This is a genomic window from Janthinobacterium sp. BCJ23 (assembly GCF_059617945.1).
The window spans coordinates 1-57,671 of sequence record NZ_JCAQAW010000010.1; the positions used below are offsets into that span (position 1 = coordinate 1).

41 protein-coding genes and 2 pseudogenes (1 of these 43 running past the window's edge) are annotated in these 57,671 nt (G+C 58.3%); 18 read left to right on the top strand and 25 right to left on the bottom strand.

The genetic code is table 11. The features are described 5' to 3' along the window. Together AC54AG_RS24400 and AC54AG_RS24405 are read right to left on the bottom strand one after the other, a co-directional pair. Positions 1-1,495: type VI secretion system Vgr family protein (locus tag AC54AG_RS24400; RefSeq protein WP_496631815.1), on the bottom strand; the 1,495-nt coding region annotated here is incomplete at its 3' end. Then, positions 1,492-2,262 carry a hypothetical protein gene (locus tag AC54AG_RS24405; protein WP_496631817.1) on the bottom strand — a complete coding sequence of 257 codons (771 nt, stop codon included), beginning with the start codon at positions 2,260-2,262 and terminating at the stop codon, positions 1,492-1,494. The genes AC54AG_RS24400 and AC54AG_RS24405, both read right to left, overlap by 4 nt. A gap of 216 nt (positions 2,263-2,478) precedes the next feature. Here AC54AG_RS24405 and AC54AG_RS24410 point away from each other — a divergent pair, with 216 nt between their 5' ends. The 7 genes from AC54AG_RS24410 to tssA are packed head-to-tail and all read left to right on the top strand — an operon-like array spanning position 2,479 to position 11,874. After that, positions 2,479-3,324 carry a M15 family metallopeptidase gene (locus tag AC54AG_RS24410; RefSeq protein WP_496631819.1) on the top strand — a complete coding sequence of 282 codons (846 nt, stop codon included), beginning with the start codon at positions 2,479-2,481 and terminating at the stop codon, positions 3,322-3,324. Between the two features lie 14 nt (positions 3,325-3,338). Beyond that, the gene (locus AC54AG_RS24415) at positions 3,339-3,608 is read left to right on the top strand and encodes a PAAR domain-containing protein (protein WP_034754859.1); all 270 of its coding nucleotides are present in this window, start codon (positions 3,339-3,341) and stop codon (positions 3,606-3,608) included. A gap of 31 nt (positions 3,609-3,639) precedes the next feature. Then, positions 3,640-5,088: a hypothetical protein gene (locus tag AC54AG_RS24420; RefSeq protein WP_496631821.1), complete on the top strand. Its 1,449-nt coding sequence runs from the start codon at positions 3,640-3,642 to the stop codon at positions 5,086-5,088. 46 nt (positions 5,089-5,134) lie between these two features. After that, the gene (gene tssM / locus AC54AG_RS24425) at positions 5,135-9,031 is read left to right on the top strand and encodes a type VI secretion system membrane subunit TssM (protein ID WP_219330397.1); all 3,897 of its coding nucleotides are present in this window, start codon (positions 5,135-5,137) and stop codon (positions 9,029-9,031) included. Further along, a complete protein-coding gene (gene tagF, locus AC54AG_RS24430; RefSeq protein ID WP_034754871.1) occupies positions 9,028-10,008 on the top strand; it encodes a type VI secretion system-associated protein TagF in 981 nt (326 codons plus the stop codon). The genes tssM and tagF overlap by 4 nt, the downstream gene beginning before the upstream one ends. Positions 10,009-10,010: 2 nt before the next feature. Next, positions 10,011-10,805, top strand: coding sequence for an OmpA family protein (locus AC54AG_RS24435; RefSeq protein ID WP_496631824.1), 795 nt, complete (start codon positions 10,011-10,013; stop codon positions 10,803-10,805). 19 nt (positions 10,806-10,824) lie between these two features. Then, positions 10,825-11,874, top strand: coding sequence for a type VI secretion system protein TssA (gene tssA / locus AC54AG_RS24440; RefSeq protein ID WP_496631826.1), 1,050 nt, complete (start codon positions 10,825-10,827; stop codon positions 11,872-11,874). Between the two features lie 59 nt (positions 11,875-11,933). Here tssA and AC54AG_RS24445 read toward each other — a convergent pair whose 3' ends face one another. The 17 genes from AC54AG_RS24445 to AC54AG_RS24525 all read right to left on the bottom strand — a co-directional run bounded on the left by AC54AG_RS24445 (position 11,934) and on the right by AC54AG_RS24525 (position 30,650). After that, complete coding sequence (locus tag AC54AG_RS24445) at positions 11,934-14,084, bottom strand: phospholipase effector Tle1 domain-containing protein (protein ID WP_496631828.1); 2,151 nt, start codon at positions 14,082-14,084, stop codon at positions 11,934-11,936. 32 nt (positions 14,085-14,116) lie between these two features. Beyond that, positions 14,117-14,614, bottom strand: coding sequence for a DUF3304 domain-containing protein (locus tag AC54AG_RS24450; protein ID WP_496631830.1), 498 nt, complete (start codon positions 14,612-14,614; stop codon positions 14,117-14,119). 54 nt (positions 14,615-14,668) lie between these two features. Next, positions 14,669-15,079 (bottom strand): DUF3304 domain-containing protein, encoded by a 411-nt coding sequence (locus AC54AG_RS24455; protein WP_496631832.1) that lies wholly within the window; start codon positions 15,077-15,079, stop codon positions 14,669-14,671. Positions 15,080-15,312: 233 nt separating this feature from the next. Then, complete coding sequence (locus AC54AG_RS24460) at positions 15,313-15,717, bottom strand: DUF3304 domain-containing protein (protein WP_496631834.1); 405 nt, start codon at positions 15,715-15,717, stop codon at positions 15,313-15,315. A 54-nt stretch (positions 15,718-15,771) separates the two neighbouring features. Further along, on the bottom strand, positions 15,772-16,266 hold the full coding sequence (locus AC54AG_RS24465) for a DUF3304 domain-containing protein (protein WP_496631836.1): 495 nt from the start codon (positions 16,264-16,266) through the stop codon (positions 15,772-15,774). A gap of 58 nt (positions 16,267-16,324) precedes the next feature. Continuing rightward, positions 16,325-16,825, bottom strand: a complete 501-nt coding sequence (locus tag AC54AG_RS24470) for a DUF3304 domain-containing protein (RefSeq protein ID WP_496631838.1) — start codon at positions 16,823-16,825, stop codon at positions 16,325-16,327. 73 nt (positions 16,826-16,898) lie between these two features. Next, a complete protein-coding gene (locus AC54AG_RS24475) occupies positions 16,899-17,366 on the bottom strand; it encodes a hypothetical protein (RefSeq protein ID WP_496631840.1) in 468 nt (155 codons plus the stop codon). After that, the gene (locus tag AC54AG_RS24480) at positions 17,356-18,207 is read right to left on the bottom strand and encodes a DUF4123 domain-containing protein (RefSeq protein ID WP_496631842.1); all 852 of its coding nucleotides are present in this window, start codon (positions 18,205-18,207) and stop codon (positions 17,356-17,358) included. The genes AC54AG_RS24475 and AC54AG_RS24480 overlap by 11 nt, the downstream gene beginning before the upstream one ends. A 68-nt stretch (positions 18,208-18,275) precedes the next feature. After that, positions 18,276-21,077: a type VI secretion system Vgr family protein gene (locus AC54AG_RS24485; protein WP_496631844.1), complete on the bottom strand. Its 2,802-nt coding sequence runs from the start codon at positions 21,075-21,077 to the stop codon at positions 18,276-18,278. A 135-nt stretch (positions 21,078-21,212) separates the two neighbouring features. After that, entirely contained in the window at positions 21,213-23,894 is a 2,682-nt protein-coding gene (gene tssH / locus AC54AG_RS24490; RefSeq protein WP_496631846.1) for a type VI secretion system ATPase TssH, read from the bottom strand. 45 nt (positions 23,895-23,939) lie between these two features. Continuing rightward, positions 23,940-25,034, bottom strand: coding sequence for a type VI secretion system baseplate subunit TssG (tssG, locus tag AC54AG_RS24495; protein ID WP_072453894.1), 1,095 nt, complete (start codon positions 25,032-25,034; stop codon positions 23,940-23,942). Then, complete coding sequence (gene tssF, locus AC54AG_RS24500; RefSeq protein WP_034752186.1) at positions 24,998-26,842, bottom strand: type VI secretion system baseplate subunit TssF; 1,845 nt, start codon at positions 26,840-26,842, stop codon at positions 24,998-25,000. The genes tssG and tssF overlap by 37 nt, the downstream gene beginning before the upstream one ends. 2 nt (positions 26,843-26,844) lie before the next feature. After that, positions 26,845-27,333, bottom strand: a complete 489-nt coding sequence (tssE, locus tag AC54AG_RS24505) for a type VI secretion system baseplate subunit TssE (RefSeq protein ID WP_034752188.1) — start codon at positions 27,331-27,333, stop codon at positions 26,845-26,847. A 146-nt stretch (positions 27,334-27,479) separates the two neighbouring features. Next, a complete protein-coding gene (locus AC54AG_RS24510; protein WP_034752191.1) occupies positions 27,480-27,971 on the bottom strand; it encodes an Hcp family type VI secretion system effector in 492 nt (163 codons plus the stop codon). Positions 27,972-28,000: 29 nt separating this feature from the next. Further along, a complete protein-coding gene (gene tssC, locus AC54AG_RS24515; protein ID WP_034752193.1) occupies positions 28,001-29,485 on the bottom strand; it encodes a type VI secretion system contractile sheath large subunit in 1,485 nt (494 codons plus the stop codon). A 4-nt stretch (positions 29,486-29,489) separates the two neighbouring features. Further along, positions 29,490-29,999 carry a type VI secretion system contractile sheath small subunit gene (tssB, locus tag AC54AG_RS24520; RefSeq protein ID WP_034752195.1) on the bottom strand — a complete coding sequence of 170 codons (510 nt, stop codon included), beginning with the start codon at positions 29,997-29,999 and terminating at the stop codon, positions 29,490-29,492. Positions 30,000-30,068: 69 nt separating this feature from the next. Next, positions 30,069-30,650, bottom strand: coding sequence for a tetratricopeptide repeat protein (locus AC54AG_RS24525; protein WP_456131202.1), 582 nt, complete (start codon positions 30,648-30,650; stop codon positions 30,069-30,071). 359 nt (positions 30,651-31,009) lie between these two features. Here AC54AG_RS24525 and tssK point away from each other — a divergent pair, with 359 nt between their 5' ends. From tssK to AC54AG_RS24560, 7 genes and pseudogenes are all read left to right on the top strand, one after another. Then, positions 31,010-32,356 carry a type VI secretion system baseplate subunit TssK gene (gene tssK / locus AC54AG_RS24530; protein ID WP_496631851.1) on the top strand — a complete coding sequence of 449 codons (1,347 nt, stop codon included), beginning with the start codon at positions 31,010-31,012 and terminating at the stop codon, positions 32,354-32,356. Between the two features lie 9 nt (positions 32,357-32,365). After that, entirely contained in the window at positions 32,366-33,145 is a 780-nt protein-coding gene (icmH, locus tag AC54AG_RS24535) for a type IVB secretion system protein IcmH/DotU (RefSeq protein ID WP_070304023.1), read from the top strand. Beyond that, positions 33,145-36,969 carry a type VI secretion system Vgr family protein gene (locus AC54AG_RS24540; RefSeq protein ID WP_496631853.1) on the top strand — a complete coding sequence of 1,275 codons (3,825 nt, stop codon included), beginning with the start codon at positions 33,145-33,147 and terminating at the stop codon, positions 36,967-36,969. Before icmH ends, AC54AG_RS24540 begins: the two co-directional genes overlap by 1 nt. A 50-nt stretch (positions 36,970-37,019) precedes the next feature. Continuing rightward, a complete protein-coding gene (locus AC54AG_RS24545) occupies positions 37,020-37,457 on the top strand; it encodes a hypothetical protein (protein ID WP_496631855.1) in 438 nt (145 codons plus the stop codon). Between the two features lie 103 nt (positions 37,458-37,560). Further along, entirely contained in the window at positions 37,561-37,794 is a 234-nt protein-coding gene (locus AC54AG_RS24550; protein ID WP_496631857.1) for a hypothetical protein, read from the top strand. An 843-nt stretch (positions 37,795-38,637) separates the two neighbouring features. Further along, complete coding sequence (locus tag AC54AG_RS24555; protein WP_496631859.1) at positions 38,638-39,159, top strand: hypothetical protein; 522 nt, start codon at positions 38,638-38,640, stop codon at positions 39,157-39,159. 280 nt (positions 39,160-39,439) lie between these two features. After that, positions 39,440-39,577 (top strand): annotated as a pseudogene (locus AC54AG_RS24560) (IS5/IS1182 family transposase); the annotation flags it as partial. Positions 39,578-39,585: 8 nt separating this feature from the next. Here AC54AG_RS24560 and AC54AG_RS24565 read toward each other — a convergent pair. From AC54AG_RS24565 to AC54AG_RS24580, 4 genes and pseudogenes are all read right to left on the bottom strand, one after another. Continuing rightward, positions 39,586-39,777, bottom strand: a pseudogene (locus AC54AG_RS24565) (integrase arm-type DNA-binding domain-containing protein); the annotation flags it as partial. A 527-nt stretch (positions 39,778-40,304) separates the two neighbouring features. Continuing rightward, a complete protein-coding gene (locus tag AC54AG_RS24570) occupies positions 40,305-44,150 on the bottom strand; it encodes a P-loop NTPase family protein (protein WP_456131204.1) in 3,846 nt (1,281 codons plus the stop codon). Positions 44,151-44,593: 443 nt separating this feature from the next. Continuing rightward, positions 44,594-45,505: a hypothetical protein gene (locus AC54AG_RS24575; protein ID WP_456131205.1), complete on the bottom strand. Its 912-nt coding sequence runs from the start codon at positions 45,503-45,505 to the stop codon at positions 44,594-44,596. Between the two features lie 448 nt (positions 45,506-45,953). Further along, a complete protein-coding gene (locus tag AC54AG_RS24580; RefSeq protein WP_456131206.1) occupies positions 45,954-46,274 on the bottom strand; it encodes an H-NS histone family protein in 321 nt (106 codons plus the stop codon). 219 nt (positions 46,275-46,493) lie between these two features. Here AC54AG_RS24580 and AC54AG_RS24585 point away from each other — a divergent pair, with 219 nt between their 5' ends. The 4 genes from AC54AG_RS24585 (at position 46,494) to AC54AG_RS24600 (ending at position 52,703) form a co-directional block, all read left to right on the top strand. Then, the gene (locus tag AC54AG_RS24585) at positions 46,494-47,393 is read left to right on the top strand and encodes a site-specific integrase (protein WP_496631862.1); all 900 of its coding nucleotides are present in this window, start codon (positions 46,494-46,496) and stop codon (positions 47,391-47,393) included. Between the two features lie 142 nt (positions 47,394-47,535). Further along, on the top strand, positions 47,536-48,939 hold the full coding sequence (locus tag AC54AG_RS24590; RefSeq protein ID WP_496631864.1) for a recombination directionality factor: 1,404 nt from the start codon (positions 47,536-47,538) through the stop codon (positions 48,937-48,939). A 2-nt stretch (positions 48,940-48,941) separates the two neighbouring features. Then, positions 48,942-50,225: a metallophosphoesterase family protein gene (locus tag AC54AG_RS24595; protein WP_496631866.1), complete on the top strand. Its 1,284-nt coding sequence runs from the start codon at positions 48,942-48,944 to the stop codon at positions 50,223-50,225. A 60-nt stretch (positions 50,226-50,285) separates the two neighbouring features. Further along, on the top strand, positions 50,286-52,703 hold the full coding sequence (locus tag AC54AG_RS24600) for a DNA repair protein (protein WP_496631868.1): 2,418 nt from the start codon (positions 50,286-50,288) through the stop codon (positions 52,701-52,703). A 211-nt stretch (positions 52,704-52,914) separates the two neighbouring features. Here the strand turns inward: AC54AG_RS24600 and hyoA are convergent, their stop codons facing one another. Continuing rightward, on the bottom strand, positions 52,915-57,267 hold the full coding sequence (gene hyoA, locus AC54AG_RS24605) for an NACHT domain-containing antiphage protein HyoA (RefSeq protein WP_496631870.1): 4,353 nt from the start codon (positions 57,265-57,267) through the stop codon (positions 52,915-52,917). Between the two features lie 358 nt (positions 57,268-57,625). Beyond that, positions 57,626-57,671, bottom strand: partial view of a hypothetical protein gene (locus tag AC54AG_RS24610; protein WP_496631872.1) — the final stretch only. The gene runs 350 nt beyond the window's last position; 46 of the gene's 396 nt are visible here — the last part of the coding sequence; the start codon falls outside the window, past its right edge; its stop codon occupies positions 57,626-57,628.

Genomic DNA, 57,671 nt, shown 5'->3' on the forward strand with positions numbered 1-57,671 from the left:
CGCGCTGCGCCACACGCACCCAGCAGGTGGCATGTGTTTCCTGTTGCCAGTGAAAGCGGATGCGCACCCGGCCCAGCCTGTCGCAATAGATTTCATCGGCGCCGCTGGCCGCGTCCTGGCCATCGGCTCCCACGACGATGGCGCTCTGGCTGCCGCAGGCGGTCGGTTTCGGATGCTGGCGCAATCCGTTTTCACCGAGCACCGGGCGCCACGGAGTGGCGGCGGGAATCGCTTCCAGATGATTGGCATAGCCGCTGGCCACCGCTTGGGCGATCACCTGCTCGAAGTGTTCGATGTGGCGCGGTCCGAGGTTCAGCGTGCCCAGGCTTTCCTGCAGCAGTTCCGGGATCGGGCCGAACAGTTCAGCCAATCCTTGCCTGGCCGGCGCCGGCAAGTTGTTGACGCCCACGCTGCAGACGCGCAGCACCGTATAAGCCGGGGCCGGCGCATCGCCGCCCGCCCCCTGCAGCGGCCCCTGTGTCAGCCTGAACCGCGTACCGGCGCGCAAGGTGCGCACCGTCGAGCGCGCAACGCAGCGTTCGCTGCGCGCTTCGAGCGCCTGCATCCGCAACAGCGCGTAGCGGCTGGCCTGGGCAGCGTCGGCATAGTAATACTGGCCCGGCGTATCGTAGCTTTCCAGCAATGGCGCATGCTGGCCGCCCACCGCCGTCCGGGTCGGCACGCCAGCCGCGACCGCCTGCTTGGCCTTGTAGTCATAACTGAGCACGGTCGCCAGCGCCGTGTTCAGCGAACGCGCCGTGCTGAACGCCTGCAGCGTATCGCCCTGCTCGCCGGCGCGCGCGCCATGAAAGCGGATGCCGCCGCCGGCCGCGCTGGAAGCATCTTCCGGCACCGCGCTGTCGGCGCTGCTGTCGGCAAACAGCACCAGGCAATGGCCGCCTTCCTGCTCCTCGAAGCGCCATGCGAGTCCTTCTTCGGTCAGCAGGCGGCCGACGAAATCGAGGTCCGATTCGCGGTACTGGCAGCAATAGCTGCGCGCCGCGGCGCCATCCATGAACGGACGCGTGTCGTCGCTCCAGCGCCACCGCGCCGCGGGAACGTAGGACTGGAATACGGACTCGACGATCTCGATCACGCTCTTGTCTTGCCAGACTCTGCTGTTACGCACCTGGCCCAGCCGCCACAGCCACGGTGTCAGGCGCAGCCGGTAACGCGCCAGGCCGCCGAAGCTGCCCAGCATGGCCGCCTCGCTGACATGGCCGCTGAAGCTGGCGCGGCTGCCATCAAACAAGCTCACTTGCAGCGTGGCCAGCTTGCCCAGCATGGGCGCCAGCGCCAGCTGGGCGCTGGTCGACAGCACGATGACATCGCGCGCGCCGGGCGTCTGCAATTGCTCGTCACCGGCGAACGCTTCCACCAGCAAGCGGCCCGCATCCTGCGCGCCGTCGCCTTCCAGCGTGATCTCGTACAAGCGCGTGATACTCGAGAACGCTCCCAACGCGGCATCCACCTGCTCCAGCTGCGCTGCGCTCATCGCGCGCCTTTCGCCGCAGCCCTGGCCGCCTTGCATAACGGCTTGTCGGTGCGGCCGGCGCAGGTCCTCTGCCGGCAGCTATCGGCGGCCGCCGGTTTCAATTTGCTGCATTGCTGTAACTGGACTTGCAGGCTGGGCGACGCTTTTTTGGGCGGCGTGCCAGCCTGGGTATGCGATACGAGCGCGGCCAGAAGCGCCAGGTCGTTTTCCTGTTCCGGCGTGACGGCGGGCTTGGCCTGAGCAGCGGGCTTGAGCGGTTTGGCTGGCGTTTTTTTCTGCGGCGCGCGCGCCGGCTTGGACGCGCTCTTCTGCGGGCTTTCCAGCGCCTTGCTCAGCACATCCCTGGGGCCGGGCACGGACGCCGGCGCTGGGACGGGCAAGTCGGCGCCCAGCATTTCGCTCAAGCTCTGCCGTGGCAGCGCCTGCTGTTCCTCCTCCCGGATGCTGGCAGCGGCGGTGACGGGCGCGGCGGCCACGGCCGGCGCTTCCGGCGCTGGTGCCGTACTGCTCAACACGGGTTCGGCCACCGCCGCCGCCTCGTGTTGCCCCAGCCAGGCGCCGGTGGCCAGCAGCAACAAAGCGCCGGCCAGCATGCCGCCCCAGACCTGCCACCGGCTGGCGCGCCTGCCTTCATGCGGCATGGGCGCAGGCCGCCTGCCACCTTCGAGATGGTTGAGGATACGGCTGCGGTCGGCCTCGGCCTGTTGCGCGGGCGTCAATAAGCTGGGCCGTGTCGATGGCCGTGGGCTGTCGTCATTGCTTTGCAAAATCTTAACTCCTGTCAATATTTGCAATACCTTACGACAATAAAAAAAAGCGTGACGCATGTTAGGAAATCAACAGTGCGCACCCGGCGCACAATTGAAAGTAAGCGCCCGTAATTAGCAAGTTAGTAAGATATACTCACCGGCAATATTAGCGCAAACGCTGGCGCAGCCGCAGTCAACTGCCCATGCATGGCGCCTTTTTCGAGCGGGGTGGACGTGTTTCTACTGGCGGTGGCACTCTATTTTTTACTGGCATGCCTGATCAGCTGGCTCGTGCTGTTTCCATCGGGCCGCGAACTGCTGCTGCGGGCGCTGGCGACGGCTGAACAAGGCATCGGCGCACGGCTCGATCGGCTTGCCCGGCGCAGGACCGCCGGCCTGGACACGCTGCGCCGTGGTGGCGCCAGCACCTTGCTCGGCAGCGCGGCGTTCGTGCGCCGCCATTACCTGCTGTTCCTGGGCGGTGCGGCGGTGATGTGTCTGCCACCGGCAATCGCCTTGCTGGCAGGCAGCAAGAGTGTATTGGGCGGCTACGAAGTGTCGACGCGCGAAATGAATACGCAAGTATCGGCCCTGCTGCAAGGCGAACAGCTGGTGCCGCCGGTGGATCTGCCGCCGCTGGTGTTCGCCACCGAGGAAGTACAGCAAATGCGGCCGATGCTGGTATCGGCCAGCCGCAACTGGACGCTGCTCAATACCGAGTACGCACAAAGGCTGCTGCTGGTGTTCAAGATCATGAAGGAAAAACATGGCTACGACATGGCCATCCTGGAAGGTTACCGCAGTCCGGAACGGCAAAACATGCTGGCCGGCATGGGCAGCAATGTCACCAATGCGGCCGCGTTCCAGAGCTGGCATCAGTATGGCCTGGCGGCCGATTGCGCCTTTTTGCGCGATAGCAAGCTGGTGATCTCGGAAAAAGATCCCTGGGCCATGCGCGGCTATCAGCTGTATGGCGAAGTGGCCGAATCGGTTGGCATGACCTGGGGCGGCCGCTGGAAAATGATGGATTTCGGCCACACGGAACTGCGCGTGCCTGGTGTGATGAAAAAACAACGATGACTTAAGGAGCACATATGGCTGGTCCTGTAATCAGATTGGGTGACAAGACATCGCATGGCGGCAGCGTGCTGGAGGCCTCGGCGGTGACGGACAGCGGCGGCATCGGCATCGCGCGCGTGGGCGACAAGGTTTCGTGCCCGCGGCCTGGCCATGGCACCTGCCCCATCGTCAGCGGCGACGCCAGCTGGATCGTCGATGGCAAGCCGGTGGCCCGCCAGGGCGACAAGACCAGCTGTGGCGCGGTGCTGATCGCCAGCCAGCAAGCCACCACGGATCAGCTATGACGTCCGGCCGCCACTGCAAGGGAGCGCGCTGATGCGCGCGTGGCTGCGGCGCAGCCTGCTGATATTGGCCGTGTTCGCCTTGTGCTGGGGCGGCGCGATCTGGTACTGGCGCACCAGCACGCGCATGCCGTCGACGGGCGACCTGGCCGGCAGCATGCTGGCGTTGCCGCTGGCGCTGCTCATCAGCTGGTGGCTGGGCAAGAAACTGCTGGCCAGGCTGACGGCGCCGGCGGCATCTCCCGCGCTGGCTGACGCCGCCGGGGCGGACGCCGGGGCACCCGGCAATGAACCTGCGCCGCGCGCGCCGCTGCACCTGGCCGCCGCCGCGCTGCGCATGCCGGGCGGCGCCTCGGCGCCGGAACTGGCGGCCGCGCTGCAAGACAAGCAGCAGCGCCCCGAACTCGACCCGGAACTGACCGACGCGCAAGGCTACCCGGTGATGAGCGCCCGCGTGGCCGATGTCGATGAACATGAGCAGAAGGCACTGCTTGACGACTGGCTGCGGACCCGTCCGGCCGATACGGCGCAGGGCGCAACAGCGCATTTCGATGCCGAACACTTGCGCGCACTGGCGCTGGGCGCGGACGTATTGACCGAACTGATGCAGGAAGCGGCGATGCACACGGAACTCGACGCCTACAAGGCGGCGCAACCGCGATCGCGCGCCGCGCTGGCGCTGCCGACCCTGCAACTGCATCTGCTGTTACCACCCGATTGGGAGCAGCCGCAGCGCGACACAGGCGCCGCCTGGCTGCAAGCACAGGCGGAACAGCAAGGCTGGCCTGCCGACAAGCTCGGCGTGCACCTGGCCGGCGACAGCGGGCCGCTGGCGCTGATCGAACAGCTGGCCGCGCAGGCTGCCTTGCAAGAGTTGCCTTGCCTGGCCATCGTGCTGGCCTGCGGTTCGCATATCGGCGAGCTGACCGTGCATGACTGGACCTCGCGCGGCCTGCTGTTCAATGCGGGCCAGCCGGGCGGGCAGATTCCCGGCGAAGGCGCGGCAGGCCTCTTGCTGGCCGACGCGGCCCAGGCGGCGGCGCTGCAGGTGGACACGCCGGTACTGCTGCACCATGCCAGCATGGCCGTACGTGGCCAGTCGGCGGACAGCCGCGGCCACGGCGATGCCACCTTGCTGACCGAGCTGGGCGGCAAGGCGATGTCGGCGGCGTCTGTCGCCCCGGCCGCGATTACGCGGCTATACGCCGATGCCGACCAGCGCTCGAGCCGCATGATCGAACTGATGAACAATGCCGGCACGCTGCTGCCCGATATCGATCTCAGCAACGACGTACTGAGCGTGGCGGCGGCCTGCGGCCAAAGTGGCCAGGTGGCCACCTTGGCGGCGCTGGTGCTGGCGCGGCACGAGGCGGCCGACAATGCCAGCCAGGTGCTATGCCTGAGCAACCTCGACGCTTTCCGCCGGGCCGCCGTGGTGGTGGGGGCGCCTACCCTTGCCCCTGAAGCCCTCGCAGCGACATGACCCCTCCCTCCACCATGCCTATCAACCTCTCGCCCCTCATACTATGATGCAACGATTCTGGCATTCCATTACTACCCGTTTCAGCCTGTTCGCCATCGGCTTCGTGGCGCTGGCCGCACTGCTGGCCAGTTGCGCCATCATCTTCGAATGGCCGCTGGTATGGATCGTGCCGCCGCTGGCACTGGTCCTGCTCATCGCCAGCGCGGTATGGTGGCTGCAGCGCAGGCGCCGCCAGCGCGATGCCGCCCGGTTCGGCGGCATGCTGGAACAGCAGACGGCTGGCGCGGCGCCCAAGGCGGGCCCTACCCAGCGCGAGGAAACCGAAACCATCCGCAAGCGCATGCTCGAAGCGATCGGCACCATCAAGACGTCCAAGCTGGGCCAGCTGTCAGGTGACGCGGCCTTGTATGAGCTGCCATGGTATATGGTCATCGGCAATCCGGCGGCCGGCAAGAGCACGGCGATCGCCAATTCCGGCCTGCAGTTTCCTTTTGCCGACAGCAAGATCGTGCAAGGCATCGGCGGCACCCGCAATTGCGACTGGTTCTTCACCACCGATGGCATCCTGCTCGACACGGCGGGCCGCTATTCCGTCAACGACGAAGACCGCGCCGAATGGTTCGGCTTCCTGGCGCTGCTGAAAAAACACCGCAAGCGCGCGCCGATCAACGGCATCATCATCGCCGTCAGCATTGCCGAACTGACTGGCAGCCGGCCCGAATTCGCCATCAATCTGGCCAAGAACCTGCGCCAGCGGGTGCAGGAACTGACGGAAAAGCTGGAAGTGCACGCGCCCGTCTACGTGGTGTTCACCAAGGCCGACCTGATTACCGGTTTCAACGAATTCTTCCAGGACACGGAACGGGGCGAACGCGACCGGGTATGGGGCGCCACCCTGCCCTACAGCCAGACCAGTTCCAAACAGGACGTGCTGGAGCAGTTCGACCAGCGTTTCGACGAACTGTATGACGGCCTGAAAGAGCTGAGCCTGGCCAGCATGGCGCTGCAGCAGCAGGAACGCATGCCGCCGGGCGTGTTCACCTTCCCGCTCGAGTTCAGCGCGATCAAGGGTTCGCTGCGCGCCTTCATCGCCACCCTGTTTGAGGAAAACCCGTTCCAGTTCAAGCCCGTCATGCGCGGCTTCTATTTCACCAGCGCGTTGCAGGAAGGCATGTCGGTATCGGCCTCGTCGGAACGCGTGGCGCAGCGCTTCGATTTGAAATTGCAGCCGCAACAACAGAACGCGGTGCAGGACCAGCACGGCTATTTCCTGCTCAATCTGTTCCGCAAGGTGATCTTCGCCGACAGGGAGCTGGTCGCACAGTACGCCAGTCCAGCCAAGACCCGCCTGCGCTACGCCACTTTCTTTGCCGCCACCGCGCTGGTGGGCCTGGCGCTGGCCGGCTGGAGCTGGTCCTACATGGCCAACCGCCAGCTGGTGGCCAACGTGCAGGCTGACCTGGACCAGGCGATCAAGGTGCAGGACAAGCGGCTCGACCTGCAATCGCGTTTCGAAGCGCTGGAAATCATGCAGGACCGGATCGAACAGCTCGATGCCTACCGCAACAGCCGGCCCATCTCGCTGGGCCTGGGCCTGTATCAGGGGGAACTGCTGGAACGCAAACTGCGCGAAGAATATTTCTCGGGTGTGCGTGAAGTGATGCTGACCCCGGTCGCGCAATCGCTGGAAGCCTTCCTGGCCGAGGTCAATGCCGGCGCCAGCCGCTTGCAGCCGATGGCCAGCACGCCGCAGTCGGGCGCGGTGTCGGCCGGCGCGGCCGCCACCCTGCCCGCGCCAGCCGGCACCCTGGCCGCACCGGTGGCCGCCACGCCTACGCCAGCCCTGGCCAGCGCCCCTGCCGCCGCGCCGCCAGCCACGGCGGCCGCCGTCAACCTCGGCGCACAGCAGTTCAAGGACGCCTCGCCGGCCAATGTGGAAGACGCCTATAACGCCCTGAAAACCTATCTGATGCTGAGCGACAAGTCGCGCGCCGAAGCGAGCCACCTGAATGACCAGCTGACCCGTTTCTGGCGGGTCTGGCTCGACAGCAACCGCGGCAGCATGCCGCGCGAACAGATGATACGCAGCGCCGAACGCATGATTTCGTTCTACCTCACCCAGATCAACGACCCATCCTGGCCGCAGGTCGACAGCAAGCTGGCGCTGGTCGACCAGTCGCGCGACAGCCTGCGCCGCGTGGTGCGGGGCATGCCGGCCCGCGAGCGCGTGTACGCTGACGTCAAGGCGCGCGCCGCCACGCGCTTCGCCTCGATGACGGTGGCGCGCATTGTCGGCGAGCAGGACAAGGAACTGGTGCTGGGCAGCTACGCCATTCCCGGCACGTTTACGCGCGACGCCTGGGAACAATTCATCCAGCAAGCCTTCCAGGAGGCGGCCAACCGCGAACTGCAAAGCGCCGACTGGGTGCTGAAAACGGCGTCGAAGGACGATCTGACCCTCGAAGGCAGCCCGGAGCAGATCCAGAAAGCGCTGGTCGAACTGTATAAAACGGACTACGCCAAGGAATGGCAGAAATTCATCCAGGGCGTCAGCATCCGCGAGTTGAACGGCTTCGACAACGCGGCGGCGGCCATGAACCGGCTCGGCGACCCGCAAACCTCGCCGATCAACAAGCTGATCGAAACGGTGTACAAGGAAACCTCGTGGGACAACCCCTCGCTGCTGGGCCAGGGCTTGCAGCGGGCCCAGCGCGGCATGATGGGCTGGTTCAAGGAAACCATCCTGCGCCAGAAACCGTCCGGCATCAACGTCAATATCGGCAGCGGCGCGCCCGCCGCCGGCGCCTTGCCGATGGGGCCGGTGGGCCGCGAGTTTTCCGGTGTGGCCCGCCTGGTGGTGACCAAGGACAAGGACGCTTCGCTGATGCGCGGCTACATGGATGCGCTGTCGAAGCTGCGCGCCCGCTTCAACCAGATCAAGAACCAGGGCGATACGGGCCCCGGCGCCAAGCAGTTCATGCAGCAGACGCTGGACGGCACCGGTTCGGAACTGGCCGATGCGCTCAAATACGTGGATGAACAGATGCTGACCGGCATGACCGATGCGCAAAAGCAGGCCATCCGGCCGCTGCTGGTACGCCCGCTGATGCAGACGTTCGCCGTCATCATCAAGCCGACCGAGACGGAAATCAACAAGGTCTGGCTGGCGCAGGTACTCGAACCGTTCCAGAAAACCCTGGCGCCCAAGTATCCGTTTGCGCCCGCCTCGGGTAGCGAGGCCAGCAATGCCGATATCGGCCAGGTGTTCGGGCCGGAAGGCAGCATCGCCAAGTTCTTCAATACCACCATCGGCCCGCTGGTGGTGCGCCGTGGCGATTCGCTCAGCGCCAAGACCTGGGCCAACATGGGCATCGGCCTGGCGCCGTCCGTGGTGGCCAGCTTCCCCGGCTGGATCGCCCCGCTCAGCGCCAACGGCGTGGCCACGGCGGCCGGCGCCGGCGAAGCGCAGACCCGTTTCGACCTGCAGGCGCTGGCCGCCACCGGCGCCACCGAGTACACGATCGAGATCGACGGCCAGGCGCTGCGCTGGCGCGGCCAGCCGCAGCCGTGGATCCATATGGTCTGGCCGAATCCGCAAGGTACGCCCGGCGCGCGCATCAGCGCCATCACGCCGGAAGGCCGCACGGTCGTGTTGCTCAACGAGCCTGGCCATTTCGGCCTGAAGAAAATGATCGATTCTGCCAAGCGCAAGCGCAAGGATGGCGGCGTATTCGAACTGAGCTGGGAAAACAGCGGCGTGAGCGTGGCGGCCAACCTGAAGATCGTCGCCACTCCGGCGCCGGTTGCGGCACCGGCCACCGCCTCGGGCGCTGCGGGCTTCCGCGGCCTGAAGCTGCCGGAAATCGTGGCCCAGAGCGTTCCGGCCGTCAACACTCCCGCGCCGGCAGGCGCCACCGCGGCCAATGCCGCCGTCGCGCCATGAACCGCACCACCGCCACCCCGATCGGCTATTTCGGCAAGCTGCCCAGCCGCGGCGACTTCGTCAAAGCCAGCGACAACCCGGCCCTGCTGAAGATCCTCGACGACTGGCTGGCGCAGGCGATGGACCTGCTCAGCGCCGACGCACGCTGGAAGCTGACCTACGATGCGCTGCCGCCCATGCATTTCGCCTTTATCGGCCCGCGCCGTGGGCGCGCCATCGCCGGCCATATCGCCGCCAGCAGCGATGCCTCGTCGCGCCGTTTTCCCTTCCTGATGATGAGCACCATGGAAGTGGACCAGCCGGCCGCGTTTGTCGCCAACAGTCCGCTGGTGCTGTCGCGCCTGTGGAACCGTTTCGAGGCGCTCAGCAACGACATGCGCGGCCCCGATGCGGGCAACGCGCTGCACGCGGCCAGCCATGCCAGCATCGACCTCGACCTGCGCGCCGCCGCCTATGAAGCCACCTTCAATGACTTCCTCGACATGCAGACCGTGGGCGAACTCGACGCGCTGCTGGCGCCCACCGGTTTCACGGGCACGGTGCGGCAGGTGCTGCTGGCGCTGGGCCTGCTGCTGCAGCCGGTAATGGCCAGCAGTTCCAGCCGGCTGGAGAAAAGCCTCGAATTGCCGCTGCCGGCCGACCCGCTGTACCGCAACATGGTGGCGGCGTTCTGGATGCACCTGATCACGCCGTTCCTGGCGCGCGCCGACTTCGAGCTGGCGCTGTTCATCACCCGGCTGCGCGGCCGCCAGACGCTGGTGCTGGGATTTTCCGGCGCGTCGGCGCAAACCCTGCATGTGCTGATGAACCCGCAAGCGGCGCTCGATCACCATATCGCGTTCGACGACCTGGACTGGGTCGAGGAACAGGTCGGCAGCGACTATGCGATCAAGAAAGTGTCGACCTATCTGGCGCAAGCCAATCTCTCGCTCAAATCGGCGCACGATTCCTTGCGCGCCGCCTTTATCGGAACCTGACCATGCGCCTATCCCGTATCGTTCTCTTCCTCGGCATGGCGCTGGCCGCCATGCCCGCTTCGGCGCAAGCGCCCACAGCGATACCCACGGCCGCCACGCCGCAGCCCGGCCAGGTGCTGGCCTCCGGTACCGTGCCCGACGAAGCGAGCAAGGCGGCCGTGCTGGTGCGCCTGCGCGAGCTGTACGGCACCGACAAGGTGGTCGACCAGATCGCCGTCGGCCAGGTGGTACTGCCCGCCAACTGGAACGCGTATGTGCAAAAGCTGCTGTCGCCCAACCTCAAGCAGATCAGCCGCGGCCAGCTGAAAATCGACGGCAGCGTCGTCAGCGTGCGCGGCGAAGTGGCGAACGAGGCGCAGCGGCAAAAAATCGCCAGCGATATCGCCACCAGCCTCAATCCCACCTACACCGTCAACAATGGCCTGCGCGTGTCGGCCAGCGAGCAAGGCGTGCTCGACACAACCCTGGCCAACCGCACGATCGAGTTTGAAAGCGGCAAGGCCACCTTGACGCCGTCGGGCCGCGCCATCCTCGACGAAATGGCGGCAGCCATGCAAAAGCTGGCCGGCCGCAAGGTCGAGATCATCGGCCATACCGACAACCAGGGCTTGCGCGCCAGTAACCAGAGCCTGAGCCAGGCGCGGGCCGAAGCCGTCAAATTCTACCTGGCATCGAAAGGCATCCACGGCGACCTGCTGACGGCATCAGGCCAGGGCTCCGACCGGCCGATCGCCAGCAACGACACGGCGGACGGGCGCGCCCGCAACCGGCGCATTGAATTTCGCATGGCGCAATAACCATCCATCAGAGGACCACATGTTTTCAGCCGAACAGTTATTACTTCCGATCAGCAATGAACAACCGGCAGGCGTGGACCTGGCGTTTTCGCCCGAACTCGACGCGATCACGTTGGCGCGCAAGTTCGACGACCCCACGCTCGACCAGGGCGAATGGGTTGCCGACCTGAAGGAGGCCGACTGGGACTTCGTCGTGCGCAGTTGCGCCGGCCTGCTTGCCGGCAGCAGCAAGGATCTGCGCCTGGCCGTCTGGCTGACCGAAGCGGGCACCAAGCGCCACCACCTGCGCGGCATGGCCGAAGGCTTGCTGGTGCTGGCGGGGCTGTGCGAAAAATTCTGGGACCGGGGCCTGTTCCCCGAAGCCGAGGACGGCGACCAGGAGCAGCGCATCGGCAACCTCAGCTGGATACTCTCGCGCATCCCGGCGCTGCTGCGCGAAGTGCCCATCACGGGCGGCCCGGGCGGCGCTTTTTCCACCATCGATTTCGAGACCGCGCGGCGCCAGGCCGCCCCGGGGGATTCCGCCAGGCAGCATGAGGGCGTCAAGCTGTCCGACATGGAAGCGGCGCGGCGCAACAACTCGGCCGCCTTTTGCGCCAGTTTCGCCGTCGACGCGCAAGATTGCCTGGAAGCGCTGCGCAAGCTTGAAAGAGTCGTCGACGCCCGGCTGGGCAACGACAGCCCAGCCTTTTCCACGGCACGCGAAGCCGTCGAAGCGATGCTGCGCGTAATGCCCTCCAGTGCCAGCGTGGCGCCCGCCGCGCCCGCCGCTGCGGCGGATGGCGGTATGGCCATGGCTGAAAGCGCGATGGCGCCGGCCGTGACGGCGATCCCGGCCGGCCCGCCAGGCGCCATCACCACGCGTGCACAGGCGATCGAGCAACTACGCGCCGTGGCGCAGTTTTTCCGCCGCAGCGAACCGCACAGCCCCGTCTCCTATTTTGCCGACAAGGCCGCCAATGCGGCCGACCAGGATTTGCACAGCTGGCTGCGTTCGGTGGTCAAGGATGCCGGTTCGCTGGCGCATATTGAAGAGCTGCTGGGTGTGCAACCGCCCGGCAATGGCTAAGATCCATGCCTCTGGCGGTGCCTCTGCCGCCGCCAGAGGCAGCTGTACCTGAATCCGTCTTATTTCGTTTTTTCCCGGTCTTGCTCGATCCAGCGCTTTTTCAGCTGCTCCAGCAACTCGGCCTCTGCATTCGCGTACTTCAAAATGACTTTTTTTTCTGCCTCATAATAAAGCCGGGCTTCCTGGCTGGCTTGCTGCATGGCATTTTTCGCGGTTTTGACTGCGTGGTTCAATTTCTTTTCCGCCTCCACCCCGGCATCGTGCACGTCGTGACCGGCGCGGGTGGCGCCATCGACGATCATCCGGCTCGTTTCCCTGTACGTTTCCACCGCCTGCCGTTCCAGCCGCTTTTCGGCCTCGGACACCGCCCGCGCGGTGGCAGCGATCTTTCTGCGCGCCACCCGGTAGGTGCTGACGGTGTAACCATACAGCTTTTGGAAGTAGGTCACGGCCGCATCGCCCGCTGCCTTGACGGCTTTCAGCGATTCATTGGCGATATTCGACATGTTCGAATAATCATCGCTTTGCACGAAAACGTGGCGGAAGCGGCCATAGCCGCCGGTCAGCCATACCGGCTCGTGCTTGCCCAGGATGCGAAAGCCGGCGCGCGAATCGTGCACATAATCCTCAAACAGCGTGACGCAGCCAGCCGGCGGCTGCGCGCCTTCCGTCATGATTTTCAAAAACCGCTCTTCCCAGTCGCTTAACGGGTCTTTTCCGTCTTCGACAAACAGCATGCCGGCCGGGCTGACGCGATTCAAGACACTCTTGGCACGTTCATTGAGCCACCCCGCCACGGTTGCGTTGGCCTTCTTTCGTTCACGCCAGGAGCGCAGATATACCCCCAGATCGCTATCGGCCTCCAGCAAGTCTTTCTGGCCCGGCTTATCCGACTCCTTGAAAAAACGCTTGGTCTTCAATTGCGCTGTTCCCTGCGCGTGCAACATGCCGCGCCAGCGCAGATATTGTTTTGTATGCGCCTCGGTAAAGGTCTTCACGTCAGCGCCCTTGATGCCGTTATGCGTCAGCCAGTTGTTGTAGGAGGCGATCAGTCTTGGGTCGGTGGCAAAGGAATGCAACAGCAAACTGTGCCTGGCTTCTTTCATCTCATTCAGGGTGCGTAAGGGCACACCGGCTTTCAGGGCGGCGAAATGCATGTCGATCAAGGGAATCTGCGACAGATGCGGCGAAGGCCCCCAGCCCGGCATGGATCTGCCCTGCTCGCCTGGGTAATACCCCCCACCTACATCGGAATGCATGCCAGGGTAGCCAACATTGCCACGCCCTGTCGCCGATTCCAGCGGAAAGCTGGCGCGTTGTTCGTGCAGGGCGATGAAATGCGTGCACTCTTCGACCACGGGATGGATGCTCTGCGTACCATTTCCCCACGCCATATGCCCAAAAGTGACGGGCGTTACGTCACCGACGCCAACGGCGGCCACAGTATCAAAAATTCCCAGGAAGCCTATGCGTATCGGTACGCCCGCCAGCTCAAATGCGCCGGTTTCCCGTTCGAACACCTGATGCAGCCAGTGCGCACTGGCGCGCGCTTCGGCCGCGCCACGAGAAAATCCAAAGATGGACACGTTGATTTGCTTTACCTTGCGCTGATGAGTTTTGACGACACGCGCCAGTTTTTCTTCAAGCGACGTCAGCATTGTCCAACGCTGCACCCCTTCCAGCCCAAGCAGCATTTGCGAACTCATCAAATTAACCAGCAGCCTTTGCTCGTCCCGATCGAGCATAGGTGCACCTGTCAAATAACGGTGCACTGCATTGAGCAATGAAGTGATACCCCAATTGATACGATCGGCCCCCATGTAACCGAAGCCGCCACCCGCATTATCGGTCAAGGCCTCGACCGTATCGCCGATTTCCTTGAACGGTGTACCAACACCTGGCATATATGCGCGAAAAAATCCATTTTTTTCTTCATCAAGATGTGCATCCCATAGTCTGGCAACATTGCTATGCTTATTTCTTTGCCGCTGCGTCAGGTTCTTGGGATTGACTATCAGGTCTTTCTGTTTCCAATCATGATTATTGCCGCTCCCATCATAAAACAAGCCTATATAAATCTGCCCCTGGCATTCTGTTTTATGAGGCGACCTGACGCAAGCCATCGCCTTTGCGCGCTGTGACGATTCTTTGGCAGTAAGCCTGCGTCGCCCATCGAGAGGAGCTTTTCTTCCTGTATAAATAATAGACATTCTTACAAATCTCCTAAATTATTTTATAATTTCTACTCCCATATTATTTCTAGTGGAACGCCAGGCTGTAGTTCCGCTTCCTTACCAGAAAGTGGATATTTTCGATGTCCCAACGAGTATTTAGTTACAAAAACCTTCAAGCTTCCATCGTGAAGAAAATGCACGACAAACCTGCCAGCATCGGACGAATTGTAACTAGGTACGGAGACTATCTTCTCCACTCGAATCGGCTTACCATTCTTTAATATATGCATAGATATCGTCGCTTTCATGCCGGGCTTCCATACCGAAGGAATTGAAAGGCAGCAAGTTTCCCCTCCCCCCCCTTCGCCAGGAGCCAAGTAGCCAGCCTCTACTGAAGTTCCATCTGCCAGTGTCACAATATAACTTCCAACGCCGTTCTCAGTATGGTTATATGCCGTCAAACTCACGCTAGTTTTCATTGATTCCTTGCTACAAGCAATACTTGAAAATAATAGAAAAATAAATAAAAAAACACAACCCGACTTCTTTCCAAATAAATTCATCATGATCTTTCAGACATTAAAAATAAATTATCGCAAAGAAAATTCATATCAGAAAAATTACTCCCACATTATTTCGAGCGGTTCACCAGGCTGCAATTCAGCCTCTTTTCCAGAAAGCGGATACTTTCGATGCCCAAGCAAGTATTTTGTTACAAATACCTTATAACTTCCATCATGAAGAAAATTAACAACAAACATGCTGGCGTCGGTGCGATAATACTGCGGCACCAACACTGTTTTTTCTACACGGATAGCCTTCCCATTTTTTACCGTATCCATGACTATGGTTGCCTTCATACCCGGCTTCCATATTGACGGTATTGAAAGACAGCAAGTTTGCCCGCCGCCGCCTTGTCCTGGGTCGAGGTAGCCAGCCTGTGCTGACGAGCCATCTTCAAGTGTCACGATATAGCTTCCAACACCATGTTCGGTATGGTTATACGCAGTAAGACTTACGCTGATTTTCATTGATTCCTTGCTACAGGCCACATTTGAAAACAATAGAAAAACACATAAGAATAGGCAAGCAGATCGCTTTCCCAATAAATTCATCATAGTCTTCCCTGAATTGAAAATAGATCATCATAAAGAACAGTCACGTAAAAAAATTTACTCCCATATTATTTCCAGTGGAATGCCCGGCTCCAGTTCCGCCTCCTTCCCACCAAGTGGATACTTTCGATGCCCTAGCAAATATTTTGTTACAAATACCTTATAGCTTCCATCATAAAGAAAATGGACGACAAACCTGCCAGCGTCGGAAGGATTGTAACGAGGTATAGAAACTGTTTTCTCCACTCTGATCGGCTTACCATTTTTAATATATGCATGGCAATAGTCGCATTCATGCCGGGTTTCCAGGTCGCTGGTATCGAAAGACAGCAAGTTTTCCCGCCGCCTCCTTCCCCTGGTGCCAAATAACCGGCCTCAGCTGAAGAGCCATCATCAAGTGTCACGATATAGCTTCCAACACCATTTTCGGTATGGTTATACGCAGTCAGATTCACGACAATCTTCATTAGTTCCTTGCTACAAGCAATATTTGAAAATAATAGAAAAATACATAAAAAAATACAACCCAATTTCTTTCCCAATAAACTCTTCATAATCTTTCAGACATTAAAAATAAATTATCGAAAAGAGGATTCATATCAGGAAAATTACTCCCATATTATTTCAAGCGGTTTACCAGGCTGCAATTCCGCCTCTTTTCCAGAAAGCGGATACTTTCGATGCCCAAGCAAGTATTTTGTTACAAATACCTTATAACTTCCATCATGAAGAAAATGGACGACAAACCTTCCGGCATCGGAAGAATCGTAACGAGGTATAAATACCGTCTTCGCTACTCGGATCCTCTTACCATTTTTTATTGTATTCATGACAATATTCGCTTTCATTCCGGGCTTCCATGTCGCTGGTATCGAGAGGCAGCAAGTCTTTCCTCCACCGCCTTCACTTGGGTCCAAGTAGCCAGCCTCGGCTGAAGATCCGTCATCGAGTGTGACGATATAGCTTCCAACACCATGTTCGGTATGGTTATATGCAGTCAGACTCACAACGGTTTTCATTAACTCTTTATTACAAGCCACAGTTGAAAATAAAATAAATACAGAAAAAATGGCACAACTTAATCGTTTTTCAAATGGACTCATAAAAATTATTCCCAATAAAGAAACAAATATAAATCCAATCGACTGCATTCACAAAAACCTACTTCCATATTATTTCAAGCGGCACCCCAGCTTGCAATTCAGCGTCTTTCCCAGAGAGTGGATATTTCTGATGCCCGAGTGAATATTTAGTTACGAATACTTTATATCGTCCATCATGCAGGAAATGAACGACAAATCTCCCAGCGTCAGAGGCCACGTAGGGTGGTACCGGCACTACTTTCTCCACTCTGACATCTTTTCCATCTTTTATAGTATCCATGGTAACAGTGACTTTCATCCCCTTCTTCCATACAGCAGGGATCGAAAGACAACAGGTTTCACCTCCACCACCCTGACCTGGAGCAAGAAATCCAGCCTCAGTCCAGGAACCGTCCGCAAGTTTTACAATATAGCTACCAACTCCATGTTCGGTATGATTGTAGGCGGTGATATTCACGCCAATTTTCATATCTTCCTTGCCACATGCTGTATTTGAAAATGCCATAAAAATACATAAAAATACATTGATTAAATTTCTCGGAAATAGTCTTTTTATCATCTGAGTTCCTGAAATTCATTGACCAAATACATCCCGAGATTGAAATGAAAATTACATCGACCTTAGATGTAACTTATCCCTTGGGTTCATACGCCTCCCACAGCGGCGGCCCCGCTTCCCAAACGGTTTTCGGCAAGGCTTGCAGCGCGTCGTAAAAAGCGTCCAGCGATGCGGGTGGGTTTTTCATGAATTCAACAAACAGTGGCTGTTCCATGGCCTTGCCAGAGGTGTACAGTGCCAGCAAGACATATTGCGTTTGCCTGTCGAGGTCATCGATCCCGGCATCGAGCGCGCGCTGCTGGTATTTCGCGACAAAGGCGTTCAAGACGCGCGGCGGCGTGTCATTGGTTTCATCGGTGATCACGCGCCGCAAATGGCTGACCAGGTTGGCGGTGTCGGCCGGTTTCAGCTTGGCGTGCTTGACGGCGCTTGACGCCTGCGGCGCGGCTTTTACCGCTGTCTGCGCCGCGACGTTGCCGCTGGCAATCACCAATGCCAAACTCAGGCACAGCGCCAGCGCCGGGAGCCGGTCAAGCTTCAAGCTGAATGCCCCACAAAGGTGGGCCGGCTTCCCATACGTCGTCGGACAAGGCTTGCATGGCTTCATAGAAACTTTCGATAGAGGTGGGTGGGTCTTGCATCAAGGCGATGAAATCGGGGTGTTCGATGCCGGCGCCGGAGGTGTACAGGGCCAGCAGCAGGTATTGCGTCTGGCGGTCCAGGTCGTCGATGCCGGCGGCCAGGGCGCGCTGCTGGTAGCGGGCAACGAATTCGTACAGCAGCCGGGGCGGGGTATCGTTGGTTTCGTCCGTGATCACCCGCCGTAAATGACTGATCAGCGTATCGGCGTCACCGGCATCGACCAGCATGCCGTATTGCGCATCGTCCAAGTGGATGAGCGGCGAGCCCATCAGCACAGCGTCCGGCGCAGCACCGGCGGTGTCGACATCGAGCAGGACGGCAACGTCACCAAAACGGTTGATGTACTGCAAACTCAACAGTCCCGCCACAAACTGCTCGCGCTGTAGCGGCTCCAGGCAGGCCAGCCAGACGGGCAGGATGCGCGTGTCGTACCAGCGCAGCATCATCTGCTGCTCGTCGCTCAGGCCGACGGCGTGAAACTGGCGCAAATGCCGCGCCAGTACGGGCAAGGGCCACGGACTTTCCATCCAGCTCAGGCAAGGCGCGCCATAACCGAGTTTTTCGGCCCAGTCGCAGACTTTCTCCAGCATGGCAGGCGCAAGGCCGGACAGCGGTATCAGCAGCGGCGCGATCTCGGGCAGGCTTGCTTCATGGGTTTCCTCGAACAGCGACGCATACGGCACTTTCCAGCGCTGCAGCGTCAGGTGACTGTTTTCGGCTTGCGCACTGTCGAGCAGCAAATAAGGCAGGCGTTGCCGCCCAAGACTGGCCCGGACCCAGCCGTGCAATGCTGAAACGCTGCCGGGCGTCACCGTAGCACTCCCGCTGCGCCCTGCTGCATGGCGCTCAAAATGCAGCTTTTACATGTGCTCGATGGCAGCGGCGGCATCACATACGGCGCGCGCGTGGGCCCGATAAAACTCTTCTTGCCTGCAAATACGGTGATCTTGCCCGGACACTGGATCGTGATGTTGCCGCCTTCGATCGTGATGTTGGCACCGCCCGCCGTCGACAAACGGATGCTTTTCAGCGCTGCCCAGTCGACATGCGCGTTGGCGCTGATGACGTTGACCTCGTCGCGCGCCTGGAGCCGCAAGGTATCGCCTTGCGCCTGCACGTCGATGGTGCCCTGGGCGGCGATCAGCTGCACCCCGGCATCACCCTCCCCGGCCTTCATTGCGCCGCCCAGCATGCCGATGGCCTGGCCCGTGTGCAAACGCCACTGGCCACCGCTGCTCCATTGCGTGTCCTGCCCGCTCATCAGGATGACGCTCTCGCCATTGGCCAGCTGCAGGTCTTGGCCGGCGATCAGGCCCAGGTCAGCCTTGGCGGCAATGGCGATCAGCGAGTCCTTGGTGTGCGGCAGTTGTTCATGCATGCCCGCCACGCTGGCCTGCATGGCTTTCAGGGGCGCCGCCTGCTCGTCGAGTTCGCTGGCATTGGCGGCGCTGGCGCCGACATGGCTGGCGTAGGCCACCGTTTGATGCGTTTGTGCGGCCTGGCTGAAGGTGTCGCCCAGCAGTACAGCCTGCTTCAACAATGCCATGCCACCGGCATTGTCGCCGGCCGGCTCGCGTTGCGCGGCCTCGTGCCTGAGCACATAGCTGCTCACCAGCAAGCCCGCCTTGGACCGCACCGCGCCATACGCATCGGTGCGCAACTCGGCACCGGCGCCGCGCAGGCTGCCCCGGTAATTGTCGGCGCCATGGATCAGGTGGCCAAGAGTGAGTTCGCTGGCCGCATGGCTGCTTTTCAGTTGCACCCGGCCCTGGCTGTCGGTGTCGTCGAACAGCAGCTGGTTGTAGCCCGCCGCTCCTCCAGCCTTGCCGAACTCCTTGCTGCGGATGCCCCATTGCGCGCTGGCATTGCGGTGCGCCGCGCTGGCGCCGGCGGCGCCATGCCACAAGGGACTGTTGCCGCCCGCCAGATTGCCCTGACCCGCTACCGCGTGATCGTGGGCCGGCTGGAACACGCCGGCGTCGCCTGGCTCGCCGCCGATGCCGCCCGGGGTCGGTTTGCTTCCGCCCTCGCCCTGGCCGTTGTACAGCGCGCCGACGATGACGGGCCGGTCGATATCGTTTTCCAAAAATTGCACCAGCACTTCCTGGCCGATGCGCGGCAGGAACTGGCTGCCCATGCCGCCGCCGGCCGCGCACTGCGCCACGCGCACCCAGCAGGTCGCGGCCGTTTCCTGTTGCCAGTGAAAGCGGATGCGCACCCGGCCCAGCCTGTCGCAATAGATTTCATCGGCGCCGCTGGCCGCGTCCTGGCCATCGGCGCCCACGACGATGGCGCTCTGGCTGCCCAGGGCCGTCGGCCTGGCATGCTGGCGCGCATCGTTGCCATACTGCAGCGGACGCCACGGCGTGCCTGCGCTGATCATCTCGATGCAGTTGGCGTAACCGCTGGCTTGTGCCTGCGCGATCGCGGCGGCGACATCGGGAAAACCGTCGCCCCACTGCGCCACGGTTTCCTCCAGCAATTCCGGTATCGGGCCGAACAGTTCCGCCAATCCCTCCAGTGCCGGCACCGGCAGGTTGTTGACGCCGATGCTGGCCACGCGCAGCACGACATATTCGGATGCGGCGCCATCGGCGGGCGGTAACGGACCCTGCGTCAGGGTAAAACGCGTGCCGGCGCGCAAGGTGCGCACGGTCGAGCGCGCCTGCCACAGCTGGGCGCGCACTTCATGGGCCTGCATCTGCAACTGCGCGTAACGCTGCGCCTGGGCGGCGCTGGCGTACCAGTACTGGCCCGGCGTATCGTAGCTTTCCAGCACCGGCGCATTCTTGCCGCCAAGGGCCATGTTGGTCGGCACGCTGGCGGCCACGGCCTTTTTCGCCTTGTAGTCATAGCTGAGTACGCTGCTCAGGCCCACCTGCAGGCTGCGCCGCGCGCTCAAGGCCTGCACGCTGTCGCCGGGCTCGCCAACGCGCGCGCCATGAAAGCGCAAGCCGCCGCCTTGCGCGCTGCTGGCGTCCTCGGGCGTGGCGAACGCCTGGCTGCTGTCGGCAAAGACGACCATGGTCTGACCGTCAAACCGCCAGGCCAGCCCTTCTTCCGTCAGCAGCCGGCGCACGAAATCGTAGTCCGATTCCCGGTACTGGCAGCAATAGCTGCGTTCGCCCGCTTCCTGCATGAAAGACGCCACCTCGTCGCTCCAGCGCCACAGCGCGTACGGCGCATACGCCTGCAAGACCTCGTCGACGATGGCGCTCACGCTCCTGTCTTGCCAGACGCGGCTGTTATGCGCCTGGGTCAGCAGCCACAGCCATGGGGTGATGCGCAGCCGGTAGCGCGCCAGGCCGCCATTGCTGCCCAGCGTGGCGGCGGCGCTGATATAGCCGGAAAATGGGGTGCGCGTGCCGTCCGCCAGGCTGATATGCAGGCTGGCCGGCTGGCCCAGCAGCGACGCCAGCGCCACATGGGCGCTGGTGGACAAGGCGATGATGTCGCGCGCGCCCACCTCCTGCAGCCGTTCGTCGGCGGCAAAGGCTTCGACCAGCAAGCCGCTGTCCGCGTCCTCGCCGTAGGTCAACTCGTACAGCCGCGTGGCGCTCGTGAAAGCAGCCAGCGCGTCAGCAATCTTGTCGGTCGAGGTGGATGACATGCGCTTCCCGTCAGTCGTTTACCAAGTTTTGCATATTTAACAATTATTGTAGCGAGGAATTTATATCACCGGAGCGCGATTGAAACCGGGTGAACAGATTGCGCCCCTCCTCTCCACGCACCATGGCGGCAGTACCTACTTGATGGTGTACTTGAACTGCCCCTGCTTGCTGGCGCTGACCTTGATTTTCGTAATCGCTGCGCCTTCGGCCATTTTGGCCAGCACCGACTCGGCGATCTCGGGCAGCACCGTGCCGTTGAGGATATTGTCGACATTGCGCGCGCCCGAATCGACTTCGGTGCAGCGCGCCAGCACGGCCTCGACCAGCGCCTCGTCATGGCTGAATTCGGCCTTGTGATTGGCCGCGATGCGCTGGGCGATCTTGCCCAGTTTCAGGCCGATGATATTGACCAGCACGTCGTCCGAGATCGGATAGAACGGGATCACTTTCAAACGTCCCAAAAAGGCCGGCTTGAAGGTTTTCATCAGTTGCGGGCGAAGCTTTTCCTCCAGCTGCTCCGGCGTCGGCAGGTCTGGCGCCGCCACATTCAGGCAGGCCTGCATCAGGATGCTCGAGCCGACGTTCGAGGTGAGAATGATGATGGTGTTTTTAAAGTCGATCTCGCGCCCTTCCGCATCCTCCATCACGCCCTTGTCGAAGACCTGGAAGAACAGTTCGAGCACGTCAGGGTGGGCTTTTTCCACTTCGTCGAGCAGCACCACGCTGTAAGGGTTGCGCCGCACGGCCTCGGTCAGCACGCCGCCTTCGCCATAGCCGACATAGCCGGGCGGCGAGCCTTTCAGGCCCGATACGCTGTGCGCTTCCTGGTATTCGCTCATGTTGATGGTGATCAGCTTGCGTTCGCCGCCATACAGCACGTCGGCCAGCGCCAGCGCCGTTTCCGTCTTGCCCACGCCGGACGGACCGACGAACAGGAACACGCCCTTCGGCTTGTTCGGATCGTCCAGGTTGGCGCGCGAGGTGCGCACGCGCTGCGCCACCGCTTCGATCGCATGCGACTGCCCCAGCACGCGCTCTTCCAGCATGTCCTTCAGTTTGAGCACCGTGCGGATTTCATCCTTGACCATTTTCCCCAGCGGGATGCCGGTCCAGCCGGCGACGATTTCCGCCACCACGTGGCCGTCGACCTGCACCGGCACCATCGGCGTTTCGCCCTGCAGCACGCGCAAGTCCTTGAGCAGGGCCTGCAAATCGCCGGCCTGGCTGGCGTCCGGTTTGACGCCGGCGCTTTCCAGGTCCTGGCGCGCCGCCCTGACCTTTCCGGTCAGCGTCTTTTCGTTTTCCCAGCGCGCGGCCAGCGCCGCATGCTCGCCGGCGGCGGCGCTGCGCTGCTCACGCAAGTCTTTCAGACGCACCAGGTGGTTGCCGCCGCTCTTTTCCTCGCGTTCGAGCGTGGCGACTTCGGCGCCGATGCGGTCCAGCTTTTTGACCAGGTTTTCCAGCAGGGCCGGCGTCGCGTTCTGGCCCAGCGCCACCTTGGCGCAGGCCGTATCGAGCACGCTGATGGCCTTGTCGGGCAGCTGGCGCCCCATGATGTAGCGGTGCGACAGCCGTACCGCTTCGGTGATGGCTTCGTCATAGATGCGCACATTGAAATGCTTTTCCATCAGCGGTGCCATGCCGCGCAACATGGCGCAGGCCAGTTCCTCGCTCGGCTCCTCGATCTTGACGACCTGGAAGCGGCGCGCCAGCGCGGCGTCCTTTTCAAAATACTTCTTGTATTCACCCCAGGTGGTGGCGGCAATCGTGCGCAGCTCGCCGCGCGCCAATGCCGGCTTGAGCAGGTTGGCCGCGTCGTTCTGGCCGGCCGTGCCGCCTGCGCCGATCATGGTGTGCGCTTCGTCGATGAACAGGATGATGGCGTGCGGGCTTTTCTTGACTTCGTCGATGACGTTTTTCAGGCGGTTCTCGAACTCGCCCTTGACGCTGGCGCCGGCCTGCAGCAGGCCCATGTCCAGCGTATGGATCTCGACGCCCTTCAATACATCGGGCACGTCGTCCAGCGCGATGCGCAGGGCCAGCCCTTCGACCACGGCCGTCTTGCCCACGCCCGCCTCGCCCGTCAGGATCGGGTTGTTCTGGCGCCGCCGCATCAGGATATCGATGGCCTGGCGGATCTCCGCATCGCGGCCGATCACCGGATCGACCTTGCCGTCGCGCGCGCGCGCCGTCAGGTTGGTGGTGAACTGGTCCAGCGCCGGAGTTTTCGACGCGGCCGCGCGCCCTGCCAGTTCGCCGACGGGGTCTCCTCCTCCCTCGCCACCCTCGCCACCCTCGCCAGCCTCGCCATCGGCAGCCGAAGCGCCTGCCGCCTCCTGCGAGCCTTGCGTGATCTTGTCGAGGTTATGCTTCAAGTCGTCGAGCTTGAATTTGTTGAACAGTTTCGAGCCCCGGTAAGCCAGCTGCGCCAATTCAGGGTCGGTCAGCAGCGCCTGCAGCAGATGCGCACTGCGGATGCTGGCCTGGCGGCCCGCCTGCACGTCGAGCGACGCGATCAGCCAGGCGTTTTCAAACAGCTTCGGCAGCCGGGGCGAAAACACGGGGGTGCGCGCATTGCCGGTCTGCAGGCGCGCCACTTCGGCCTGCAAGTCCGCTTCGAGCATGCTGACGCTGATGCCGCTGTGGCGGGCGATCAGCGCAAAGTCGCTGGCCGGCTGTTCCAGCAGGGCCAGGAACAGGTGTTCCAGGTCGACCTCGTATTGTCCGAGGCCGACGCAAATGCCGGCGGCGCGGGTGGCGGCGGTACGGCTGGTGTCATTGAGCTTGCTGATCAGCGTCTTGAGGTTGATGCTCATGGGGCAAAGGTCCTTGTGTGGAAACGGATAAAAAAGAAAGATAGTTCATGCCAGCGTATGCAGTTCGTAGCGCACGTCGCCACGGTCCTGCGCGGCGCCGGCGGTGATCAGGAAACTGTCCCAGCCCAGCCGCCCGCCGCTGCGCGGCTGCTCCAGGGTGACGCCATGCACATCCTCGGCGCGCAGCACCAGCTGCACTTCGTATTCGAGGCACAGGCCGGTAAACATGGTGAGCATTTTTTCCAGCGCGCGCGCGGCCGCCCCGCCCGGCAAAAAGGCGTCGAAATGGGCGCGCGCCAGCGGCCCGACTACCAGGCGCATGCGCAAATCGCGCTGCCAGACGCGCGCGCCGACCAGCGCCGTCGAACCCAGCATCGCGTTCATGCCACCGAGGCTGCTTTGCTGGTCGCGCGGCACGTCGTACCAGCAGCCGACAAACTGGGTCACCTTGATGCTCTGGCCGAAATACGCGGACAATACCTGGCCGATCGCCACCGCCGATGGCGGCCGGTGCCGCATGGCCGCGACAAAAAATCCCACCGACTCGTCGAGGACGCCATCGCCATCGTCGTAAAGGCGCTGGCACAGCGACGCATGGCCCAGCCCCGCCAGCGACAGCAGCAGCGGCAGGAACTTGTCCCTGCCATCGAGCTGGTATTTGAGTTCCAGGCGGTACTTGCGCCACGCTTCGTAGAACAGCGCCAGCGCGCGGCTGGAAAAAGTGTCGAGAAAAGCACGCGGTCCTTCGTCCTTTTCGTACAGCTGGTGCGCGGCGATGCGTTCCGTGTAATGGGCGGGCAGCGCGCCGGCCACGCCGAGAAAGCCCATGAAGGCCGGCGTGATGCGCACGTATTTCAGTCCGCCGCCCCGCACGGCTTCGCCCAGCGCGCGCATGTCGGCCGCCAGGGCGCCCAGCTCGCGCGGTTCGGCCTGCACGGCCTCAAGCTGGCTGGGCGCGAAATTGAGCGACACCGAATTTTGAAAGCGCAGGTAGTTGGCCACCGCGCCCTCGCGCGCCATGCCGTTGCGAACCAGCCAGATTTCGAGCATGCGCACCGCCTGGAAGTACTGGAAGCGGTAAGGCTCGGCGAACAGGCGCTCGATTACACTAGGCTCAAATCGCCGCTGCGTGGTTTGCATCGCAACAACTCCTCTCCCGATTTTTTCGACAGCACCACCAGTTGCGTGAAACTGTTGGCATGCACGTACAGGCCGAGAAAACATTCGACGATATGGGCAAACGCATGGATGCCGCTGCCCACGAAAGCTTCCTCGTCGAGCGTCAGCCGCACTTCCAGGCCGCGCACCAGACAGGCGAAGGGATTGCCGGGCAGCCAGGCGTTGGCCGCCTTGTGGTCGATCGCGGCAATGCCGCTGATCTGCCGTTGCGAGGCCGCCGAGCGGGGCAAGTCATACAGGGTCAGCATCTCCTGGAACGCTTCCAGGCCGCTGCCCGACAGCGACAGATGGTTCAGCGACAGGTGCGAGATCAGGCGCCAGTGCGCGCCGCGGCCCCGCTCGAAGCGGTGCGACTCCGTCGGTTTGCGCAGGAAGTGGATGCTGCGCACGCTCGATCCGCCTTCCAGGAACAGGTCGCCGCCGCGCAGGCCATAGGTGAGTTGCGCCGGCAAGTCGCGGTTGGTGCAGCTCAACTCGAGGCTCAGGGTATCGGTTTCGATCGCGGCCGGGTCGAAATCGATGTCGACGATGGAAATCTCGGTCTCGTAGCCGGGGCTTTTTTCGCTGACGGTGTCATCGCGCCGCATCACCCAGTAATGCCCGTCCTTGGCCGGCATCTGGCCGTGGCGCAGCGAATAGAACGGGCGAAATTCGGTGATCGACTCCCCTTGCGGCGTCTGGCGCACCAGCTTGACCGATTCGATGGCCTGCACCTCGAAGGCATAGGCGCGGCGCGCATCGGCCAGCACCGGATAGCTGGCGGCCGTGTGCGTCAGCCGGATCGGCTCGCCGCGCTGGCGGAACAGGTTGACCACCGGCGTGCAGCCCAGCAGCAGGTTATTGGTCGTCATGGTGCCCAGCATGCGCGCCGTATTCGAATCGGTGCGCAGGCCGGCCAGGGCCAGGTGCAAGGTGATGCGCCTGCAGCCGGACGGCAGCGGCGCGCACAGCGCGGCCAGGTCGATGTCGAAAAAATTGAATTTTTCGGGAAAGCAGAAATATTCGGTCAGCAGCCGGTAGGCCGGATGCGAACGGGCCGAAAACGGGATCAGCGCATCGTCCTCGGCATAGCCGGCGGTGCTGACGGGAAGCTGCGCCAGCGCGTTCCAGCGGCCGCCGTCGTCCGCTTCCACATAGGCCTTGACCGTGCGCATGAACAGCGCGTCGCGCAGCGCAGCGCAAAACGACGGCTCGCCGTCGATGAACACGCGCAGCTTTTTGACGCCCAGTTGCGCCAGGCTGATCTGATCAGCGGTCGCTTCGAGGACGATGCTGACGCTGGAAGTGGCGTTTGGCGGCAGTTGCACCTGCTCGGGCGCGTCGATGATGGCGGCAAACGCCGCATGCGTCAGCGCCAGCGGCGCCACGGTGACCGGATACGCGGTGCGGAAGGTGCATGCGACGCCCTTGACGGGGCGTGTCGCCAGCTCGGTGCCGCGCGCGATCTCGGTGGCGGCCGTCAGCTGCGCCGCCGCGCCGCTGTAGTCGAGGCGTGCGATCGAACACGAAGGAAATGGCCGCAGGTAATGCGGATACAGTACCTCGAACAGCGCCTCGGTGAATTCCGGGTAGTCGTCATCGAGGCGTTTCGAGATGCGCGAATTGAGCAGCGCGAAGGACTGGATCATGCGCTCGATATGCGGGTCTTCGCAGACTTCGCCGCCGATCAGCAGCCGTCCCGCGATCTTCGGGTAGCGCTCGGAAAACTCGCGCGAATAGCGGCGCAGGAAACCCAGTTCACGTTCGTAGTACGGCAATAATTCTTCCAAGTTCAGGCTCCTTGCGCCGTACGGCGCGCCTTGCTGATCGTGTAATGCAGGCTGGACGGCTGCAGGATGGCGTCGAAGTTGACAGGCTCCTGGGCCGAGTGCACCACCAGTAGCGCGGTGATGGCGAAATTGAGGCGGTTGATCGAGCCTTCCTGGATTTCCAGCGAAGCGCGCACGCTGCGCAGGCGCGGCTCATGGCGCGCGATGGCTTTTTCCAGGCACTGGCAGATATACGCGCGGTCGTCGGAACTCGACAAGCTCAGGCCGGCGAAATCATTGAGGCCGTAGGTGACGATCGAACGGCCGCATTCGGGAAATTTTTTCAGCAGCGCTTCCGGTATCACGGTGCGCGTGTTGAGCAGCGCCTCCAGGTCGCGTGCCACGGTATCTTTCAAATCCTCCAGCGACAGGCGCGAGACGGTGCTACTGGAAGCGCCCTGGACGGGCGTGTCCATCAGGCGGTCGAACAACCCCGGCGTAAAACCCTTCATCGGTATCCTGTCGTTGGCGGTGGGAAGGAACAAAAGGGCGGCCTGCGGCGGCCCTTTGATTCAGAAGCATCAGTGACGCAGGCACAAGCCGGAGTCACCGTCGGCGGCTAGCCGGAACGGCGTCATCCGGCAAGGGCCGTTGTCGATCAAATCGTCTTGTTGGCCGACAGATCCCAACCGCCAGAGGTATTGCCGCCCGAGCCACCACCGACTTTTTGCTGCGTGTATTTCCACTTGACCTTGGAATACTTGATCGACACGTTCTCGCCGAGGATGTCGCCAGCAGCGACGGACGGCGCCACGCTGCTGATCAGCACGTTTTCCAGCTCGATCTCGAAATACTTGATGCGCTCGCCCTGGCCGTCGGCGCGCAGGAATTCGAACTTGGCTTTCGGGATCGTTTTACCGGATGAGCAATTTTGCAGCAGCAGAGGCGTGGCGAGGTCGGCCAGCTTGGCGACCACGATATCCTTGTGCTCGGTACGTTCGGCGGTATGGCCGCCGCCGGTCGAGGCGGTGGCGGACTTCGGCTGCAGCACTTCCCACTGGACCGACTTGCATTCGATCCAATCTTTATGGGAGGTGTCGGTGGATTCGCCTTTGATACCATCAATTTGCAAGTAAACGTCGATTGCCATGTCATTCCTTTCGGTTGTTGATGAAAAAATCAGGATTTGGTCGATTGCGGCAGCTCCGCGACCAAACGGAGTGAAACGGACAGCTCATCGAGCTGGAAATGGGGCCGCAGGAAGGAAATGGCGCGGTAGACGCCGGGACGGCCCGGCACTTCCGACACCTGCACCGACGCTTCGCGCAGCGGGAACTGGGCCTTCTGCTCCTGGCTGGCGTTATCGTCGAGCAGCACGTATTGCATCAGCCAGCGGTTGAGGAAATCTTCGACGTTGGACGCGGCGGCAAAGCTGCCGATCTTGTCGCGCATCATCGCCTTCATGTAATGGGCGATGCGCGAGACGGCAAAGATGTATTGCAGCTGCGACGACAGCACCGCATTCGCATTGGCGGAATCGGTGTTGTATTTCTTGGCCTTCTGCGCCGACTGGGCGCCGAAGAACGCCGCGTAATCGGTGTTTTTGCAATGCACCAGCGAAATGAAACCCAGGTCGCTCAACTCTTTTTCGCGCCGGTCGGTAATCGCGATCTCGGTCGGGCATTTCAGCGCCACTTCGCCTTCGTCGGTCTTGAAGGTATGCGTCGGCAAGTCTTCGACCAGGCCGCCGCCTTCCACGCCGCGGATCGCCGCGCACCAGCCGTAGTCGTCGAAAGCCGCCGTCAGCTTGGCGCCGAAGGCATAGGCGGCATTGCACCACAGGTATTTCTGGTGGTTGGTGCCATCGACGTCCTCGACGAAATTGAAACCGTCGACGGTGGCGCCATCGGCCGGGTTGAACGGCAGCCGCCCCAGGTAGCGCGGCAGCGTGAGGCCGACGTAGCGCGCATCTTCCGATTCGCGGAACGACTTCCACTTCGCGTATTCGACCGTGTCGAACACCTTGGCCAGGTCGCGTGGTTTGCCGAGGTCGGCATAGCTTTCAAGACCGAACAGTTCGGGCGATGCGGCCGAAATGAAGGGTGCGTGGGCCGCAGCGGCCACATGCGACATCTGTTCGAGGAAATACATGTCCTCGGGCTGGCGCGTAAACTCGAAGTCGCCCAGCAGCGCGCCGAACGGAGCGCCGCCGAAAGTGCCGAACTCTTCCTCATACACTTTCTTGAACATGGTCGACTGGTCGAATTCCAGCGCGCTCTGGAAATCGCGCACCAGCTCGCGCTTGGTGGCGTTGAGCAGCTTGATCTTCAGGTTGGTGCCGGTGGGCGTGTTGTCAACCAGGTGATGCAGACCCGTCCAGCTGCTTTCCAGCTTCTGGAATTCGGGCGCATGCATGATGACGCTGAGCTGGCGTGAAATCAGTCTGTCCAGCTCGGCAACGCGCGCATCGATGGTGGCCGCCAGGTTGTTCGACACCACCACGGTGCCCTCCATCACCTGGCTGACCAGTTCTGAAATCAGGTCCTTGGCGCGCGCATGCTCGACGCTGGATTTGGCAACCTTGCTTTGTTCGACGATCTGGTCGAGCAAGCCGATATCGGTGGTCGCGGCGGCGCCGGACGCGGGGGTCAGTTGAGCGGACATGGGATCAGTCTTTCTTGGCGGTGGATTGTTGTTCCAGCTGGGCCAGCTTCTCCGTGCTGTTGAGCACGTCGTTCAGGATATCTTCCAGTTTGTCGTTGCCGGCCAGCTTGTTGCGCAGGTCGGCCAGCTTGGTACGCGCCTCGAGCAGGCGGCGCAACGGTGCCACCTGTTCCACCACCGCCTCGGGACGGAAGTCGTTGAGCGACTTGAAGCGCAGGTCGACGCGCAGCTGGCCGCCCTCATCGCTGAGCTCGTTGGCTACGCCAAACGCGGCGCGCGGCTCGACACCCTTGAGCACTTCGTCGAAATTGTCGCGGTCGATGCCGATGAACTTGCGGTCCTTCAGCCGTTTTTGCTCGACTTCGGAATTGCCGCCGAAGTCGCCCACGACGCCCATCACGAAGGGCAGCTCCTTGTTTTCAATCGCATCGCCGATTTCCACGTCATACGTCATCTGCACGCGTGGCGGCCGGACCTTTTGCAGGCGTTTTTGAACACTTTCTTTTTTTGACATGACACATCCCTTCACGAGTAATGGGCGGCATCCGCGATGCCCCTGGTAGATCGCCTTACTGCTTCAGCTTCACTTCAAACCATCGAAGGGATTGGCACTGCTGTCAGCAGTCTTGCTCTGTCCCTTGCGCTGCGAACGCACCGGCGGCTTGTCGCGTACCTGCGCTGCGGCCGGGGCCGGTACCAGCACGGTTTCGCCCAGGCTTTCGCGCAACAGCTTGGCCAGGTCCTGCGACTCGGTGCGCAGCGGGCCGGACAGATTATTCTGGCGGCTCAAGTCGGCCAATGCACGCGTCGACAGGCGCAGTCCGCTGATCGCAATGACGCTGTTGGCCAGCTTGTCGGCCGGGTCGCGCACCAGCACTTCCTGGGCATTGATGATGGCGTCACCGTACTGGCCCGCCTCATAGCGGGTCTGCGCCATGCGAACCCATGGATTCTTATCGGCTGGAAATTCGACGGCGGCTTGTTTCCACAAACCCATGGCCGCTTCGTTGTTGCCCGAACTGGCGGCCTGGGTCGCCTTGGCCATCAGTTCGTCAAGCGAGGGCGGCGGCGGCGCCGTCTTGACCGCAGGTGCGGTGCTGCAGGCGCTGAGCGTCAATGCGCAGGCAACAGCGGCAAAAAAATGCAATGTGAATTGGCGAGACATGGTCTGATTTCCCTCAAAAAAAAGATGACGCGGTCATTAAAAAACTTGCAATTTATAGTTGCCAAATTCGTATTTTTGCCGAGACTAACATGGATTTAATATTGACTCCGTTCAATAGAAAATACGCGAAAACTCACATTTCAACCGCCCGCAAAGGCAGGCACCATGCGGGAAACGTACCGTACGCACCTTTCTTCAAGATAATGTTAATGTTGTTGCAGTTGCGAAAAAAGCACATAATTTCCTATTGCAAAGATTGAATGATCGGACGCTCCGGCAACGCGCCGATCGCGCTTCAAAATAACCCGGGAGCGGCAGCGTTCTCCGCGCTTTTACTTCTTCGGAAAAAAGGGCAATCGATGAGCATTACAAGCAAATTGTTATGGGGTGAAGGTCTGTTTCTGCGCCCCCAGCACTTCCAGCAGCAAGACCAGTACCATGAACATCGCCTGCACGAAAGCATCAAGGCGCTGCATCCCTACGCCTGGGGTGTCAACCACGTGCAGATCGACCGCGATGCGCTGAGCAATAACACGCTGCGGCTGCTGGAACTGTCGCTGGTGTTCCAGGACGGCGAAATCTACAACGCTCCCGGCGCCGACGAGTTGCCCGAGGCCCTGGACCTGAGCAAGCTGCTGCAATCGCAGCAAACCGTCACGTTCTATGCCGCCCTGCCCGCCTTCAAGCATTTCGGCGGCAACTTTGCCGCGCCCGACCAGCCCAACGGTGCGGCGCGCTACGGTCAGGCCAACCTGGAAACGCCCGACCTGTACACCCATGCGGCGCAGGCCGAACTGGCCTACCTGCAAAAATCGCTGCGCCTGGTGGCCGAATCGGAACCGCGCGATTCGTATGTGAATTTTCCATTGCTGCGCCTGCGTCGCCTGTCGACCGGCGGCTTCGAGCCGGACCCGTCGTTCGTGCCGCCTAGCCTGTCGATCCGCAGCGCCCCGCTGCTGTTCCTGCAACTGCGCCGCCTGATCGATGCGCTGCAGGCAAAGGTCAACGCCTTGTACGGACACCACCGCGAACCGAGCAAGAATGTGATCGAATTTCGCTCCGGCGACATGTCCTCGTTCTGGCTGCTGCACACGGCCAGTTCGGCGTTCGCCTCGCTCAGTCATTATTTCCATCATCCGGCGCTGCACCCGGAACGCCTGTACGAAGCACTGCTGGCGCTGGCCGGCGCGCTGATGACGTTCTCGAAAACCCATGCGCTGGCCGACCTGCCGGCCTACCAGCATGCCGATCCCGGGCCGTCGTTCGCACGGCTGCACGCGATCATCCGCGAACTGCTCGATACGGTGATCTCTTCAAAATATTTCGCCATTGCATTGACCGAGGTCAAGCCGTCTTACCATCACGGCAAGCTCGATTCGGGCAAGATCGACGACAGGACGGCGTTTTACCTGGGCGTCTCGGCCGATTTGCCAGGCGTGGAACTGGTGGACGTGGTGCCGCTGCGCTTCAAGATCGGCGCACCCGACGATGTGGAAAAATTCGTGCTGTCGGCCCTGCCCGGCGTGCGCCTGCAGCACACGCCGCAAGTGCCGGCCGCCGTGCCGGTGCGGCCCGATACCTATTACTTCACCATTGAGGCGAAGGGCCAGATGTACGACCGCATGCTGCAGGCCCAGTCGATTTCCATCTACGTTCCGTCCGGCATGCGGGATCTGAAACTTGAACTTGTCGCCATCACTTCCTGAAGATAAACGATGAATGCAAACGCCCCCTCCCTGATGTCCGGCGGCTCCGCCGCTTACGCATCGAGCGTACCGGCCGGCCCGGGTACCGAACACACGCTGACGGACCTGATGTACGACGGTTTCTACGCGCTGTTCATGCTGAAAAACGGCAGCGGCCCGCAAGACAATGCCGACTTCATCAGAAAAATGACGCAATTTCTCGACGAGTTCGGGCACGCGGCGAAAAAACATGCCGCCTCGGCTGATGATATCGATGCGGCCAAGTATGCATTTTGCGCGGCTGTCGATGAAATCATCCTGCGCTCGCCCTATGCCATCCGCGACGAGTGGGCGCGCCGCCCGCTGCAACTGGTGCTGTTCGGCGACCAGCTGGCCGGCGAGAACTTCTTCATCCGGCTTGAAGCGCTGCGCGCGCGCGGCAGCGCGCACCTGCAGGCGCTGGAAGTGTTCCACATGTGCCTGCTGCTGGGTTTCCAGGGTCGCTACATCCTCGAAGGCTCGGAAAAACTGGCCTACCTGACGGCCCGCCTGGGTGACGAGATCGCCCAGATGAAGGGCAAGAAGGCGGGCTTTGCGCCACATGCGGAACGCCCCGACCAGATCGCGCACAAGTTGCGCAACGACGTGCCGCTGTGGGTGCTGTGCTCGGTATTCGCGCTGATCTGCGCACTGGGCTACCTGGGCCTGCGCACCATGCTGGCCAAGAACACCGAACAGCAGATGAACGCCTACAGCGATATCGTCAAGCTGGCGCCGCGCACGGCCAACCTGACCATCACGTTGCCGTAATGAGCGGCCCGGCAACGACAGAAGCTCCTCAGGGCGTGTTCGGCACCGGCCTGTCGCAGCATGCGCGGCTGATCACGCTGGCCACGGCGCAGGCATCGAACCTGCCCGAATCGCTGATGGCCGAGCGCATGAGGGGCCGCGAAGCGGTCAACGAGCTGTTCCGTTTCGAGGTCGATGCCTTGAGCACGGCGGCGGGCCTGGACCTTGCCAGCTTTCTCGGTGAGGAAATCACGCTCAAGCTGCTGCAGCCCGACGGCAGCTGGCGCGCCTGGCACGGACTGTGCACCGACTGCGGCTTTGCCGGCGCCGACGGCGGCGTGGCGCGCTACCGGCTGCGCCTCGAGCCTGCCTTGGCCTTGCTGGGCTTGCGCCGCGACAGCTATATCTTCCAGGACAAGAATGCGCGCGACCTCATCACGGAGCTGCTCGCCGACTATCCGCAGGTGCGCTTCGAATTCGATATCAGCCAGGAACTGGCGCCCCGCCCCGTCTGGACCCAATACCGCGAAAGCGACCTGGACTTCCTGACCCGCGTGCTCGCCTTCGAAGGCCTGAGCTGGCGCTTCGAGCACGAGCAAGACGATGGCGCGGCGCAACAAGGCGAACAACAGAACGCACAGCAGGCCAAGCACAAGCTGGTGATTTTCGACAGCAAGGCAGTTGCGCCGCCGACGCCGGGCGTGGCTGGCCTGCGCTTTCACGGCGTGCGCGCCAGCGATACCGATGACGCCATCGACAGCTTCAGCGCGCGGCGCCAGGTGCGGGCCAATGCGGTCGGCATCAGCAGCTGGGACCCGCAGCAACTGTCGGCACCGGCCGCCGAACACAGTTCGAGCCTGCAGGCGGGCGAGCTGCCGCCCCTGCCCCTGTACGACGGGTCCGGCGAACGGCGCCATGCCGACAGTGCTGCGGCCGATCCGCACGGCTTGCGCATGCTGCAGGCACTGGAACTGGAGAACAAGCAGTTCACGGGCGCTGGCGCGGTGCGGCGCATGGCGGCCGGCCACGCCTTTGAGCTGCTGCAGCACGAACAGTATACCGGTGGCGCCAACCAGTTCACCGTGCTCTGGGTCGAGCACGAGGCACGCAACAACCTGGGGCCGGCCGGCGGCGCACTGACGACGCTCTTGTCGAAATTATCGACAGTGGCCAGCCTGAGCGACGTCGCCAGCCTGCTTGCTGGCCAGCTCGAGGCGGGCACCTACCGCAATACTTTCGCTTGCGCGCGTACCAGCGTGGCCATCGTGCCGCTCGCCACCGCCGCGCGCCAGGCCAGCAGCGCGCTGGGGCCGCAAACGGCGCTGGTGGTCGGCCTGCCCGACAGCGTGGCGACCACCAGGCGCGACCATCAGATACGCATCCAGTTTGCCTGGCAACGTGGCGCCGCCGCCAATCCCGGCGGCATGGCGCACAACACGGATCAGCAGGGCAACGCGCCCGGCAACGAAGCGTCAGGCACCTGGGTGCGCGTTGCCGAAGCCTTGGCTGGCCCGAACTGGGGTTCGCAATTTACGCCGCGCATCGGCACCGAAGTGCTGGTCGACTTCATCGAAGGCGACATGGACCGTCCGCTGGTAGTGGCCCAGCTCTATACCGGCAGCGACACGCCGCCCTATGCGGCCGGCGTCGATTCGGACGTCAATCACGCCGGCGTCATTTCCGGCATCCACAGCCACAATTTCGATGGCGGCGGCTATAACCAGTGGGTCATCGACGACACGCCTGGCCAGTTGCGTACCCGCCTGGCGACGAGCAGCGCGGCCACGCAGCTGAACCTCGGTTACCTGGTACAGCAAGGCGCCAACACGGCGCAGCGCGGCAGTTACCGTGGCAGCGGCTTCGAACTGCGCACCGACGCCTGGACCGTACTGCGCGGCGGCGAAGGCGTGCTCATCTCCACCACAGCCCGCGCACAGACTGGCGCGGGCATTGCATCTACCCAGCTCGACACCACGGAAGCGTTGGCCCAGCTGAAAGGCGCGGCCGAACTGAACAAGTCGTTGGCCGAGGCCGCGCAACAACAAACCGCCCTGTTCAGCCAGGACGCGAAACAGGCCCAGCTGGACCTGATCAAGCAGATCGATCCCCAGCAAGATGGCAAATACCAGGCCAGCGTGGGCGGACAGGAGGCGCTGAAGGCCAGCGCGGGCGAGCGCAAGCTGGCTGCCGACCAGCCGGTGGAAAAATTCGGCCAGCCGCTGGTCGTGATGGAAGCGCCCGCCAGCATCAACTGGGCTACGCCAGGCTCGACCGTACTGTTTGCCGCCCAGCAGCTGCAGTGGACGACGCAGTCGGACTTGCACATGACGGCCGGCCACACTTATTCGTCCGTGTCGGCCAGTGCACATGGCTTGTTTACCCACACCGGCGGCATCCAGGCGATTGCCGCCAACGGCCCCGTGTCGCTGCAGGCGCATACGGGACAACTGGAAATCCTGGCCGACAAGGCCATTACCGTACTCTCGGTCAACGACTGCATCGACATCAAGGCCAATCAAAAGATCACGCTGCAGGCCGGGCAATCGTCGATCACGCTTGAAGGCGGCAATATCACGTTTACCTGTCCCGGCAACTTCACGGTCAAGGGCGGCCAGCACGTGCTCAACGGCGCCGCCAGCGCGGCCGGCGTGCTGCCGGCGCTGCCGGACACGCGCATCAAGCTGTTCGACGAAGGCTTTGTGCTGCGCGACCGCGACACGGGCGAACCGATGCCGCGCCAGCCCTACCGCATCAAGCGCGAAGATGGCAGCTATGAGAGCGGCATGACCGACGAAAAGGGCTTGACGCATGTGATTGCAGCGGCCGCCGCCGAGGCGCTGGTGATCGAGCTGCTGAAAACGATGGGCGGCCAGGGTTCGGCATCGGCACCGGCACCGGCACCCGACCCTGCCCCCTCTACAGCGCCGGCGCCGGCGCCGGTACCAGGTTCGCCAGGGCAGCCGGCAGCCAGAACCAGCACCCCGCCGGAACCGAAATATAAGCCGGCAGGCGACTCCAGCACGACGCCGGTGGACAACAAGCGCCGCAAGGAAGTGCTGGTCAAGCTGCCGGCCTGCTGGATCGCGGACTATGAAAAGGAAATCGCCGGTCCCTCGTATGGCCGCTATGCCCAGCCTTACCAGCACGACGGCACGCCGCACAAATACAGGGACAAGATCTGGTTCAAGCTGTACGTGCCGGCAAAATCGGACGGTCCGGTGGTGGTGGAAGTGCGTTTCAAGGCCATCACGGTACTGGACGCTGCAGGACAGGCGCTGGAAGAGAGCGACAAGGGCACGGAATCGGCGGCGCTGCGCGTCAAGCAGCGCGCCTACGTGGTGGCGCTGGCGCAGAAAAACGCGACGGCCGGCATCGAAGGCAACTGGAACAACAAGTTCCGGCTTGAAATCAATGATCCGCAATGCGGACAAAAGGTGTTGCCCGTGGTTTTCCGCGTCCTCTGGGTCGACGAGAATCAGCACTACACGCTGCAGATCCACAAGCGCTATGACCGCGAAAACGTGACCGGCGACGTGATGAACGTGTCGCTGGCAACGGAACTGACCACGTATGCGCATGAATTCGGACATTGCGTCGGCATGCCCGACGAATACTCGTACACGGAGTTCGAAGAAACGGTACGCTATTTCAAGCCGGACGGCACGCTCGACGCGCCCATCGTTTGCCACGTCAACGGCACCTCGCCGCAAGACCTGACGCAATCGATCATGTCGTATGCGGAAGGCGCGCTGATCCTGAAACGCCACGGCTGGAATATCGCGATTGAAGCGCAGGAATTGTTGAGCAAAAAAATTGGCAGGAAAATACGATGCGATATTGTCTGAGCCTCCTTATCTATGCCATGCTGATGGCACTACCATTGAAAGCAAACACCATGACGAGCACCCACGCGCCCCTCTCCATCTCCCTGCAATGCATGGGCAACGCTGGCTGCGTCTATGAACGCAAGCCGATGGACGTGCTGGTCACCATCCGCAACGACGGCAGCCGCGATATCGGTTTTCCGCTCGACTACCTGCGCAAGTCGGGCCCGATCGTCAAATTCATCGACACCGATACCGGTGCCGTCACCTACGCCCGCCGCGGCCTGGCCAATCCGGCGCTGAAGACGAAATTCACCACGATCGCGCCAGGCGCCTCGATTTCCATGGAAATCGATATACACCCAACCGACATTGAAACGTTTCGCATCAAAAGAGTCGATATCAGCGTGGAGGTGATATTGAAGGGAGACATACGCATCGATGGCGAAACGGAGCTGCAGGACTACCAGGGCGGCGCGAAGATCCGCATCTTTGAAAAAGAGGAGTGAGACGATAGGCTGCCATGCTCGTCTCGGTCTGCCTGACGAGAAATAGCCAGGCGACTGCATATATCACGCAATACCGTCCGACGCTATATTAGACAAATACTCGGTGCAGCTATCCGGGTGGCTCAAGGCCGAGACGACGAAGCCGCGTAAGAAGCGGCACAATTTGAAGCAGATCCATGAGGACCTGAAAGAGCTGGGCTATGCAGGGTCATACGACCGCGTGGCAGCGTTTGCCAGGCAGTGGAAGGCGCGTCAAACAGAGTGGGGCAATTCTGCGAGCAAACGAACACCTGCGCAGCATGTCGAACTTAATCTGGGTCCAGGAACCACCAAATGAATGCTCCATACTGCGTTCTTTCTCTATGGCGGGATAGATGGGGTGTTACCAGCCTATACATGCAGTCTTATAGATCAACGATATTCATGCAAGAGAAGGTAATTTCATCAGGGTAATGATATCCTTGATATTGGTCAAACAATAATCAAAAGATGCGCTTGGAGGCGCCAACAGAACCACAGAATGAATTGTCACCAGTGGTTTGGCCTCTCCCGCACCATAGTTCTGCGTAAATAAGAAGTAGATAAATCGTGTTGAGACCTTTGGCTTTCTGCCAAGCACCAAGCGGGTGCTGATATCGTTGTCTGATCCTACGACGAGATCGCGCCGGGCCTTCCTATCCCCCTGTCCTACAGAGACTACTACCGCGCTCAATCAAAATGGCCTGCCCTTGCCATAAAGTACGGCGAAGGATGACATATCCGACCGAGTAAGCAACAGAGCATCTGCTTCTGAGAGCAATAACGGCATAATTGGCTACGATAAACTAGCCCGTCATCTGCTTCGTGCGCTCGGCCAGATGGGGGACTTTGCGCGCTGGTGGTGGAGTAGCAATAGCGATCACGGCTGACGCGACATGGCACTTGACGGCATCACGCCAAAACAGAAGCTTGCCATGGCCGCTTAACCTCTACTTCTAAAGCGCTCTAAAAATGGGGGATTACCAATCATTGCTGGGTATATCGCGCGATCGATTTAAATCTCTAAAATTTAAACATAGGATCTAAAACCGTCAGTGAAATTATGCAATAATTCAAGAGGTTCCGTCATGCCAATTTGAAGTGCGGTACTGTCAACTGCAACACCCAACGCTGATTCTCCTATCTTAGTGAAAATAAACTGATGAAAATTACAAAAATTGTACTGGTCGCATCCCTTGCAGCACTACTTGGAGGCTGCGTGGCACCTCAACGTCCAAGCTTCACTCCGTTGCCATTTGACGCCGTTGAATATGATGCACTTCCTAAAAGTGGCACCGGTATTGTAAAAGGTCAAGTCTTTGCGAAAACAGTGGGCGGCACCGTGAAAAAAGGTGCCGGGAATGCAGTACTTTTAATACCGGTGACAAAGTACAGGCAACAGTGGTACCAGGCGGTACTCATGGAAGGCAAGGCAGCAGCAGTCTCTCAGGATCCACGCTACTCGACCTATGATAAAACTAAAACTACTGATGGTGAAGGTCGTTTTGAGTTTAATGAAGTTCCACCAGGTCAATACTACGTACTCAGTAATGTGAATTGGGAAACCATTTCGGATAATGAATATTCACGGCGCTTGGGCCTTCTTGATCAACAAGGCGGCCTGGTTGTGCGAACTGTCGAAGTGAAGAACGGCGCGACAACTGAGGCAATCCTCAACCGCTAAAGTACAGTCGGGCGGCAGCTTACTTGAAATCTTGCCCTGACACAAAGGCAAGTCCAGGTAATTTGCCGCTCAATTGCCTGCTATTCTTCGTTTCGAATAGATCATCTACCTGCCGTACCGTCCAAAGCTTGCGTCTTGCCTGCGACTTTCCAGCTTCCATCTCCAACCTTTGTTGCACATCTTTTTGCTAAACCGCGCTGTCCTAAACCTGATCTTATTGAAGGCAAGAGGCAGGAAAAGCCTGCCTTGGAACGCCTAAACAAAACGTCGTCCAAAGAAACCCCTCGGCGGACAGCATACCGGCCCCAATCCAACCGACCATGGCAAGCTTGGCTGCAAGCCCCATCTGCTCATCGATCAACGCGGTCTGCCTCTGGTGGCAAGCATATCGGAGACTCAGGTACATGATTCACGGATGCTGATCCCGCCGCTTGTCTCGGCGTCCTTGACGCGGGCCTTATTCCGCGCCGTTCCTTTCGCCGGGGACTTCTCCGCCGTGATCAGTTTCTTTGCCTCGCCCAGCTTCTCCCGCGCCTCCGCCAGCGTCATGCCGCCGACGCCATAGCGGCCGAAGGTAACGGTCTCCTGGCGGCCGTTGATTACATAGTGCCAGACAAAATAACAAAAAAGCCCGTGAAATCAAGGGCTTAGGTGTGGTTTACTGCCTATCAGTGCCAGCAGTTGCTAGACATCAAATCATTCCCACTCGATTATCAACGAGACCGCTAAGCGCTTGATTTTTCAGTGGTTTCCAAACCTTTCAGTTACCGATACCCTCAAAAATACCCTCATCGCCAAAATCCGTTATTACGGGTTTGTTGTCAGCCGAGACGGGAAGATCTAGCCCACTCGCAAACACCTGAATTCAGATTTTTCTCAGCGACGACGCGTTCATTTCAGCACATCAGCAATCGCAGCGACCCGATGAACTTAAGGATACGCCAATTTTCAGCCCCGCACTGTCCCCCTGCAGATCGAGAAGGCCAGAGCCGAGATCGTGTGCGAATGGCGGACCGCCCCCTCTCGGCAAAGCACATCGCAGCGACTTGGCATCGCTATGAAAATGACAACGACCGTTAATGATCGTTCTGATCATCAACGGCCCTCGGTTTTAAATAACAATTAGTCATTAAAGCAGACTTACTTCACTCGAACCGCTGTTCGCGCCCCTTATGCTCTCGTTGTTCACGCTCTTTTTCACGCTCGATTCGATTAGCAAGTTTTTCAGATATTGATTTTGCCGCTGCAGCAATCCTCACGTTTTTATGTTCAACCAACATGCCAATTGCAGCAGCTCTAGGTTTCATCGCGTTCGCCAAGCCACCTGAAAAAATTGAAGGTAATACGCGATCAGCAATAGCATCCAAAACAGCCTCTGGATCGCTTGAAGCCTCCACCAGTTTCATCGCTGAATCGGACAACTTTACAGTCTCCATATCTCCCTGGTTAGACCAAACGGTGATACCTGCCGCAACAGATGCCCAAACGCTGCTATCGTTTCGGGCATTACACCATTCAATCAGCTCCTCGACATTAATTTGCGTGAGCGGTGGCTTATCAAGGCTGCCATTGCTAATAAACAACAATCGTAGATCCTGTTGCTTTTCAGTACCTTGGAAAGCGCGATCGAGGAACGCCTTTGGCATCAGTGCGATAGTCGCCTGAATGGCATTTTCAAACGCATAGACATGACCATAGCTCGCATCAATAACCGCGAAAATTGTATCAAGCCACACCAACTTTTCGGTCTCATTGCCATCGAAGCGCAACGCGGCACCTACGACGTTCTCCATGGCATAATCCACACTTCCGCCAAAATCATTGTGATCCCTTTGTAGCCTTTGGATCGCAGCTCGCAGTCCGATCAGTCGCAATTCGGGACCAAGAGTGTCCAATGCGACATCTTTGTCATGCAACTTCATACTCAGCGCATCCAAAATCACATCATCGCCATTCGTTTTAGTCAGGAGTCGCTGTGCGAGATTGAGTACACGGCGCGCGGGCAAATTGGCGTACCCGTCTTGCCAAAAGATTGGCCCGAACATCCCAAGGTAAGTGGCTGGATGATCTAGAAGCACCTCGCAACGGCTTAGGTCAGATTCTTTGAAATCGAGCAGCGGGTGCAAGCCGACCAATACCTGTCGAAGTTCTGGATGTTGTAAGCATTGGTCGAGCAACTCCTGCACTAGAGAAGGATCGACAGAATTAGTCTCCTCGATAAAGCCGCCAAGGACAGCAAAATTCTTGCTGGCTTCGGTCTGCTGTTCCAAATGTTCAACGAGTTTTCGCCACCCAGCTCGCAGATCAAGAGCCCCCTTCGCCAACCCCCTCCCAAACGTGGCACGATAGGGCATCCAATCATTGGAAAACAAGTTGGAACCCAATTCATCAAGTTCATGGGCCGATGTAGCAAACTCTTCACCCAAGCGCAGTGACTTGGCTTGGAGCCGCCTCTCAGCTTCATCATAATTATTACCTTCATGACAAAAATCGGTATCCAGCGACCCGTAGCTGCCCTTAGTGAGCACATATGTCTTTATTGCCGGCACCAAGTCGTTGGGTTTCAATTCTCTATCCAAGGCGGCGAGCTCTTCTGGTAAACGATGGAAATTTTCCTTTCCTTGGTGATTGGAATAGTCGAAATTAATCGTTGATCGAACGGCTCTCCAACCCTCGCCAAAAGGTTGGTAAGTATGCAACTTACGGGCCGCATCGACGAGTTTCCCCCTCATTGCTTCTTGGCGCCATATCCCCCGAAACGCATCCGCCAAAGTCCGCCGTGCGGGCCCCTCAAGATCAGTATCACCACATGTGCCCAATTTCACTGTGACGTCGACGAAGGCACTACGCCACTCCACGAGTTCTTTATGGTTTGGATGAAATCCAAAGTTTCTGGGACGAGCACCGAATTCGCTCATAACGCTTCCCGTCCACCGCGGCCCACCTAAGGCCGCTGAAAGCATACTGAAACCTAGCGACTTCCGTCCCGCCACTTCTGATGAAAAGCACTCGTTTATGATCGTGATCCGCTGTCCTAATGAAGCATGTGTGCCGGATAAGTATGCTTGAAAAAAAGTACTGATCTTGGTTCGAACCGCGTCAAAGTTGTTGCTCTCATCTTCATAATCCGCCGCACGGATCAGCAGTCTAAGGCAACGGTTAAAAGCGTCTACTTCGTATGCCAACAATCGCAATAAATTAAGAATCGTAGTCCGCTGCAACTTGTAACGAGGATGCATACCTTTGAAATCAGGCGCAGAAAGTTCTGCTTCTATCCTGTCAAGGAGAGCTTCAGGCGCAACTGGGCTGATATAGTCCAGAATTCGTAGTGACATCTCGTCCAACTCGGATATCTGCCCTAGCAGTCCATCAGATTGGAGCCAAGTCTCAACGATCTCCTTTGCTACCGGATGGTCGTGCAACAGACCTAACCTGTGTGCAAATGACATTAGTAATCGTTGATGACCCGGTCTTTCAAAGACTGCCCTGAGTTTATCAACCGGGATACTATCGAGTGCCGACGCCGCTAGTTTGTTCGCAATAGCATGCGGCAGGATGGCTCTCCAATGTCCCCGTTTTTGTACCACATGGCGTTCCGATAGCTTGTTTACGGATCTAAACAACTGGGCACGAGAATGGCCAGAGATCGAGCCAAGTGTGTCCAGCTCCTGGTCACCAACCTCCCCGTTTGAGATCGAAAACGAATATACCAGGGACAATATCTCAGCCTGTTCCCGCAACTCGTTGTCCGGCTGATTGCGCTGTTCGAATAAGCGATTGAACAACTGAGTGTCAGAAAGCTGAGCCAAGCTCTCGCCTGCCTCCACCCTCTCGGCGATTGCCAAGGATACTCTCGCGTTCCCATCTGCAAACTCTGCTATACGGCGAGCGTTGTTCTGGCCAATACCCGGGAAGCGGCGGATCAGAAGCTGCTCCGCCATCTCGGGTCCGACTGCTTCAATGTGGATTACTTCGGTTGTCTGAGGCTTATCATCTCTGATGTCATACTCAACGGTGATAAGTCTCACTTCACCGCCTGCGGCTGATACCCTACTGGCAAGCAAAGAATGTAATTCTGATGGGCAGTTATCCAGTATCAGAACGGCACGCCGGCGCTCTGCAACAAGCCTGTCCAGCATCGCCGTAGCCGACGGGTCCGGATTCGCACCAGTATCGACGTAGACTGCCAATGTCCGATCAAGTGCATTTTTACCAACCGCCTCATCGAACAGTGCCTGCACGATCCTGGTCTTTCCTACGCCGGATAACCCAGTGATGCGAACCGCTTTAGCCGTAGTCCGGATGAGGTCTCTCATCGGTTCGATGGCATTTTCGAGGCTAAGCTTTTCATGCCTTTGCGAAGGCAACGTGACTGAGACGCCTGATGCCGAAATCAGCGTATCGTCAGCACCTCGAGGCGGATTACTCCAAGCTCCGTATGCCTGCCAACCCGAGTTTCCTTGACCAAGCTGCCCCTTTAACCACAGCATAACTGAAGGGTGTTGTCGCACCCATTGAACTAGTTTCGAGCGATCGTAAAAGTCCAAATGGATATTGGCTTTGTTGGGATCGTCCTTCAAAGCATTGCGCATCGCTAACATCCGTGCATTTTTCATCGGGGGAGAGCAATCATCGGCCAAACTGACAATGATGTAACTACCACCTTTCGCCCCCTGCTCGCTGATCGTTGATGATAAAACTCCACGCGTGACCATTTCGTTCGTTACGTCTCCCTTTGGCATCGAATGTTTCTTGGCCTGAAGGATAGTATCCGCCCTGTCAAGGAACCCTGTATTGAGTTTGTCCACAGGAATCTGGACGTGAATATCAATTCCGTTATCCGGAGCATTGATCGAGCCTGACCAACTTACCCAAGCAGGGCTATGCCCGTGCGCTGCTACTTCTGCTTCGGCAAGGCGAGCAATGAAATTCTCCAGCTGTGTCTCCGACAAACGCAGTAGGTCGTCTTTTTCGATGTCAAAAATTGCCACAAATTTACCTCAATAAAACGGTTTATGAAGCAAACGTAGCCCCTGCAGTCCAAAAAGTACTGGAACGAGCAACCGATGCCGTAACTATTTATTGCGAGACGTTATCACGAAGTTTAAGCATTGTTTTCATTTTTACTTTTTGGTAGTTTTTCGTTCTGCCTTTCCACACTCCTGTCTATCACCGCCACAATCCCTTCGAACTGGAACGTATCGCAAGCTCCTGCATAAAGTGGTCTGGCCCCGTCCGCTAAACGGAACTGTTGATTTACCTGGCCATGGGATCGTTGCTACTGCATCGGCTAAATTTCCGCCAAGATATTAAACCATCCCCAATAGCTTCCTCCAGGACTTAAAACTTCAAATGGATTAGGCGGGTAAATGGAACGCTAAACTAAAGTGCTGCTCCTAAAACTTAGATCGCCCCCTTTAATTCGCGCAAGAATTCACCGCAGATCACGATGTTCCCACCCCCAACTGCTAAATTCGGAAAATGCATGAAGTACAAAGCAAATGTAGAGGTACTTTAGTGTATCAGTATTGGCATTATCGGAATGGACCGTAAAGTATGAAATCGTGTTTAGGGTAGCCCTTCGATGGGATAACCTATTAAATATCTGAGGTGATTCATGCAACGGAAAATGAGCCATTTCGCCCTCTCGCAGCAGGCGTTCCAATTCCTCAGAACTTTGCAGCATGGCCTCACGTATGCCCGCGTGTTTCTTCTGTACCGGATAAATTATTTTATCCACCTTGCCAGAAAACTCAGTAGCAAACTCTGTTTTTAGGCGCCTAGAAAATAGATGCACCAATCTATGAAAATTTCCATTAATAAGTAAGTCTTGTTCCTGCCATTTATCGCGATCTTTAAAATATTCGAATCTAGTTGCATTACGAAAGTCAGTGCTAATGTCCGCACTTTTTGCTAGATCATGATCAACTTCGAATCTCTTAAAGGCTTGAGCCCGGTGCAGAAGGTTCAACCCTGTCTGCCATCCCATTTGCCCTTTAAAAGCAACAAATATCATCTCGGAAGCTTCATGAAGTAAATGACGCATATAGGGATGTGATGCATCTTCTCGGTCGTAAGAATCAGCCAAAACGACCACTTGGCTTAATGCGTCGCTTGCCAAACTCATGAGGTCTCTCAACTCACCGGCATGCTTCTCCTCTACGTCCAAAACCTTCTGATAGTAGTATCGATGCGCTTCGGTCAGCTGTGCTCGATAACTGTTTTGCGCGTCTATGTGTGCAGACTGACTTTGACGTTTCGCGTAAAGCACACTAAATATTGAGACAAACAAACCCAAAGCGGAAACGGCTAAAGCAATGCTAGCAATAAAATCACTGGTTCCCAATGCAACTCCCAACTTCCAAAAAAGTAGTCATATATAAATTAAGTCAGCACTAAAAAATACCGCCAACTCCAAAATACATTTACCAGCTCCTTTCAAACAACCTCGAAAGATACCCTCCCGCATAAATTTCGCATTCATTTAATATCAATATTGCCTGCTTAGAGGTAACAGCATTTCGTAGTCATTGCAGGTTACCTTGTGTCAAGTCATTCGTCTTTTTTCCTCCTACCAAAGACTCGATCGCCATACAAAGGTCAATTACTAGGTCACTCAAATGGCGTCGACTGAGCGCAAAATTAACCCGTTCCAAAGCTACATATATTTTTGGCTGTATCTGAGCGTCAAGTCTTAGAAAATCTGAAATTATCTGTTGAACATCCGCAATATCCAACTGCTGATGAGACTGGCCTCCGATTGGAAAGACCCCGAAATGCCCAGGCAGTTAAAGTTATATACGTAATCCATCAAGCGATTGATGCCTCTCCAGCCAGGACTTGACCCACAAAGGTTGGCGCCCGCGACCACTCCATTGCTGTTCGTGATTGTCAGGGTTGCGATACTGCGCAGCAACCGCTTTCTTCTCCCCCTTCACTACATTTTTTGGTCCCCCGGCGATCAATTGTGTCAGCGGTACACCGACCCGCTGGGCAATCGCCAGCATTTCTGCACGGGCTTTTTCCAACTCGCCTTTTTGTCGGGCCTTGATTTCTTGAATTGCTTGCGCTTCGAGCTTTTTTAACTCGGCCAGTGATAATGATGAGATATCCATACGAACTCCTTGAAAGTAGTACAAATTTGGATGACACCTGTAGGTGACTTGAGCATGCATGCCAAGTAAAGCCATTCTAAAACATTTCGTTCATGCTTTAGCCGTCTTCTTTCTCCTTGTAACATCGAAACACCTTGTTTAAAGGGCCCATTTCGACTGGAGCCATGCAGCTGGCCCGGCAACAATCGTGAAAATCACTGTGGCCACGAAGGCTGAAATATGGAACCACTATCCCCTTCCTTCGCATCGACCTGGCTTCTGGCCATGCTTCAGGGGCAGACCTATGACCAGATCGCAGCGCGGTTTCGTGTCACGAAGTCAACGGTGTCCAAATCAGTTACCGATCTAGCGCGAGATCTGCAGTCCATCGTTGGTGTGGTCGGCATCGACGAGGACAGTGCGCCCACTGCCCATGTGATCCGCGCGCATGGAAAAGATTATCTGGAGGCGCTGGAACACTTCGTGCCGCTGGCAAAACATGCGGCCACAGCCTCGCTTCCGATCATTACCCGGGCACACATTGACCAGCTGGTGCTGCATACGGCACGGCATAGCCGCTGCAAACAGCGCGATATCGCCCTTCTCCTCATGCTTATCCATACCGGCGCACGTCCGAATGAGATCGCCAGGATAACCATCGCGGACTACATCGATGCGTCGGGCCAGCACCGCTCTCCAGTATGGCTGCCAGCTGGTGCGGCCACAAATGGCGTAAGGCGCCCACTGCTTCTCGACGCAACAGTCTTGTACTGGCTTGACGCGTATCTTGCGTGGCGCGTGGCCGCTGGATGGGGTGTGAGCGATCGCAGAGAATACCGAGGCCTTCAGGGCGACAGTAGCCTATTTCTCAGCCGGACTGGTGAGTCGTTTACTTCGCCATCAGCAAAAGCCACTGCCGAAAAGGGTTTACATGATGTCCTGCAGCGTATCTTTCGCTACGCCAATCAGCCTGGTCTGGGTGTGCTGGGTGCGCGCCGTTCAGTGGCGCATCGGTTGCGGGCCGACGGCAGCACACACGACGAGATCGCATTTTATCTTGGTACACGCACCGGTACCGTGCGGCGGCTGCTGACGACAAGTCCCGGCAAGCCACCCCATCCAGACACCTCCGGCACTTGAACACGACCCATCTTGCCATCGCTCGAACTACCTAGGTTCGCTCGCCCCGTAGCAAAGTGTCTGGACAAGGATCTCGGGGTTGACTCGCGAATGGTCAATGAGAGGATGGTTTATCGCTCATTTTCACATCAAGGAGACCATCATGGACAAGGAAATCGTCAACCGCTCACTTCCGCAAGGCGCTCCGCCAACGGTCCTTGGAGAACGGCCGGCCCGCATTCCCACGGGCGGCACGATCCGCGCCGGCATCAAGGTGCTGACCAAGGCGGCCGCGAGCAATCCGCAAGCGAAAGCGATCTACGAGCAAGGGCTGGCCTCAAACTGTTCGTTTGAGGAGATCGGACAAAAGATTGCCGAGGCCTTCCCGGACATCAAGGCACCGCTGGTGCCCAAAAATGTGGCGTGGTTCACCGTACGTCCGAATGACTTTCCCAATCCGGCCCTGGCAGCGCAGATTCTGGCGGCGTTTGGCGAAGATCGCGGCGACGGCGTCATCCGGCTGTATCGTTTTCCGGTCATTTTTCCGGCCGACACCTGGCAATTGGTCATGCCACATGAACTGGCTGCCTGGGCACGCAATGACAAACGCTACTGGAGCGAGTATGCGTCAGATGGCCATACGCGCTACTGCAAAATGTATGCCCCCGTGCGTTTTGATGAGCGCAGCCAACGCGTGGTGCGCACCTTCGGTGGACGCCCAGTACAACTACGGCCAGAAAACAATGGTGTCTGCGATCCAGAAAACTGCCCGGAATTTCAGAACCGGCAATGTAATCTGACCGGAAAATTCATTTTCTATATTCCAGGCATTGCCTCGATTGATGCCTTTGTCCTGCACACGAACAGTTTTTATGCCATGAGCCGCGCCATCGAGCGCTTTGAAACCATCTCGTTCATGCGCGGTGGCCGCCTGGCCGGCTTCCTCGATCAGCACCGCACGCCCTTCTTTTTCAGTAAGAAGCTGCGCGACGTCTCCCATATCGATCCCAAAACCGGGCAATCCGTGCGCAGCGCACACTGGATCATCGAACTGGAAGCACCCATCGATGTCTCTTCCCTCCTGATCCAGCATGACGATGAAAGCGCTTTACACCTGGCCGATCAGGCCGCCCATATCCTGCAGGGGCAAAAGGAACAACAAGACATTGCCTCATTGCAGCTCCGCCCCGATGAGGCACTTGAGGTGCCACTGGAGCAACCGGCACAGAGTGAAGCATCCATGCAGCAGAAAGCGGCCACTGACGCCACGGCATGGGCACCACCTCAGCAGGCCAACCACTGCGGCGAAGAGGAAGCAATCCGCACCCTGTTTGACCTGGCAGCGGCCTATGGTGTCGAGCAGGATCGGTTTGGCCTGTTTGCAGACCGCCAGTGGGGAGCCGGCTGGCGGCGCAATCCGAACGGCCGTCAACGCGTGCTGGCGGAACTGGAACGCTATCAGAATGATCCGGAAGGCTTCTGTGAAAAGGTTAACGCCCGCCTGCGCGCGTCGGACACGCCGTCATCCCGGCCGCGCGCGCCAACAGCGCCAGCCAAGGGAGAATAGTCATGCGCATCGCGCATTTTTCCGATTTGCACTATGCAGTATCGACCTTGCCCGAGGTCGATACGTGCTTCACCTATGCCGTAGACCAGGCGATCGCAAGACAGGCAGAGGTCGCCGTCATTACGGGCGACACCACCGATCATGCCCTGGACGCTCATTCGCCGGCGTTGATGGCGCTTGCGCGCCAGATCCGGCGTCTGGCCGACCATTGCCCGGTCCTGATGCTGCAAGGGACGTTTTCCCACGAACCACCCGGTACGCTGGATCTGTTTTCCCTGCTAGGGGGACGGTATCCCATTCACGTGGCCAATCATCTGCAGCAAGTCATTCTGAATAGCCGACGTGAATGGAGCGCCTCAGCTCACTGCCGTTTCGATGCCAACGACTGGCGCGACGCGGACTGCGCCCTTCTCTGCTCGTGCATTCCGACCATGAACAAGGCGAATGTGGCCGCCAGTGTCGGTGTGGAACAAGCGGGACAAGCCATGGGGCACTATCTGGCTGACCTCCTGGCCGGCTACGCGCCTGGCAATCTGCTGGCGCGCCAGCGGGGTATTCCCACCATCGCGCTCTCCCACGGTACCGTGATTGGCTGCATGACAGAACATGGGGTGCCGATGGCGGGAATGGACCATGAATTTACCGCAGGGGCGCTGTTTCAGGCACAGGCCAATGCGTTCATGCTGGGGCATATTCACCTGCATCAGGCATGGGACCACAACGGACAGGTGATCGCCTACCCCGGCTCGATTGGACGCTTGCATTACGGCGAACAAGGCAATAAGGGTTTCCTGATGTGGGACGTCACCGCGGACAGCGCTGGTTGCGAACTCGTCGCGACGCCGGCTCGCCGCACGCTGGAGCTGGCGTTTGCCGGAGCGCTGGATATGCATGCACTGCACCAATACGTCGCTAGCCACGCCATCGAAGGTGCCTGGGTGCGCATCCGCTGGCAGTGCCTTGAAGAGGAGCGCGCCACCATCGACCGCGAAGCGATCACGGCACTGTTTCGTGGCGCGGCAGGCATCAAGCTCGAAGGTCGTGTGATTCCGATCACCCGTGCCAGAGCGGAGGGAATGGCACGCTGTCATCAACTTGAAGAGCAAGTGCATGCGTGGGCGCAGCAGGTCGATACGCCAGCAGCGCCCTTATTGGCGTGCCTTGCCCAGCTAGCTATCCATTCACCCGCCGACATTGCTATGGCTGCGCTGTCAACAGAAACAGTAGCTGGCGACGCTTGGACAAGCGGGTGCCATGCTTCGGAAAACGGGGCTGTGCAGCCTTGAGGTGTGCGTGCTCCGCTTCATACTAAAGACCGAAAGACACTTTGACCAGGAGAGATCACCATGCGCCCTCTTTCCCTCACCTTGACGGGTTTCATCGGCATTCGCGATGGGATGAACAGAGAAACATTGACGCTTGATTTCGAGCGCCTCACAGCCGGCGCCCAGCTGGTGGCCATCGTCGGCCCGAATGGACGCGGCAAAACCACCGTGTTAGACAATATGACGCCCTTTGCGACCATGCCGTCCAAGGCAGGGGCTGACGGCCTTGGCAGCTTTTCCTACTACGATGAGGTGTACTTGCCGGTCAACCGCAAGGAACTCCTGTGGGAAATGGCGGGACGGCAATACCGCACCCAGATCATCATTCGGCTCAACGGTAAGCGCAGGAGCGAGGCCTACCTGCATCAGCTCTGCGATGGCACATGGCAACCCGTGCAACTCCCAGACGGCAGCCTCTCCGATGGCCGGATGGAATCCTACCAACGCTGCGTCGAGGACATCGTCGGCCCGGCCGCCACTTTTTTTACCACGGCATTCTCGGCGCAGAACAGGCGCCAGCTGGCCCATTACCGCAATGCGGAAATCAAAGTGCTATTGAGTGACCTGCTCGGACTCGAGCGCGTGCGTGCCAAGGGGCTACAGGCTGCGGAGACGGCGAAACTGTTGCGCTGCGGGCTATCCGGATGGCAGCAGGAACGGCGGCTGCTACAGCGACAGATCGATGACAATCACGAGATATCGCGACAATTGAGCATGCCCGACAGCGCGCTGGAGACCTTACAACGCGGCAGGCAGGCAGCACTGGCAACGCTGGATGCGAAAAAAAACACCTTGGCCACCCTCAAGGCCGAACAAACCGTCTCCGCAACCTACGCGAACCAGCGCCAGCAGCTCAACCAAACACTGCAGCACCTGCGCGATCGCCTACTGACACGCAAACAGCAAATCGACGAGCGAGAACATGACCTCATCGCGCTAGGCCAGGCCATAATCCACCAGATCGTGCAGCGGCGGCACGAGCATGCGCAGGAATATCTAACTGCAGTCAGCCGGCATGCGAACCTGCGGTTGCTCGACGCCGATCACCGACGCGTGACCCGCGCCGTTGAGCGGCTACCGATCCTGACACGCCTGCAGGAATACCGCAGCAATCATGCCGCAATCTGCCGTCAGCTGCATGATCGGCATACGGAGGCAACGTCCCAGCGTGCTGTAGCCCTGCAAAAGATCGATGGATTCAACCGGGAAATCGGTGAGACGGTATGTCAAATCCGAGCACTGCACCAGCGCCTCTCGCTCACCTCCCTCGTTCCCTGCGCGGGGACCGCACTCCAGGGACAATGCCAGCTACTCGAACACGCCCGCTCAGCCCGTCCCATCATTCCCCAGCACGAACAATCGCTGCGCCGCCTGGAACACGCCCAGCGCCAGCAAACCGAGGTGCTGTCACAGCTGGACGCGCAAATCGCCGCAATGCCGGACACGGCAGAGCGCTTGGCGCGGGCACTGCGCCGCCTGGATCGTACTCGAGAAAGACGCGCAACCAATCAGCAAGTCGCTGCGCGCGCCAGCGAGATCGAGCAGGCACGGGACAGCATCGACGATGTCATCCGCAGGATTCACCTGCTCGCGCAGGCCGTCGACCATGAAACAGATACCGAAAAACAGGAAAAAGCACGCATCGACAAGGAACTGGCAGCCATTGCAGGTGAGCGCGCTCAGATCGCGCAGGATATTCGCTTGGAACGCGAGCATATTGAACAGCAACTCTCCGCTCTGCCTTTGCCGTTCGATCCGGTTCGTCTCGCGCAGGCCGATCAGGAAATCGCTCACTTCACGGACAAGCTCGCAGAATATGAAACACAACTAAACGAAGCGATCGGGCGACAGCACCGCCTGACTGAACTTCAACGCCAGCGACTGGGTCAACGTCAAACGCTAGCCGCCCTGGATGCCCGCATCGCCCATATTGAAGAGCAGACAGCAATATGGTCTTTGTTCGCCACATGCCTGGGGAACGATGGCATCATCGCATTGGCCATTGACGACGCGGGCCCCGCCCTGTCGATGCTCACCAACGATCTATTGATGGCGTGCTATGGGGCGCGCTTTACGGTATCCATTCGCACGCTGCTGGAGTCGGGCCAAGGCCAATCCAGGGAAGGGTTTGACATTATTGTGCATGATGCCAATACCGGCTTCGCGAAAAGTGTTTCTAAGATGAGTGGAGGCGAGCGCGTCTGGATCAACGAATGCCTCACGCGCGCCATGGCCTTGTATCTAGCCCAGTCAAACAACCGGCGCAGCGAAACCCTCTTCTCGGACGAAGCGGATGGGGCATTTGACGCTGAGCATAAACGCATGTTCCTTGCGATGAAGCGCCAAGTCATGCAACTGGGTAACTATCAACAAGAGTTTTTTATTTCACACACGCCCGAGTTGGCCGCAATGGCGGACGCCACGATCAATCTCAACTGACATCATACACGTAGGATTTTTCTCGTTACGCAATACTGACACCCTTATTCATTTGGATGAATTCAAGACAATCCTAGGCCGATTTAACACAAAACTGTACCTTCATTCCAAATGGAATGCACTCCCCATATGAACTCGATAGATTTACAGCATCAACTCCGAAATTCTCTACTCCCCTCATATCATTATCTTGGCATACAATTGCTTCCGCCTATGATTTGAATTTACTATTGACTTCAGAGGAAAGACGAGGCCTCAGGTCAAGCACTTTGATCGCAACTCGTATGCTCCCCCCCATTTCGCTAACTAGCCTGACTGCCTCGACATTAAGCATTATTCGTAATCCGTCTATATCAAGATTTTCGCGAGTTTCTGGATGCTTCCAGGAATGCTTTTTCGCTACCGTTACTAGAAGACAGCCAGCACGGCAACTTTCAGCACTCATATATTTGGTGACAAGTTGATTTTTAATTGTGTCACGCAGTTGTCTTCCAGTCCATCGCTCCCCGAGCTTCAGCTCAATCGTACCTTGCTGACCTGAAAGCGCAACGCGTAATCGAATATCCGTCTCTTTTTCGTCTGCGGTAACAGCCTCTTGATCAACAGAGTAAATTTGATTAGAAGCGTTGCGTAACTGCAGGGCGAGCATCTGACGCATTACCCGTTCACTGTCAAGTACAGCCCAACCAGCGCGCGGAGAAACATCCTGTAGAAGTAAATCATCAAGATCGTCTAGCCGGTCAACGAGAAGTGAGAACATATCATCTCGAGTCATGGGCGGAGCTTCTCCATAGCGGTCGAGTGTTACAACGACTGACTCAGTATATGCGATACAATCTGCTTCTTCAGCAGCCTTTTCTCGAGCAAGCAAAGCAAGCCTATCGCGGAAATGCGCAAATAGGGGATCCTCCAGCATTCTTAATTTGACAGCCCAAGCCTCAGTACCCTTGGCGTCAATAATAGCCGTAAGCAACGCATTACGGCCAGACTCCGCCTCGTCACGGATGTCTACCGAATATGTTCCTTCGTGGGAAACGTCGTCGGAAGGGCGTACATGTTGGTAAGCGAGTCGAACCAAGCTCAAGAGCAAGGTTGGAGTAAATCCAGTGTTTCTTAAGTCAACGAGCAAGTTACCGCTGCGATTACCAAACATGGATCCGAAATATTTCACCGCAGGACCATTTATTGATGGCTCAATTTCCATCAGCAGACGCTCTAGTACGCCGACTCCAACCGCTGGAGCTACTTTCATTAATGTTGTCAACCAGACTTGTGTGAACGGTCCATTGTTCCCATTAGCGACCTCTCCTTCAGCCAAAATTCGAATTTTTTCCTTAGTATATTGATTATCATGTTCTATAAGGATCTCAAGCACACGCCTCAACTGTTCTGCCGCAGCCAATGGACTCTCTGCAAAGCAGTCTCCGCCCCTCCATCTTTCAAACCAGGCCCGCAAACGCGGTATAAAGAGTCGTATGACGGTGGGTGGAGAATAACTTATATTTTCCAGTACACGTCCGTATGAATCCTTTGCAATCACTTCGTCCAGTTCGGCTGTCAATAACGGGCCGAGTGTCTCTTCGACGGCGTCCGGGTGTTCGTTTACCAATGCTTCAAGCCATGCAGGAAATCCACTCGACTCCAAAGGTACATAACGTGCGGCCAGCTTTGCCTCCGCCGTAGATAGTTTACTAGCCCATAAAGGCTCTTCCGCCTCCGCTGCAATTGCTGCCAATCCAAGCTGCCATCTAATAAGTATCGTTCCACGCTCCTCGATCGCCTGTTCAATGCGAAGCGTAGGACGATCATTGCGCCATATAGTAAGCATACTTTTTCGCAATCTGTCTGCTACTTCCTTATCAAAATACTGCTCGATAAACCGGCGATTCCAACCTGATGAGCGACTTTCTTCTCCAGACTGTTGCATTGCCTGCCACAGGTTCCACGCCGTACTCCCCTTTCGGTCGAGACTAAACGCAATCTCTGGGTGCTCGGCAACCTCGCGCCAGAACGCAACCCAATCTGCATGATTCCTCTCTGCACGTAAACTACCAATCTCACGTCTCCGCTTAAGTCTCGCTTCAACCTTGAGATTCTCTGCATCAACTTGGGGGCGCTCGAGGAAAAGATCGATCAACTCGACAAGTTCTGGCCTATCAGCCACATCATGCTTGAGGCTTTCGATATATGTTTCCGCATCACCATTGAGGTCCAAAACGCGACGCATGGATAATTCAACCATAATCCTTCGCTCCCGTAGAGGTCGTAGGGGATCAACAAGAATACGGCGAACCCAACTTCCATCTTGCGAATAATTAAGTTCAAGCACCCCATAAAACACTGTCTCGACAATGCTCCGCGCCATGTCCCACTCGGGGTGTAAACTTTCGGTGAATGCATCATCGATCCAAAAAATATCCTCACGGATCGCACTAGGTAATTCTGCTAGTGCCAATCTCAATTTTTTGATTGCTTCGTTGGAGAAACGATCATCAGACTGGAGGCGCAATACGACAACCGAAGACCGAAGGAGTTCGGCATTCATCCCACTGGATTCCATCTGCCTTAAGCAGATCGCAGCGAGTGCCGAAAGAAGGTGGGGCCGTTTGCTAGAAAAATGTGGCCATTCCTTTTCCCATCTGAGTCCGTCAGTAATTAGATCTGTTATGCCAATTCGCAATTTTTCTAAATATCCAGATGAAAAATTGAATTTTTCGACCGTTAGCGGTAGCATCCAACTAAGATCACCATTGATGCTCTTCGTATCTTGGATCTGCCCCATTATTTCACAAAACCGTTCTGGGCTAATATGATGAGGAAATAATTGAAGAACTATTCCTCGTATGAGCCGATCCGGCCAGAGTGTCGGTGTATCTACTATTGATTGTGTAAGTACATCAATCCGATCATCATTTAAGCCTACCATCGCAGCGACAGCTTGAAAACGTTCATCGGATTCGGCATTGCTATCAAACACCACTTTATGAGCGATATCTGCGCATGTGGGCATCGGGGCTGTGCCAATTAGTGCAAGAAATAGTTCGCGAACCTCTTGGTTTTCGATACCAACTTGCCACAATTCCGATACGCAATATGCTAAATCATGTCGAGCGAAGCGATGTACCTGAACTTCTGGAACTCGCATTCCACGGTACCCACCTTTACCATAATGATGCACATATGATTTCAACGCGTCGATACATTGTGGGCGCGAAAGAGATTCCGGGTCAGCATGGTCTAACAGTATTTCCGGTTCACAATCACGAACCTCAAAAAAAATACTCGACTGGGATGCCGCTAACCAAGCTGCGATCGGGCGCATAATCGGGCGTACGACTCTAGTTCCGTCGGGGGTTTCAACAAACAATATCCTCTTAACCGCTTTAATCGGCATTCCGAAGTTTAATCGATCATTGAGGCGCTCAGCGGCAAGGAATTCGAATACAGAGCGATGGTGAAATCTAACGCGACCATAGCTGGCGAATCCAAACAGTGGCCGCTGGAGCAGGGTTGTGCGCTCCTCTGGTGTCCAATCACTCAGTATGTCCGCCGAGTCAAGGGCCGTTCCAGGCGGATTACAGTTGTCCGCGTTTACACTTAAGCGGATAGTGAGTTTACGGGTAAGAACAGCCGCAAGAGCAAGCCTGCTTACTCCCTCAAACGATTTCTCAGGTGACAACTGTGCCGGCTCTGGGCCGTTGTGACGAGGCTTAAGCTTGACCTTAATATTATTTATTACTTGCTCACGATGAGTACGTATACGGTGATGCGCGCGCCAATCTGAGCAAAGCTCAAGGAGATCCTGCGGTCGGCCAGCAAATTCCTGTGCATGGCGCAAATTAATATCAGCCAATAAGACGTCTGCATCTTTAATACCTAGGCTTACCGCCATTTCTTTAATCTGGTCATCAGTCAGCGCCATCAGTGCTACATTACGCCACGCAGGGACAGGCTCCAGTATCTCTCGATTCGCTTTCGGTCTCGTCTGCCCTGATGCAATTTTCGCAAATTCATCCGCGTCATACGATAACTCAATCAATTCAGGTACAGGTAAATGCTTCTGAATTAGCTCCTGTTCAATTGAGATTGGGCGTGTGGTGATGACAATCTTGACGCGGCCGAGTTGTCCAGAAATAGTCTTGCTTAATCGTTTTAAGGCCGTTTCGAATGACCCAAGAGTTAGCTTAAGTTCATCAATCGAGTCAAGAAAAAAAACCGCAACGTCTGACTGTGATGCAAGCCATGCATCCAGACGGTCCTCTTCGGGGGTTGACAGTATCTCGCGTAAATTATCAGTTGCTAGTTGTGCAAGCTCGATATAAAAGGCAGGCACTCCCAGTTGCCATAACGCTTGCTGCTGAGAGCGACACTCATAAGTCTTGCCAGCACCGGCCTCTGAAATTATAAGCACACGTTTAGACTTCAAAACGGTGTCCCACCCAAAGCCACTCAGTCCATTTTTTCTGGACAACATTGATGGAAGATAAATATCCGACATATCCTCTTGCGAGATATCGCGGAAGGTTCGATGAACGTTGGCCTCTTGCCCAGCAGATAAATTCATGAAGGTTGTCTTTGTGCTATTTTATTAGTAAAGGATTTTCGCTTCTCTTACGCGATTTTGTCACATGTTTCTATGTCTGGACACGATAAACGGTATATCCTAATTGTAAATCTTTTGTTTTATAAAAGCTTTTTCAGTTCTTCAGAATTGCTATCAATAATGCACTTAAATCGGCACTTGTCCGCGACAGGATACAATAACCTATAGCCACTCCGTCATGATTGAAGCGATTGGCTTGGACGATCAGGAATGGTGAGCAGCCTACCCACCATTCCCAGTACGTCTGTGCATTGCCAACGCTACACGTACGTTGTACAAAAGAATCCCCAACTGTAGCGATAAGTAATTGACAACATGATCACTTAAGGCGCATTTGCAATCCATGGAACAAGGTGGCCACCCTG

Excerpts from the sequence above, each read along its gene's own strand:
- AC54AG_RS24415 (WP_034754859.1), top strand. The coding sequence starts at position 3,339 with ATGGCTGGTCCTGTAATCAGATTGGGTGACAAGACATCGCATGGCGGC.
- AC54AG_RS24420 (WP_496631821.1), top strand. The coding sequence starts at position 3,640 with ATGCGCGCGTGGCTGCGGCGCAGCCTGCTGATATTGGCCGTGTTCGCC.
- tssM (WP_219330397.1), top strand. The coding sequence starts at position 5,135 with ATGCAACGATTCTGGCATTCCATTACTACCCGTTTCAGCCTGTTCGCC.
- tagF (WP_034754871.1), top strand. The coding sequence starts at position 9,028 with ATGAACCGCACCACCGCCACCCCGATCGGCTATTTCGGCAAGCTGCCC.
- AC54AG_RS24435 (WP_496631824.1), top strand. The coding sequence starts at position 10,011 with ATGCGCCTATCCCGTATCGTTCTCTTCCTCGGCATGGCGCTGGCCGCC.
- tssA (WP_496631826.1), top strand. The coding sequence starts at position 10,825 with ATGTTTTCAGCCGAACAGTTATTACTTCCGATCAGCAATGAACAACCG.
- AC54AG_RS24445 (WP_496631828.1), bottom strand. The coding sequence starts at position 14,084 with ATGTCTATTATTTATACAGGAAGAAAAGCTCCTCTCGATGGGCGACGC.
- AC54AG_RS24450 (WP_496631830.1), bottom strand. The coding sequence starts at position 14,614 with ATGATGAATTTATTTGGAAAGAAGTCGGGTTGTGTTTTTTTATTTATT.
- AC54AG_RS24455 (WP_496631832.1), bottom strand. The coding sequence starts at position 15,079 with ATGAAAATCAGCGTAAGTCTTACTGCGTATAACCATACCGAACATGGT.
- AC54AG_RS24460 (WP_496631834.1), bottom strand. The coding sequence starts at position 15,717 with ATGAAGAGTTTATTGGGAAAGAAATTGGGTTGTATTTTTTTATGTATT.
- AC54AG_RS24465 (WP_496631836.1), bottom strand. The coding sequence starts at position 16,266 with ATGAGTCCATTTGAAAAACGATTAAGTTGTGCCATTTTTTCTGTATTT.
- AC54AG_RS24470 (WP_496631838.1), bottom strand. The coding sequence starts at position 16,825 with ATGATAAAAAGACTATTTCCGAGAAATTTAATCAATGTATTTTTATGT.
- AC54AG_RS24485 (WP_496631844.1), bottom strand. The coding sequence starts at position 21,077 with ATGTCATCCACCTCGACCGACAAGATTGCTGACGCGCTGGCTGCTTTC.
- tssH (WP_496631846.1), bottom strand. The coding sequence starts at position 23,894 with ATGAGCATCAACCTCAAGACGCTGATCAGCAAGCTCAATGACACCAGC.
- tssG (WP_072453894.1), bottom strand. The coding sequence starts at position 25,034 with ATGCAAACCACGCAGCGGCGATTTGAGCCTAGTGTAATCGAGCGCCTG.
- tssE (WP_034752188.1), bottom strand. The coding sequence starts at position 27,333 with ATGAAGGGTTTTACGCCGGGGTTGTTCGACCGCCTGATGGACACGCCC.
- AC54AG_RS24510 (WP_034752191.1), bottom strand. The coding sequence starts at position 27,971 with ATGGCAATCGACGTTTACTTGCAAATTGATGGTATCAAAGGCGAATCC.
- tssC (WP_034752193.1), bottom strand. The coding sequence starts at position 29,485 with ATGTCCGCTCAACTGACCCCCGCGTCCGGCGCCGCCGCGACCACCGAT.
- tssB (WP_034752195.1), bottom strand. The coding sequence starts at position 29,999 with ATGTCAAAAAAAGAAAGTGTTCAAAAACGCCTGCAAAAGGTCCGGCCG.
- AC54AG_RS24525 (WP_456131202.1), bottom strand. The coding sequence starts at position 30,650 with ATGTCTCGCCAATTCACATTGCATTTTTTTGCCGCTGTTGCCTGCGCA.
- tssK (WP_496631851.1), top strand. The coding sequence starts at position 31,010 with ATGAGCATTACAAGCAAATTGTTATGGGGTGAAGGTCTGTTTCTGCGC.
- icmH (WP_070304023.1), top strand. The coding sequence starts at position 32,366 with ATGAATGCAAACGCCCCCTCCCTGATGTCCGGCGGCTCCGCCGCTTAC.
- AC54AG_RS24540 (WP_496631853.1), top strand. The coding sequence starts at position 33,145 with ATGAGCGGCCCGGCAACGACAGAAGCTCCTCAGGGCGTGTTCGGCACC.
- AC54AG_RS24545 (WP_496631855.1), top strand. The coding sequence starts at position 37,020 with ATGACGAGCACCCACGCGCCCCTCTCCATCTCCCTGCAATGCATGGGC.
- AC54AG_RS24555 (WP_496631859.1), top strand. The coding sequence starts at position 38,638 with ATGAAAATTACAAAAATTGTACTGGTCGCATCCCTTGCAGCACTACTT.
- AC54AG_RS24580 (WP_456131206.1), bottom strand. The coding sequence starts at position 46,274 with ATGGATATCTCATCATTATCACTGGCCGAGTTAAAAAAGCTCGAAGCG.
- AC54AG_RS24585 (WP_496631862.1), top strand. The coding sequence starts at position 46,494 with ATGGAACCACTATCCCCTTCCTTCGCATCGACCTGGCTTCTGGCCATG.
- AC54AG_RS24590 (WP_496631864.1), top strand. The coding sequence starts at position 47,536 with ATGGACAAGGAAATCGTCAACCGCTCACTTCCGCAAGGCGCTCCGCCA.
- AC54AG_RS24595 (WP_496631866.1), top strand. The coding sequence starts at position 48,942 with ATGCGCATCGCGCATTTTTCCGATTTGCACTATGCAGTATCGACCTTG.
- AC54AG_RS24600 (WP_496631868.1), top strand. The coding sequence starts at position 50,286 with ATGCGCCCTCTTTCCCTCACCTTGACGGGTTTCATCGGCATTCGCGAT.
- hyoA (WP_496631870.1), bottom strand. The coding sequence starts at position 57,267 with ATGAATTTATCTGCTGGGCAAGAGGCCAACGTTCATCGAACCTTCCGC.